The organism is Ezakiella massiliensis (assembly GCF_059862345.1).
Window position 1 is genome coordinate 1 of record NZ_JCBCEO010000006.1, and the last position, 57671, is coordinate 57671.

Below are 57671 nucleotides of genomic sequence, written 5' to 3' on the forward strand. Positions count from 1 at the left end.
AGTCTTTGTCAAGGGTTTTTTACAATTTATTTTATTTTATTTTTATTCCCCGAATCTCCCTTGTTTCCTTGCCTCCAGCGTTTTTGTCTTCGTCTTTTGAAAAATTATTTTAAAAAATGTTTTAAAAAGCTTTTGTTGGGTAGGGAAAACATTTTTTTGCCATCGATTTGCGTAAGCAGGCTATGTGGATTGTGCGTTGCCAGTCGGTCAATTTTTGGCAATCATTTTTCTTGAGATTGTTGTATTCTTTCAGAAAAAAATCGGTCCACATTCTCCTCAGACTATTTCATTCAATCAAACATCGCCTTTGGCTCGTTTTCTTGAGAAATAGGTTGCGTGAGTCAACGCTTGCCAATCATCTTCACGCTTTCGCGTTCGATTCTTGGGCGTGGCTGCAAGTGGACCCTGCACAAATTTTGTTTTTTATTGCATTTAATATTCTTCCTATTATATTATATAAGACACAGTTGTAATTTTGTTTTGCTAAGGACTTTTAATTTTCGTCTATATGGTGTATAATATATCTTAATAGGAGGGCTTATGGACATAAGACAATTAGAGACTTTTATTTATCTATGCGATTATAAGTCTTTTTCAAAGGCTGGTGAGAAGCTTTTTATTACTCAGCCAACCGTTACTAATCATATTAAAAATTTAGAAAATGAACTCGGTGTTAGCCTGGTCAATCGCTTGGGCAATTCAATTTCTATTACAGATGCAGGTTCAATTTTATATAAGTACGCCAAGGATGTTCTCGATTCGATCAACATTGCCAAGCACAGTATCGTCATGTATGAGGGGACTATCGAGGGCAATTTAAATATTGAGACTTCTTCAATTCCCCTGCGTTTTTATTTGCCGGAGAGGATTTCTGGCTTTATGAAGCTCCACGACAATGTGACTTTTAATATTTCCTCGTCGGATTCTTTGTCCGTTATCTCCCATGTTAAAAACGGGCGTTCGGACTTTGGTATTGTCGGCTTTAAATCGGACGATACTTCTGTTGAATTTACCAAGATTTTTTCCGATGAAATATTCTTTGTAGTTTCCAAGGACAAGCTACCTGACTACAGAGCTTTCGATTATATTAGCACAGATGATATCAAGCACATCCCGCTTATTCTTCGCGACTCCAGGTCTGGAACCTTGCGGACTGTGGTTAATTCCATTACCAAGGTCGATCAAAATTTCTTTAAACGGGAGACTTCCGTCTGCGATGATAACGACTCTATTTTAAGAATCGTTAGGTCAGGCTACGGCGGTAGCTTTGTTTCTGGTCTTCTTATAAATGATGCCAGCGACCTGCTCCTCCTCCGCATCAAGGATGTGGATTTGACCAGAGATTTCTACTTAATATACAACAAATTAAAAAATCTATCGCCCCTGGCCTCGGCCTTTGAAGCGTATTTATTAGAAAAAAAGAACTGATATGAGAAAAACTCATATCAGTTTTTTATATGCTTTGATTTAAATATTCTATAACGGCCTGATAAAATGTCTTGGGCGCTATGGATTTGTTGATTAGACTTACTTGATTCCTGATCGTTTTTTCAGATATGTCCAGGGCCTCCGCTATTTCTTTAGTGGTCATGCCTTGGGCTGTCAGCGCACATATCTCGTATTGGCGCCGTGTCAGCTTATCTAAAAAGTCGTCTCTCTTGTAATTTTCTAGGCTCTTCGAAATATATTGCTGCCCTTGGTTAAGCTTGTAGATGGCTTCGTGGAGCTCACTGATGTCATCGTCATAAGCTATGCAAGCATCTATGCTTAATTTTTTTAAGTCCAACCTTCTGAAGTCTTTTTTGTTTTTCAAAATGACTATCATAGGTGCAGGTATTATTTCCGAATGGTTTTGCCTGCATACATAGAGAAAAAATCCATCCATTTTGTCCAAGACGTAGACGATCAGCCTGGCCCTCAGGTCGGTGTCTCCGTCTTTTTTCAGGTTCTCGGCCCTGTAATTATTCATCTCCAGGGCTTTTTCTATGCCAAAAAATTCTATATAAGAATCCGTTACAACTATTGCCCTGCGCTTTTTTTGCTTTAGCACTTATAGACTACTTTACCTTTCTTGATAACTTGGTCTGTGTGGTTGATACCAAAGTGGTAAACCAAGTAATCTAGGTTTGGTGCATTGAAGATTGCAATATCTGCTAGCTTGCCTTCTTCTAGGCTGCCAATTGTATCTTGGCGGTTGATGGCGCAAGCTGCATTCATGGTGACGCCAACCAAAACTTCTTCTGGTGTCATCTTCATATTTAAGCAGGCCAGGTACATGCAAAGTTGAATATTTTCAGTTGGGCATGAGCCTGGATTGTAGTCTGTGGATATTGCAACAGCAACTTCGTTTTCTATCATTTCTCTGGCAGGGGCAAAGATGCCGTCACCCATATTAAAGGATGTGCCTGGCAGTAGATTTGCAATTACGTCTCCGCGCTTGAGTTCGCTGACCCCGTGTGATGAGCACTTGATCAAGTGTTCAGCGGAAATCGCTCCCACGTCAGCAGCTACGGTTGTGCCGCCCAGTTCCACGATTTCATCTGCGTGAATCTTTGGAATGAGCCCGTATTCTTTGGCTGCCATAAGAAGTCTTCTGGATTGGTCTGCGTTAAAGACCCCCTCTTCACAGAAGACATCGCAAAATTCTGCTCTGCCATCTTCTTTAATCTTTGGTAGATAATCATTGATGACTATGTCTATAAATTCATCTGGATTATCCTTGTATTTTTTGGGAACTGCGTGGGCAGCCATAAAGGTGTGGACAATGTCGACCGGATGATTTTTGTCGATCCTATCTGCAACATTTAACTGTTTCATTTCAGTTGCAAAATCGTCAATGCCGTAACCTGTCTTGGCTTCAACAGTTGTAACCCCGTATGATAAAAGTTGATCAACAGATTTAACAGCTTGGTCGTAGAGCTCGTCTTCGGTCCGGTTTTTGGTTTGAGTCAGAGTGTACATAATACCGCCGCCTTGGGCTAGGATGTCTAGGTAAGGTACACCGTGGAGCTTTTGGTTTAGTTCATTTTCGCGGCTACCGCCATGAACCAAATGTGTGTGCGAATCAATAAGCCCGGGTGTAACCGTCTTGCCTGTGGCGTCGATAACCACTGCATCAGCTGTCAACTCGTAGGCCGGAGCCTTGTCGGCTGGGCCGGCGTAGGCGATCTTGTCACCTACTACCAGTACCAAACCGTTTTTAATTCTGTCAATTTCTCCCTGAGCCTTGCCGCGTCTCTTGCCATTTTCGCCAGAGACGGTAATGAGCTCCGAGATATTTTCAATCTTTAGACTTGGATTAATCATGAAGTTGTGTTTCCAAAACTTGGCTTGTTTCGAAATCATCTACTTGCAAGTACCAAGTAGCTACGTCGACCATGCATTGTAGTGGAACTAGGCCGATAACTTCTGAGTTAACAATTGTTACCCCGTATCTCATAGCTTCGCGTTTGATAGCTTCAAATACACGGAAAACTGGAGTCTTGGTGTAGTCAACAAGGTTCATGGAAACTTGAGCTAGGTTCTTGTCTTCTAGGAGAAGGCCGATAGCTTTGCAGTATGTGAATCCGCCGCCTTTTGCTCTCATGCTCTTGGCAATTTTCTTTGCGATTTCAACATCTGATGTGTTTAGGTTTACGTTAAATGCAACTAATGCTGGTCTAGCACCGATAGCAGATACGCCTGATTTTTTGTTGAGTTCTGTTGGTCCAAAGTCAGGTGCCCAACCTTCTTGTTTTAGCTTTTCTTCCATAGCTTCGTATTGGCCACGTCTAACATCTGCTAGGTTTTCTCTAGTAGGTGCACTTGCTGATCTTTCATATAGGTATACGGAGATTCCAAGTTCCTTGCCAACTCTTTCAGCTAATTTCTTTGAAAGTTCAACAGCTTCATCCATTGTGATTTCGCTAATTGGAATTAGAGGACAAACGTCCATAGCGCCCATTCTTGGGTGTTCGCCGTGGTGAGTTGTCATATCGATAACTTCTGATGCAACCTTGCAAGCGTTGAAAGCTGCTTCGATAACTGCTTCTGGTTCACCAACAAATGTAACAACACTTCTGTTGTGGGTTGGGTCGCTTGAGTAGTCTAGAAGTTTAACGCCTTCAACTTTTCTGATTTCATCAACGATTTTTTCTACCTTTTCCTTGTCACGTCCTTCACTAAAGTTTGGTACGCATTGTAAAATTCTTGCCATAATTTCCTCCTTTTGATTCATCCGCCCCAAGGGGGCAATTAATTTCTTACTTATTATACGTATACCCTTTATGGGTTACCGTTAATAATTATTTTTTAACTTTTTAATTAACTTTTAAAAAGTTTTTAGCAACCGCAGTTTTCATCCTTGTCGACAATACTGTCAATCAAATCATCGCTTGCGATGTAAGGAATTGTGATGTGGTTGGTGTCTGCAAATTGCTTGTTGTATTCGATAGTGGTTTCGATTGAGTGCTCGTTTCTTGCCCAGTTTCTTCTGGAAACGCCGACCATTGTATCCCATGGCATAGCTGATTTTAGAATTTCATCAACCCTGTCGCTGCCATCCAGAACCATACCAAATCCACCGTTGATTGACTTACCAATACCTACGCCGCCGCCGTTGTGGAGAGCGATTAAGCTCATGCCCCTTGCAGCATTACCTGCGAAGCAGTGGGTAGCCATATCTGCCATGATGTTGGATCCGTCTTTGATGTTGGATGTTTCTCTAAATGGTGAGTCTGTGCCGCCTGTGTCGTGGTGGTCACGGCCAAGCATAACTGGTCCGATTTCTCCATTTCTAACCATGTCGTTAAATTTAAGAGCAATCTTTAATCTGCCAAGAGCGTCTTGGTAAAGAATTCTAGCTTGTGATCCAACAACTAATTGGTTTTCTTCAGCGTCTCTAATCCAAATGTAGTTGTCACGGTCTTGGCCGCGTCTGTTTGGATCGATGCATTCCATAGCTGCGTGGTCGGTCTTGATCAGGTCTTCGTGCTTGCCTGATAGGCAGACCCATCTGAATGGTCCGTAGCCGTAGTCAAAGAGCATTGGTCCCATGATGTCTTCTACATATGATGGGAAGATAAATCCTTCGCTTTCATCTACGCCGTTTTTAGCAATGTCCTTTGCGCCTGCGTCGTAAACGGCCTTCATAAAGGAGTTGCCGTAGTCGAAGAAGTAGGTTCCCTTGGCTACCAAAGCTTTAATTAATTCATAGTGGTGGCGGAGGGACTTGTCAACTTCTCTCTTGAAGCCTTCGTGGTCTGTTGCAAGCATCTTGGTTCTTTCTTCAAAGGTCATGCCTTGTGGGCAGTAGCCTCCGTCGTATGGAACGTGGCAGGATGTTTGGTCTGATAGAAGTTCTATGTGAATGTCATTATCTACAGCGTATTCAAGTAGGTCTACAACGTTTCCGTAGTAAGCGATTGAACGAGGTTGTTTAGCATCCATTGCCTTCTTTGCCATTTCGAAAACGGTTTTTGCGTCGTCTGAGTATTCGTCGATCCAACCTTGTTCAAGTCTGGTTTCGATTCTTGATAGGTCAACTTCTGCAATAAGTCCAACAGCCTTTGCAATCTTTGCAGCCTTACCTTGAGCACCGCTCATGCCGCCAAGTCCTGATGATACAAACATGTGGCCAGCCAAATCTCCATCAGCAGGAACGCCAAGTTTCAAACGACCAGCGTTTAAAATTGTGTTGAAAGTTCCGTGAACGATTCCTTGAGGTCCAATGTACATCCAGCCGCCAGCTGTCATTTGTCCGTAGTTGGCAACGCCCATTGCGATTGCCTTGGCCCAGTGTTCTTGGTCGTCAAACATACCTACCATAAGAGCATTTGTAATGATAACTCTTGGAGCACGCTTGTTGGATTTGAAAAGACCAACTGGGTGACCTGAAGCCATAACAAGGGTTTGTTCGTCTGTCATAACTTGCAAATATTTTTTGGTTAGTTGATATTGCATCCAGTTTTGTACGACTTGGCCAGTTTCACCGTAGGTTACAAGTTCGTATGGATAAAGGGCAACGTCAAAGTCCAAGTTGTTGTCGATCATTAATTGGAAAGCCTTGCCTTCTAAGGTCTTGCCTTCGTATTCGTCGATTGGCTTAGCCTTGATATTTCCGTGTGGACGATATCTGTAGCCGTAAATTCTGCCGTAGGTCATTAGCTCATTGTAAAATTCTGGAGCCAATGTTTCGTGCAAGGATTCAGGGATATATCTCAAAGCGTTTTTAAGTGCTAGCTTAATTTCGTGCTTGGATAATTTGAGTTCCCTAACTGGTGCCCTTCTGATACCTTGTTGAAATTCTGGTTCTGGTGGCAACACATCGCTTAACTTAATGGTCATAGCGTCGCCGATTTGTGTGTTTGTAATCATAAAACCCTCCTATACTCTTAAATTTCCTATTGCTTCTTCAACTGCCTTGACGATTGAACCGTCTTCAAGCAGGTCGTCTACTTTTTCTATTTCTAAATTCATAACCCTGTCTAAGTCAATGTAGTCAGAGTGTTTTCTAATGATGTCATAGCAAGCTCTGGTGCCTTCGGATAATTTATCTTTTGATTCGTGAATGTCAATTGCTTGAGCTGCTGCAAGAAGTTCCATAGCCAAAACTTTTCTAGCGTTTTCATAAATTTCTCTAGCTTGTCTAGCTGCGATTGTTCCCATAGAAACGTGGTCTTCTTGGTTGGCTGATGATGGGATTGAGTCAACGCTTGCTGGGTGAGCCAAAACCTTGTTTTCACTTACTAAGGCTGCTGCTGCGTATTGAACGATCATAAAGCCGCTGTTTACGCCGCCGTGGGTTGTCAAGAATGCTGGTAGACCGTGGTTCAAAGCAGGGTTTACCATTTTTTCTAGCCTGCGTTCTGAAATATTTGCAAGTTCTGCCAAACCAATCTTCATAAAGTCAAATGGTAGGGCCATTGGTTGACCGTGGAAGTTACCTGCGCTGATTGAAGCTTCGTCATCAGGGAAGATAATTGGGTTGTCTGTAACGGCGTTCATTTCGATATCAACCTTAGTCTTAACATAGTTGAAGCAGTCCTTTGAAGCTGAGTGAACTTGTGGAACACATCTTAGGGTGTAAGCATCTTGAACACGAACATCCCCTTGGCGGGTAACATTCTTTGAATTTTCAAGGAGCTTGCCTACGTTTTCGCTAGTTCTAAACATGCCTTCGTGTGGTCTAACCTTGGCAACTCTTAGGTCGTAAGCGTCGATAATTCCACCAAGAGCTTCCATAGTCATAGCGTCTGCAATGTCTGCAATCTTTGCAAGCTGAATTGCATCGTAAAGGGTAAGTGCGCCAACAGCTGTCATAATTTGTGTGCCGTTAATAAGAGCCAAGCCTTCCTTACTTGTAAGTTCGATTGTAGGAATGCCTGCATCCTTCATAGCCTTTTCACTGGCAACAACTTCGCCCTTGTAATAGCAATCGCCAATACCCAGCATAGGTTGAACCATGTGTGAAAGTGGAGCCAAGTCGCCGCTTGCACCAAGTGAACCCTTTTCAGGAATAATTGGAGTAACTTCAGCGTTTAACATCTTGATCAAAGTTTCAACTGTTTCTAATTTTGCTCCAGAAAAACCCTTGGCCAAAGCGTTTGCCCTTAGCACTTGGGCTGCCCTTGCAGTTTCGATAGGAAGTGGATTGCCAACTCCGCATGAGTGAGAAATAATTAAATTTCTTTGTAGGGTCTTGGTTTCATCTTCCTTGATGTGAACTTCTGAGAACTTACCAAAACCTGTTGTAATACCGTAAACAACTCTTTCTTCTTCTACAAACTTATCAACCAATTTGCGTGAAGCGATGATTTGTGCCTTAGCATCTTCTGATAATGCTACCTCTGCCTTGTCCCTAGCGACAGCTACTAGGTCTTCTAATGTAAGATCGCTGCCATTTAAAATAACTTTTGCCATACTATCCTCCTAATCTTCTTTTAAAAACCTCTCCAATCACTAAACTGTGATAAAGCGAACAAAAAACCGCAACTTAGATGTTGCGGTTCAAAATCTTAAATTGAATTGTGAAATTTCTTCTCATAGGAAATCCCCCTTCAATAATTTGATTATAACACTTAAAAAAAATTAATGCAAGCAAATCGTGACTGAAATCACGAAAAATTTGTAAATATTTTGTAAAAATCTTTGAGAGAAATTTTTTAAAGGATTTTTTGTGAAATTTTAAAAGCTTCCTATAAGAAATACTCAAAAATAATATAATTATCCTCAGCCGGGTCATAAAAAATAATCATCAAATCGTAGCCGTCCTTAGAAAGGGTCCCCACATAAGCCATGTCATCAAAGGGAAAGTTTTTCTTGAAAAATCTTTTATAAATATCATTGGCCATGATTTTATCCTCAGATGGAATGGGATTTCTAGACCGCCTACCAAAGATCGAGGCCTCCGCCTCTTCCCTTTTGAATTTTAAAACCGTGTACTTGACCCCATCGCCCGTAAAACCCGTGTCGGATTCGTGGGCCACGACCTTGGCGCTCTTGGGGAGAGGCAGACTCCAGTTGAGGCTGATGGCAGATAAAGTCATCTCATCATGGTCTATGCGAAAAAACCTATATAGACCAAAGGCGATTAAAAATATTATTATTGTAACAATCAAAAACTTTTTTAACTTCATAAATCCTCCAGATAAATTATAACAGATATACCCAGTCATTTCCATCTTGACAGATTCCCAAATCCCTGCTATACTTAGGTTAGTCATAGATACGGATGATGTTTTTCCAGCGAGAAAGACGCTGGCGGCTTATCCCCGTTAAGAGATTTACTAGAGATGGATTCCCATGAAGATTGGTGGTACCGTGTTTGACGACGCCCAATTGTTCATTGGGTTTTTTTATTTTAGGAGGGAAATATGAAATTAGTTGAAGAATTAAGAGCCAGGGGACTAATTGATCAGATGACTTACCCCGAAGAACTCGAAGAAAAATTGAACAATGACAAAGTCACTTTTTATGTAGGTTTTGACTGCACAGCGGACTCACTCACAGCCGGCCACTATCTGGTAATTACCCTGATGAAGCGGATGCAAATGGCAGGCCATAAGCCAATCGCCATGATTGGTGGAGGCACAACTTTAATCGGTGACCCAAGTGGTCGTAACGATATGAGGGCTTTGATGTCCTTGGATTTTATAAATCACAACGCCGAATGCTTCAAAAAGCAACTGTCCATATTTTTAAATATGGACGGCGACCATGGCCTCTTTATGAACAACGGCGACTGGCTAAGAGATTTAAACTTCTTGGAATTTGTTCGCGAAATCGGCACAGAATTTACAGTTAATAGAATGCTTACATTCGACTGTTACAAAAATCGTCTCCAAGACGGGCTGACATTTTTTGAATTCTCATACATGCTCATGCAGTCCTACGACTTCTTGAAACTCTACAGAGAACAAGATTGTATTTTGCAAGTTGGCGGATCAGACCAATGGTCCAACATGCTAGGCGGATACGAACTCGTTCGCAGGAAGGAAGACGCCAAGGTCTACTCTATGACCATTCCACTACTGGTCAATGCTGACGGAGTCAAGATGGGCAAGTCCATGGGTAACGCTGTTTGGCTGGACGAAAACAAAACTTCTCCATTTGATCTATACCAATACTTTAGAAATGTTGACGACAGGGACGTAAAGAAATTTATGCTCCAACTCACATTCTTATCACTTGATGAAATCGACAGAATCACTTCCGAAGAAGATATCAACAGGCAAAAGGAAATCCTGGCCTACGAAATCACCAAGGACGTTCACGGCAAAGAAGCAGCTGACCAAGCAATTGAAACTGCTCGCAAGCTCTTCTCAGGCAAGATGGATTTGGAAAATATGCCAGCCTTTGAAATCGAAAAAGCAAAAATCGCTGACGGCATTGGCATTTTATCCCTAATGGTTGAAGCAGGACTTGCCAAATCAAATGGCGAAGCCAGAAAACTCATCCAAGGCGGCGGTGTTTCAATCGACGATGAAAAAATCACCGACCCACAATTAAATCTTCCAGCCGATAAGTTCGACCAAGAATTCGTGATCAAAAAAGGCAAAAAAACCTTCCTCAAGATCACAGCAAAATAAATATTAAAAACAAAGAGCACACCTGTATTTAAAGCAGATGTGCTCTTTTTGTGTGTAAATATAAAGTTTTTAAATTAAAAGCTTCTTTCAGCTAGTATATTTCAAAATCTCATGGACGGCATCTACTAAGGCGTAGTACTTTATAGAATCTCTAAATCTAGCCCCAGGGTGGCAGTGATCAATAATAATTTTATTTGCCAACCTAATGTAAGGGATACCTCTTCTGGTCATTTGCCAGTTTTTATAAGCTGGGTCTATACAGTTGTTAACATAATCTACAGCTGTTCCACAGCAAATAATTATATCTGGATCATACAAATCAATTTGCTCTTTTATTATCTGCTTGTTTTCACAAGCTGCTGCCGAAATTTCATTGGGGATTGATTCGTAGGTCCCTGATAGTTTTTTTAAATTGACTGCTCCTATTTTCTTAAGATATTTCATTCTCCTAGCTTCATTATCTTCTTTAAGGTAGTCCCAGGGATAGTCCTTGTCTAAATTTAAAATTCCCTCAGTCCATCTGGCTATATTATCCCAAGTTTGGCTGCGGCCACCATCTTTAATAAAATCTCTGAGGTCCCAGCCTTTGCCGCCATTTACCTCTTTCATAATATAAATAATTTTATACTCAGCAGATAAGTACTGACTTTCATCTGCAAGTCCATCTTTAATTATATCCGGATTTTTTAGCTTGTCAAATATTAAATCCTCTTTTTCTCTTATAGTCATAGCTACCTCTTTTTGAAATCATAACTTTTTATTTCAATTTCACCGATTATTTAATATCGTGCTCTTCTCTTAACTCAGCAAAAACTTCCTCTGCTGGATAGGCTCTGCCTGCTTCTACATCGTCAATGCCTTTTTGAATTTCCCTATCCAAATCTTCCTTGGTCATTTCATCCAAAAACAGGGGTCTGGGCTCTTCCAATTTCAAGTCAAAGGGTATGCCGCGTTTTAAAACGATTTGCCTGTAAAACATATTTATCGCCGTTGAGGCGGAGAGCCCCAAGCTGGATAAAATTTCCTCGGCTTGGTTTTTGAGTTCAGGTTCCATTCTAACATACAAACTTTCGGTCTTGGCCATAAGATCTCCTCCTTTTATAATAATTATAGCACTTTGTATGGACATACGCAATACAAAACGCTTTTTATTTGCAAGAAAAAACTGCCCAAGATTAGGGCAGTTTTAATTCTTATTTTATTTCAATTGTGTCTTCAAATTTAATTTTCGTTTCTTCCATACCCTTATCATTTGTAAGAACTGCCCGGCCTTTATTCTTCATGGCAGCTTCCAATTTATCTGCGAAGGCCTTGAAGGATTCGTTGTCAGTCTTTAGAGCTTGGCCCAGTTCACGGTTGGTGTCGTCCACTGTCTTGTGGCTAAGTAACATGCCAAAGGTTGTCAGTGACTTTTGCCTTGCCGTTAAGAGTGGATCAAACATATTGTAGGCACCGATGATGAGTGAATTTAAATCTTCCTCTTTAAAGTCCCTAGTCCTTAGCCAATCGTAAGCGTTTTCGTAAACTTCAAAGGTCTTGTCCAGATTTGGATCGCGGTAGGAGAACATGTAGACCATATTGGCTGAAACGTTGATACCGTCTCCATAGGCTCCGCCCTTGGCCCTGATGTTGTCGTGCAAGTATGAGTTTGAAAGGGCGCGTGAAACCACATAGTCAGCCCCGTTTTCTAGCTCGTATGGGCAAGCGTCCACGCAGTAGTTGACGTCTGTCATGGCAACAATGGCAGTTGATTTGGCTGTGCCAGATCCTACTGGGATTTCCTTGCGGTCACGACTGTCAGTATAAAGGCCTTGGTCTGTCAAAACTTTTTTAATTTCTTCAAAGTCTTCCTCTTCGCCAGTGATATGGAAGAGGCCATTTGAATTGAAGATGTCCTGATATTTTTTATAGCCATCATTTAAAATGCTTTCGATCTCAGCATCTGATTTTGCCAAGAGCTCTTCAATGGCCTTGATTTCTCTAGTTCCACTCAAGAGGGCCCTGATTTCTGCTGCCCTGCCAAAGCCCTTTAAGGCTTCTACAAGGGTGATGCCCACTCCGCCCATAACTGCTGTCATCTTTTTCTTAGTTGTCTCAGCTGTTAATAGCTCGCGGACCCTGGAAATTTTTGAGAAATCTGTGTTAAAGGTGATTTCCTTTAACAATTCAAAGGCGTCTGCAAAGTCTCCGCGGTTGGCGGAAATTCTTTGGACCAAAGTAAATTCACCACTTTCCTTGTCGTAGTACTTGCTTGCTGCAAAGCTTTGGTCGAAGTCGTAGGCCTTGAGGTTGATTGCTGTATTTAAGTCCTTGTAAGAATAATTTTTAGTGTCGACCTTGCCAATGAGCTTAGAAATTATATTTAAAATTTCTATGTCCCCGTCTGCCATGTCATCGATCGATGTGCTGGCGTCCATATATAAAACTCCGTTTGTAAAGGTGTCCACAAAGGACAAGTTGCCGTCGATTTTAACAGGCACTTCATCAACCTTGGCCTTTAAGTCCTTGACATCCAGGGCAGGAATTGTAGCCTTGGCTTCTTCGCTATCCTCGGATAATTGGAAGGCGAAGAGGTCCTTGGTGTCTGCAATTAATTGTTCAATTTCCTCATTCGATAGAGATTTTTTGTAGGCTGCCATCTTTTCTTTGAGGGCGGCCTCTCTCTTGTTATTTAATTCTGCATCTGGTTTGATGACCAAAACCATCTTGTCGCCATTTAAATATTTTTTGGCGTAGTCCTTGACCAGGCCAGGATTTTTTTCTATTGTCTCGATGGCTTCTTTAAATTTGAGGCCTTGGATTGGGTCATTGCCATAAAGCCATGAATCAGTTGCCCTGATGTAGACCATGATTCCCTTGTGGGGGCTGTCGCCAAAGTTTAGTGTGTCGTATTTTTGTTGGTGGATCAGGGCCTTTAAAACATTTTCTTCAATGCCGTCTTCGGCGAGTTTTTTGAGCTCTTCTTCCACAATTTTTACGATTTTATCCTTGTTGGCGGCGTCAGTCTTCTTGGCGATAACAGAGAAATTTAATTTGTCTCCAATAGAATATATACCAGTAACGTCTTCAGCCAGGCCTTCTTGGATTAGGCGGTCCTTGATATTGGACCCATCTTCGCTGATCATGGCTGACTCAATCAAATCGTGGACCAACTTGTCCACAGGATTTTTTCCGTCCCCGCAAACAAAAGACACGGTCACAAAATCATTCTTGGCCTTTTCTTCCCCATAATAATACAAGACTTTTTCAAAAGATTTTTCCAAAGGCTGAATGTCCTTCATATCGTCGACCAATTCAACCTTTTCAAATTGAGATAAGTACTCATCCAAATGAGCCAATTCCTTCTCGGTATCGCCGTTACCCCAATAAAAAACATAAGAGTTGGTCGGATTGTAATGGCTCTTGTGGTAGGCGCGGAGTTCGTCCAAAGTCAGGTCTGGAATATCCGCAGGGTCCCCACCTGAGTTATAGCAATAAGAAGAATTTGGATAGAGATACTTGCCAATCAATTCATAAACTTGAGAAATATCTGAGGACATGGCCCCCTTCATTTCATTGTAGACAACGCCGTTTATCTTGATGTCGTCGTCTGCATTTTCAATTTCATAGTGCCAGCCTTCTTGCTTGAAAATCTTGTCGTTTTCATGGAGGGCTGGGAAAAATACTGCATCCAAATAAACATCGCAAAGATTAAAAAAGTCCCTTTCGTTCCTGGATGAAATCGGATAAATGGTCTTGTCATTAAAAGTCATTGCATTCAAAAAAGTTTGCAAGGAGTTTTTGATCAGGTCCATAAAAGGCTCCTTGGTCTTGTACTTGCGGCTGCCGCTTAGAACCGAGTGTTCCAGTATGTGGCAAATGCCTGTGCTGTCCTCGCGAACAGTTTTAAAGCCAATTGAAAAAGCCTTGTTGTCGTCATCGTTTTCCATCTTTAAAACGCGGGCACCAGTTTTTTCGTGTTCAAATAATCTGGCCTTGGACTTGTACTCGTCCAGCCATTCTTCCTTAATTAATTTATATCCCTTGTACATATACACCTCTAAATTTCAATCCTGCCCTCGTAACTCCGCCTCAGAGTCAGAGGATCAAAGTATTCTAAGACCCCGCCTACTGGCAAACCAGTTGAAAGCGTAGAAACTTTTTTGCCAGCTTCTTTAGCCAGCATAGATAAAAATTTCGCCGTGTGTTCACTTTCAATATTTGTGGCCAGGGCCAAAATAATTTCCTTAACTTCTTCTGATTTTAATCTTTCGACAAATTCATCGGCGCCAATTTCCTTTGGACCAATCCCCTTAACGGGACTTAGCTCGTCATTTTTCAAAACAAAATAGAGGCCATCGTAGCCCAGCGATTCCTCAAAGGCGTCAATGTCCTTGACCGATGCAACCACCATAAGCTTTGAGTGATCGCGGTTGGGTGAGCTGCAGATGGGACAGATTTCCTCTTGGGAAAAGTTTCCGCACATCTTACACCGCTGGATCTTGTCCTTGGCCAGGACAATGGCATCCACCAATGCATCCACGTCAGCCTCTGGCATATTTAAAATGTGAAAGGCCAAACGCTTGGCAGATTTTCTCCCAATGCCCGGCAGCTTGGACAGCCTGTCCGACAAATTGTCAACGTAATTATCTGCCATTAAAACATTCCTGGCAGGTTGAGTCCTTGGGTGTACTTGCCCATGGATTCATTCATTTTTTCTTCGGCAGTGGTGATGCCTTGGTTAACAGCTGCAATTATTAAATCAGTCAGGGTTTCAATATCGTCTGGATCAACTACATCTGGGTCGATGTCCATGGATAGAACTTCCTTTTTGCCGTTGATAGTGAGCTTTACAACTCCGCCCCCAACTGAAACTTCAAATTCTTCGTTTTCGATAGCCTCTTGGCTTTCTTGCATGTCCTTTTGTAGCTTTTGCATTTCCTTCATCATTTTTTTCATATTGCCGCCACCTGGAAAATTTCTCATAATAACCTCCTAAAATTTATTTTAACTAATAATATTTAATTTGTCTCCAAACAAGGCCTTGGCCCTTTCAATGGCCGGGTCCTCGTTCTCCTTTAAAATACTTACCCGTCTGCCGTAGGAATCAAAAATCACTTCTTCGATTTCCGCCTTAAACATATCCAGACGGTCGTCATTTACAGCTGGGTTTTTGAGCCTAAAGATCAAGTGGTCGCCCTCCATCCTGATAAAAAACACCTCGTTTATGTCTACCAAGAGCGGGAGCTTGTCAACCAGCAGGTCGTAAATTTCATTGCCCGATGGATTGTCCTCGGTAGTATTTTCTGAGATGCCTTGAGCTGGTTCATTTAAATCTGCACTTTCATTTGTAGCTGGAGCTTCATTTTCCTCTTCAGCTTCATTGGTCTCTGTAGGCTCATTTGCTTGTGCGTGTTCATTAGTAACCGTCTGATCACTAACTTGTGCAGGTTCACTAGTAACCGCACCTTCACTAGTCACTGGTCGGTCGTTTTTACTTGCCTGCTCGCTAGTCCGTGGCTTTGTACTTTTAACTTGCGGTTCAAAATCGTAGGCCTCTTCCATATCCACGCCCTCTATAAAATCAAGATTGGCGTAGGGGTCGTCTCCTCCAAAATTTTGGGCCTGGCTTTGGGCCGGCTCTTGCTTTGCCGACGACTTTGAATCTGCATTTGAAATCGCATTTTTATTTTCATTATCGCTGGCCTTTGAATCTGCGTTTGAAATTACGTTTTTATTTTCACTTTCCCTTGAGCCTGAACTTGAATTTAATCTTGCATTTTGTTTTTCACTTTGACTTGTGCTTACACTTGGCTCAGGCATTTTTATTTGGCCGGTCGGATAGGACTGACTCTTTATATAATCGTCCTTGACTATGCCAAGTAGGCCAATTTGAAAGACCATAAAGCGGTCGTAGGCATTGGAAATATCATTTAAAATTAGCCTCAGCCTCTCCAAAATATTTAAAATAGCCGGAACTTCAATTTGATTAATAATTTTAAAATACTCTTCCTTATTTAATACATCAGCCTCTTGGTCGATCTTTAAAACATAAAGGTCTCTAAAAATTTGCATTAGCGAATAAATTAATTTCTCCGGACTCCTGCCCAAGTCTTCCAGCTGGTCAGTTTCATTTAAGACTCCCATGTAGTCAAAATTTATCATGGCTGTAACAAGTGGCATAAGCTCGTAAATTCCCGTGAGTCCCAAGAGTTCCACGGCTTCCTTCTCGCCGATTGGCCTTTGGGGAAGTCCCAAGACTTGGTCAAGGGCTGAGAGCGCATCCCTCATGGACCCCCGAGACTCGTTGGCGATGAGTTTAAAAACAGAATCATCTATGTCTTCATTTAATTTTACCGCCGCATTTTTTAAGGCTTTTTCAATGGCCCGCTTGGAAATCGTGTGGAAGTCAAATCTTTGAACACGTGATTTTACCGTGTCAGGTAATTTGTCTGGATCTGTGGTCGCCAAAATAAAAATTAAATGCTCTGGCGGCTCTTCCAAGATTTTTAAAAGCGCGTTGAAGGCCGAATTTGAAAGCATGTGAGCCTCGTCAATGATATAGACTTTCTTTTTTAGATTGGTCGGCGGATAAACGCCCATGCTCTTGAGTTCGCGAATATTGTCGACCCCGTTATTGGAAGCCGCGTCCAGCTCAAGGACGTCAACCGACCTGTCTTCCAAAATCTCCAGGCAGTTTTTGCACTTGTTGCAGGGCTCACCATCAATTGGATTTAAACAGTTGACAGCCCGCGAAAAAATCTTGGCCACAGAGGTCTTGCCAGTCCCATGAGTCCCGCAAAAGAGATAGCCATGGCTGGTCGCCTGGTTTTTTATTTGATTTTTTAGGACAGATGTAATGATGTCCTTGTCTATAACTTCTGCAAAGGTCCTTGGCCTAAGCACTCTGTAAAGGGCCTTCTTCATTTGGCCCTCTTGATCAGGTCGTTTCTGAGTTCAAAGAGACCTTGGCTGAGGTCCACATAATATGAATGTGGTTCGTCAAGGCGTTTGACTTCTTCCCACAAGCGGTCTTGGTTTTCGCTTGCAAAGGCTTTGATATCGTAGACGTCGGGGCTCTTGTAAACCAGTTTGCCCTTTTCAAAAATCGGTTTTAAAAGTGGCTTGGCCTCATAATTTTTAATAGTTGTCCGCTTCCAAGTATAAAGTGGATGGAAGATTTCAAATTCTTCTCCGCTTGGAGCTTCTTCGTCTCTTAGGGCAACCAGGTCAGCTTGCATGATGCCGGTATCCTTGTCGTAGAACCTGTAAACTTGCTTGAAGCCAGGATTTGTAATCTTGATAACGTCTTCTGAAACTTTAATCTTCGGAACCATTTGCCCGTCTTTTTCCACAGCGACCAATTTGTAAACGCCGCCGAAAACTGGGTCGGACTTGGCTGTGATCAACCTTTCACCAACGCCAAAGGAATCGATTTGGGCCCCTTGGTTTAGAAGATCGCGAATTTTAAATTCGTCCATGGAATTTGACACGACGATTTTCGCATCAGGAAAACCTGCCTCATCCAGCATCTTCCGCGTTTCTTTTGTTAGGTAAGCGATGTCGCCCGAGTCTATACGAATGCCAAGTGGCTCGTGGCCCTTAGCTCTCAATTCTTTAAAAACAGTAATTGCATTTGGAATTCCCTGACGCAATACGTCATAGGTATCGACCAAAAGTAAAGTGTGGTCAGGGTAAACGTCAGCGTAAGCCCTGAAACTTTCCAACTCTGAATCAAAACTTTGCACCCATGAGTGGGCCATTGTTCCTGTGGAAGGAATACCCGCCTGCCTGTCCATGTAGGTGTTGGCAGATGATGCGGCCCCACCAATGTAGGCGGCCCTTGCCCCGTAGTTTGCAGCGTCAGCCCCGTGGGCACGACGAGAACCGAATTCAGAAATCGCCCGGCCCTTTGCCACGCGAACCATGCGTGAAGCCTTGGTTGCGATTAGGGATTGGTGGTTTAAAATTAAGAGAAGCATGGTCTCTATAATTTGCGCCTGGTAAATTGGGCCGCGGACCGTCAAAATCGGCTCGCCGGGGTAAATAATTTGCCCTTCTTCCATGGCCCAAATATCGCATTTAAATTCAAAGTCCTTTAGCATTTGCAAAAATTTCTCGCCAAAAATCCCTTTGGACTTAAAAAATTCTATATCTTCATCATCAAATTTGAGGTCCTCAATGTATTCGATAAGGGTGCTCAAACCTGCAAAAATTCCATAGCCCCCGTCGTCGGGAATGGACCTAAAAAAATAATCATAGTAGGCAATCCGATCGCCCACCCCTGATTCTAAATAACCGTTTGACATTGTAAACTCGTACAAGTCAGCAAGCATTGATAAATTTCTACTCATTGTGCCCTCCTTGACATAATTATAACACAAAATATAGGCGATATCTAGTTTAGAAATCAGTCGCCTTTTATGTTTTTTAATAAACTTGCAGATCATTTTTATATGTAAAACACTTATTTAATTTTTAAACCTGTAGCCTCTTACTTTGTTAATATAAATGATAATTTTTTCTCCAAACTCGTGACCTCTTCCTTTGTTAATGTCATTCTAAAATTTCTTCAAAAATACAGTCGAGCAATTTGTAGATGCAATTGATAAAATCTTTTAATGACTGTTGATCTTTACTTATAAAACACAAACGCTAAATTATTTTAAAACTTCAGACCTATATTTATCTTGCAAAAATTACTTGTTTGGAAAAATCACTGATATTTATGAATCCACCCTAATCTATGTTGTTAAAACAACATAGATGTTAGTTGTAAAGAAGACATAATTTTATCATGTAATTTGTAGAGGCAAGTGTTAAAGTTTTTCAAAACTCATAGTTGTGCAATTTATAAAAGCAATCGATATTTTTTTCAATATTTGTTGGTCTTTAATTACAAAAAGTAAATGTAAGAAACTTTCAAAACTCACAGCCTCTTACTTTCTAAAAACAAACGTTAAATTAATTTCAGAACTCGCAGCCTTTTAATTTGTTAATGTCAATTCTAAAATTTCTTCAAAAATACAGTCGAGCAATTTATAAACAGCAATTGATAATTTTTTTCAATGATTCTTGGCCCTTACTTATACAATTAAAATATTGAAATAATTTCGAAACTTTCAGGCCTTTATCAATCTTACAATAATATTTGTATGGAAAAACAATAGATATTTATAAATTAATGCTGATCTATGTTGTTTTAACAACATAGATATCATCTTGCAAAATGTAAATGCTAAAGATAAAGCTTTTTAGTGCTTATTTGTCTTTAATTACAAAAAGCAAATGTAAAAAACTTTCAAAACTTGTGCCCTTTCACTTGCAAAATAAAAGCGAAAAAATATTTTCAAAACTCTTCAACCAATAAAAAAGCCAATCCCCACGGATTGGCTAGGTTATTAATTTAAATAGACTTTAAAGCCACGTCTCAGGCCACTTTCGACATAGTCGATTGTGATGTCCTTTGGTATGCTGGCATAAAGTCCTTCTTCGATAACGAACATGTGGCCTTCAACAAAGACATACTCATCGTTATCCCTCTTCTCATCCGGGGCCACGCCCAGGACAACTCCACTTCAGCAAGCGGACTTAATATATAAACGCACAGCCTTGTGATTAAGCTGGTTGAATTTTTCCCTTGACCCTTGAGTTAATTTTATTTCCATAGAATTAACCTCCTCTCTATTTCTTCTTCTTCAATATTCTACCCACTCAGACAAGTAATTAACCAGGGCAAACTTATTTTTATTTTTATTTAAGAAAAAATCTAAGTCGCCTTTCAGTCGAGATTTGTTAAGTGTGTTTTTCTTTTTATAATCTTTTGATAATAACTATTCTATACTATATTAACAACTAATATCCATGTTGTTTTTACAACATAGTTATTGATTTGAATTCATATTAATCTGTTATTTTTTAGATATTTATTTTGCAAGATAAATAAATATGATAGGCTGTCTCAACAACTATTACCCATGTTGTTTTAACAACATGGATATTATTTAGTCACACCAATCTGTGATTTTGTCTCAACAAGTTTTTTTACAAGATTAATAAATGTCTGCGGTATTTTTTCAACAAGTGTTAGTCAAGCAACTATTGCTTTAAGGCTACACAAAGTTTGTGAGTATTTTACAATAAAAATTTTTACAAGTTAAATAAATATAGTGTGCTGTTTTAACAGCTACTATCCATGTTGTTTTAACAACATGGATATTGGTATGAATTCATATTAATCCGTGGTCTTTTTTCAACAAGTTTTTGCAACATAAATAAATATCTGCAGTCTTTTTTCAACAAGTGTTAGTCAAGCAACTATTGCTTTGAGGCTATACAAAGTTTGTAAGTCTTTTACAATAAAAATTTTTACAAGTTAAAATCTTTACAAAATAAATAAATACGCTCTACTGCCTCAACAGCTAATATCCATGTTGTTTTAACAACATGGGTATTGGTATGAATTCATATTAATCCGTGGTCTTTTTTCAACAAGTGTTTGCAAGGTAAATAAAAAGGCTCTATGTCAAATGTTGGGGAGTAAAACCAGCAAATATTATACAGCTAATAAAAAAGTTGTGGTCCCCCACAACTTAAACTTTAATTCCCAAATTAATAACCGTATTTGTCGAAACATTTTTTAAGTAAAGCGCACATTTCCTCCCGACTAATTGGGTCCAGGGGCCTCAAATTATTTTCTCCATCCCCCTTGATGATCCCGTCGTGGATGAGGGCGGCTATGCCAGCTTGGTTGTGCACAACCACTGCGTCCTTAAAATGGTATTCGGTTTTTTCATCGGAAGTCCGCTTGTAAATGCCAGCCAAAATCCTAAAGGCCTCTGCCCTGATGATTTTTTCATTTGGCTCAAAGACCCCAGAATTTTCAATGAGGCCTGCACCGACAAGTTTTTTCAAGGCCGATCCGTACCAGGCATCGACCGGCACGTCTGTAAAATTTAATTGGGCTTCCACTTCTTCATCCATGAGCCTGCCCATTACAGCCACAAATTCTGCATTTGTAATATGGCCCTCAGGTCTAAAGGTCCCGTCCTTGTAGCCAGTAAAAAGTCCGCGGTCGCTGGCCCAATCTATATATGGCTTAGCCCAGTCGTCTTTGACATCTGAATAAGCCAAGACGCTTGTGGCTAGCATGCTCATTATTAATAATGTAATCAATATTTTTTTCTTCAATTTTTTTCCTCCACATCTATAATTAAAAATTCTTTTGGATTGTAAAACCTGGGCACAAATCCATAAATTTTATCAGTAGATCCCACATTTACATAGATTTTTTGTTTTTCATTTAATTCATACAAGCCTTTTTGATAAACTTTTTTGCCCAGCCAGATTTCTCCACCCGGTCCAACAAGACCGCCGATAAATGGCAGGCGAAAGTGGCCGCCGTGATTGTGGCCAGACAAGATCAAGTCAAAGCCCTGATAATAATCTGCGTACTCAGGCCGGTGGGCCAGGAGAATATTGTATGAATTCTCGTCCAAATTTTTATGATAGGCCTCCAGCTTTTCAAAAAAATTGTCTTTGTTCTTGTCTATATCGTCGACCCCGTATATTGCAAATGAATCGATCACTTGCGGCGAATTATCGTCCAGCAAAATTACATTATAAGAAGGCAGAGCCTCCATTATTTCTTTGCAATCGGCCCGCCTGTGCTCGTGGTTACCGGTCACATAATATTTTTTAACGGACCTTGTCCGTTCTAAAAATTCCCAGGCGGTTTTATTGTCGCCCTTGTCGTCAAAGATATCGCCAGTTAAAAATATGGCGTCCACATCTGCGACTTTTTCTATTAGTTTGTCCAAATTTTTCCGACCTAGCTTTCCGTGCAAGTCAGAGACCTGGGCAAATTTGTAAGGCCTAGAATTTTTGCCTGCTGTAATTTGTAAGTGATTTTCCTTGAGTCTCAAAGAATAAATTATTCCTAAGCTTACAAAGGCCACCACCAGGTAAATTAAAATCATCTATTGAAATTAAAGCCAACTGCATCGGTTACCGGCATGGTAAAGATTACGCCCTTGGAAGTTTTTTCCAAATCAAAGGCAGTGTTTATGGCGTCGACTATGCCGTCTTTTTTCTCTGGTCTGGTGACCAAAACTATAATATCTTTTTCAGGTTCGATGACCATATCAAAGATAGCCACTCTTTTTTCTATACCGCTACCCCTGCCGTGGAGGACTGTAGCTCCACTGCCTCCTGTCTTTGCAGCTACTTCTATAACATCATCTGCAAGTCCCCTATCGACTATTACATAAATTGCTGTTGCTTCCATCTTGTCCCCCCTTTGAAATTTACTATCGGTTGCAAAACAAACTCCCAGGCCGCCGTTTTCGAAATGAAATTTTTCTCTGGCCAGGTTTTTTATTGTTTCCGTCTCGTCGCGGTTGCCAAAAACCCATATCATCTCCATGGTTTTTTCTTCCAGGCCCAGGCTCTTTAAGATCTCGCTATTGGCCGTTCCGCTAGCCCGTACAACTGAATAATGTTTTATGCCAGCCAATCTCATTTTTCTAACAAATTTTCTCGACTGGTCTTCTCTAATTATAATTTGATTTAAAAACATACTTACCTCTTTTTAGCATATATTAATCCAAGTAGCATCAAGCTTACCACAGGTGCCATCGCAACAGATGCGATTACACCAAAACCATCTACCAGCGGATCTGCATTGGGCGCAACAGTTGCTGCCCCCTGCATCATTGATAGGGCAAAGGCCGTTGTCATTGGCCCAGACGCAACCCCTCCCGCATCAAAACTTATACCTACAAAAAGGTCGTCAACCTTTCTAAAGAGCATTATGGCTATTAAAAATCCCGGAGCCAAATACATCCACAATTGAAAGCCTCCAAAGTGGATCCGCATGGCCGAGAGCATAACGGCTGAGCCAACTCCGATTGACAGAGCTGTTAATACATATTTCCCGTTTACAGAACCACCTGTTACATCTATGATTTGCCCAACCAAGGATTGGACTGCAGGTTCCGCCAGGACTATCATAAGTCCTGTCAAAAGTGAAAAGATTATAAAAAGTGCCGGGCTCTTTACATATAATGCTGTTCCGAGGAAAAAGGCCATGTCCGAAAAGCCCATGTTTACGCCTATTAAAAATAAAATCAGGCCGATGTAAGCATAGAGCAAGCCCTTCATAATCCTAGAAAACTCGTTTTTGTTTACCTTCATCTTCCAGGCATTAAAAATTAAAAATATTATGGTAATGGGCAGGGTCGCCAGAGTCGCCTCTTTTAAAGCGGCCATAAAAACTCCACCGCCAGTAAGGGCCTCAGCTGCTGCCTCTGTCCCTTGGCCAACCGGCAGGATTAATCCCAAGATCAAAACTGCTGCGATCGGTCCGGTCGAGGCCATGCCTACCAGGCCGAAGCTGTATTTTTCTCCCTTATCTGTACCCTTTAATCTGGAGAGTCCATATGCCAGCGAGAGGAAAAAGGGAGTGGTTAGTGCCCCCGTGCTGGCCCCACTTGAGTCGAATGACAAGTTTCTCATGGTTTCGTTTTGCGTAAAGAAAAATATAAACATGACCAGGTAAACGCAGGCCAAGATTTTTTTGATGGATAGGCCCTTCAAAATTCTGATAAAGCCAAAGCCAATCATAAGGCCAACGCCAACGGAAATTAAAATCAAAAGCAAATAGGCATTAAAACCCACGATTGATTCGACATTTTGCGAAAAGACCATGAGATTTGGTTCTGCAATTGTAACTACAAAGCCCAGCAAAAATCCAAACAAAAATGTTAAAGTTGCTTTTGTTATATACTCGGCCATGCTTCCAAGGTGAACGGCAATCCTCTCTACGCCCAGGCTAACGCCCGTCAAAAATAAAGTAAGCCCGGCTATCAAAACCATGGAGGCCAAGACAAAGCTCCTGATCATTTGAGCCTGGGTGTCCACTATAAAAAGTGCAGCAATAAGTACCATTATCACAATTGGAACCACGGCCCTTATTACTTCTTTGAAATTTTTTCTAAATATATTCATATTTCACCCCTTTGCTTACAATATATCCATCAAAATTCCAGCCACAAAGCCTGTTAAAATAATAAAGGCCGGATGGATTTTGGGCAATTTTTCTCTGATAAAAAAAACTAAAATAAAAATCCCCACAAGTAAGTAATTACTAATAGCCTGGTTTTTGAAAAGTCCGATTAAAATCGGAGCCACAGCCGCCAGTATAAAACCCAAACTCATGGGCTTTAGATAAGTCATAATGGATTCAACATAAATGGAATCACGATATTTATTTATAACCCTTGCTATTAAAATAATAATTATAAGCGATGGAGCAACCAAGGATAAAGTCGCGACCACTCCTCCCCAAAAGCCCTCGACTTTGATGCCCACATAGGTGGCCATGTTAATGCCAATAGCTCCTGGCGTCGATTCGCTCACGCCTATCATGGTTAAAAGTTCTTGGTAGGTAAAAAATCCGTATTTGTTTCCAATTTCCACTAAAAATGGAATGGTGGCCAGGCCTCCGCCAACCGCAAAGAGTCCTGCCTTAAAAAATTCTATTATTAAAATTAAAAAATTATCCAAAGAACTTCACCTCGAGTGCAGCGATTATAGCAGCCCCAATTACAATTAGGGGCAGGCTGACTCCGGCCAGGGCCAGTCCCATTGAAACCGCCATTAAAATCACGGCCTTGATGGAAGACAATTGCTTTTTGGCCATGCCGTAGATGGTCTGCAAAATTAAACCAACGGCAACCGTCTGCACCATGAGGCCGGCGTAATGAAATTTCTCTCCTATTAGTTCTATAAAATTAAAAATACAAAAAATTATAATAAGGCTTGGGGCTACAAAACCCAAAGTGGCTATGATGGCCCCCAAGACTCCACCGACCTTGTAGCCCACAAAGGTCGTGGTGTTAATGGCGATAATGCCAGGAGTTGCCTGGCCAATGGCATAGTATTCCAAGAGTTCATCTTCACTTGCCCACTTTTTATTTTCGGCAACCTCTCGGGTAAGGACGGGAATCATGGCGTAGCCGCCGCCAAAGGTCGAGATCCCAATTTTAAAAAAACTTACAAATAATTCAATAAACTTCATCAATAACCGCCCTTACCAGGGAATCCATGGCGTCAATTATCCGCGGGTCATCAAATTTAATCAGGCTAAGCTCAGTGCAGGCCAACAAAATCTTGGCACCTGCATTTAATTTTTCTTGGATCATAGCCTTAAAGTCAGGAAAGTTTTCTAGTCTAGCCTCTTCCCCCGCCTTTATCCTGTAAATTGTCTCCATAGACAAATCTTTTTCCGCTTCCGTGAGCTCGATTAAATTTTTCTCTGCTTCTGCAATGGCTTTCCTATAAATCCCAGTCTTGTAGGTCCCCCGTGTTGCAAGCACGCAAATATTATCGCCTGCATCGTGGACCGCCAAGTCGACCATATTTAATATTTTTTTGTCGGTCATCTTTTTAAAGTCATCCATAAAATAATGGCTGGTATTGCATGGAATTGCAAAAACATCTGCTCCCCAGGCTTCCCCCAGTTCAAAGTGACTTTTAAATCTGGCCAAGAGGTCCTTGTCATCACCAGTTAAAATTGCCTGGGTCCTATCCGGCATGAGATTATCGGAAATCAAAAGCGTTTCAATATGGTCCTGGTCAGTCTTGGCTGGCGAGGACAAGATTATCCGCCTGTTGAATTCGCATGATGCCAGGGGTCCCATGCCGCCGATTATGCAAAGCTTCTTCATCTTTCAATCTCCTTTGATGTACGCAGAGACACCCACTTACCATCGTGCAAAACCTTTCGAACAGAGCCCACAAAGTCAAAGCGGGTCATAAAGAGTTCCCGCTGACAATTGGTGCACCTGAGTTTTATATCCACACCGGTCTTTAGGATTTCCCATTCGTTTTTGCCGCAGGCGTGGGGTTTTTTCATGGTAACTAAATCGCCCACATAATATTTTAACATTACTTCTCAATCCTTATATCTAAATTATTGTGAACAACGCCAATTCCCGCCTGGGTCAGGGCATCGTAACCAGTCAGACGCATAAGGCGTTCGATCCTCCACTGGTCGCCGGGAATTGTCTTGCAAAGAGCAGTTATAATCACGCCCTCTGGTAAAATATCCGTCGCTTCTAAAATCGCCACAGGTTCAATAACTGCATGGTCAGAGTCGACAGCCTTTGGCAGGACGTCTTTTAAAATTTCTATGGCCTGGTCCACACTGGAATCATAGGCAATAGGAAATTTTACCAAGGCCCTTTGAATATTGCGATTGCGGTTTGTAACCACGCGGATCTCTCCGTTTGGAATCACGTGGAGCTCACCGTTAAAATCGCGAATAGTCGTCGTCCTTAAAGCAATATCCGTAACTTCCCCGTCCTTGCCAGCCACAGTAACATAGTCGCCTATGGCCAAAGAATCTTCAAATATCAAAAACACACCACTAATAACATCTTCAACCAAGCTTCTGGCACCAAAGCTGATTGCAAGTCCACCGATACCGGCGGTAGTAATAATGGCAGATGTGTTAATACCGAACATCTTCAAAGTTGACAGGAGCCAGGTCAAGAGGATAACAATCTTAAAAACGCTCCTGATCAAAGAGGCCAAAGACTTGACCCTCTTGGCATCCTTGCCGTGAAGCCTGTCCGTAGATTTTTTTCCTATCTTATTTGCAATAAAGCCGGCAAGCTTTACAAGTATCTCGGCTAAGATAAAGGTTACAAGCGCAACCACTATCTTACCCCAGACATTCAAGCCGCCAGCCTCATGCATAAAAATAGATTTTATTTTATCTATCATATTCTAATTAGGTGTCCTGCCTGTGCCATTTTTTCGTATATATCGTACATATTTGTAATGCCGCCTACTTGAACATCTTCTTTTAGGTGGAAGAAGTCAAGACATAGGCCGCAAGCGTTAATATTTACGCCTTCTTCAGCTAATTTCTTGAGGTCGGCCAAAACTTCTGAGTTTGAAGTTACAAGCTTAACTGCTGAGTTAAAGAGCAAAATTTCCTTTGGCTTGTGGACTGCTTCAGTCAGTGTGTAGATGAAGGACTTGATTAAAATGTGGCCTAGCTCTTCATTATCGCCCATGTGGTCTTGGGAAAAAGCAATTACCAAATCTTCGTTCTTGGCTGCTACAAATCCAGCTCCTTTTTTGATCTTTACAGAAAAATAATCTTCTATGGTTTCAACTTCTGCACTTGCTCCCAAGCTTTCAGCTAGTTTTTTGAGGTTGTTAACTGCAACTTCGTTGTCTACTAGTGTTTCAATTTCCTCTACTTCTGCCTTGTCCAATTCTTTTTTTGTTAAAATTACTGGTTGTGGACATAAGAGTCCTCTTGCATCAATCATCCTTTACCTCCTAATAAATTAAAAATCCATTTCTAAATTCGACAACAATCCTGCCGTCGTAATGAATTCTTTCTATATCCCGCTCCGTTTCAACAGAGCTGATTAGACCATCGTCGCCCACCACTTTAAACTCGCGGCCACCGTAGATCACAAGCTCCTTGTCGAGCTTGTAAATGTGGTCCAAGCCAGATGATGGGACCTTTTTAATGGCGTTTAGACTATCATCCATAATAATAGTCTCCCCATCTGCGATTAAAATATAATTTTTATTTATCTTTTCCATGCCATAGAAGTCTTCGTAAGTCCGCCTAGCGTCAACCTCGCCATTTTTGATAAGGATAACCTCCTTGTCAGTGACCAAGATGTCGCCGCCCGAGGATTCAAAAAGCCTGAGGGGCACGTAGCCAGACAGTTCAAAAAGACTAGTGATTTCTTTTTTTGTATTGACCTTGGAAAAAAGTGAGCTCAAACCGTTTTCAGTCCGCCTTAAACTCAAAACCTTGAAGCCGTCCTTGGTCGGGACCAAATCAATGGACGCGTCCTTGGACAAAAAGCTCAAATAAGGATCCAAATTGTCATCAAATACCCTGGTTTCAAAATTGAGCCCATCATCTGAATACAAAACTATTTTGTCGCCAATTTCTCTTAGGCCATTGATATTATTTATGGGTTCAGATTCCATAATCAAATGATTTTCGCTATCGATAATATCCATAGTCTTGGACTCGTCGTCTACAAAAAATATATAGCCGCCTGCCCCCATCATCTTAGCATCATCAGCGGTTAAAACCCGTTCATACAAAATATTGCCGTCAAAATCCATGGCTGACATGTGGTTGCCGTCCAAGATAAAAATCTTCCCATCCACCACATAGCAGTAATCCTTGCGGGGAGATTCGATGTACTTGGCCCGACTTTCCTCGGCCTCGCGATTTTTCCTCATCTCGTACATGGATACAACATAATCGCTGTTGATATACAAGAAGACGCAAGTTATCAAAATAAACATGGCCAGGGCAAAAAATATCAGCCTACCTAACTTCATAAGGCCACCTTACCAAAAATAATGGCGCTCTCTGGTCTTGTCTCATCTTCGTCGTCATCGTCAGAAGCACTTGCCAGCCTTGGGCTAATTTCAAAGTCATACTTGCCATCTGGAATCATAATAAGAAGATCATCCTTTTTAAGGCCCACTTCCTTACCCTGACATTTTAATTGTAAATCATCAGCCAAGGAGTAAACAAACAAAATCTTGTTTCCTACAAAGTCATCCTCCACAATAAGCTTATCAAAAAATTTCAAAACCTCCATCTTGGCCTGGAAATCTTCGGATGCTAGCATAGAAAAAACCCTGCCAGCGTCCATTGCCACGATGTCTTCATCAGCCATAAACCTAAAAGTCGTCTTGGCCTTGATAAGCATCTTTGACCCCTTATAATTAATGGGTAGATTCTTGTCAATAGGCACCAAAAAACTCTTCATACCAGGAAACTTTTCAAAAGCCTGACCCTCTTCCCTAATGTCAAAGCGGACAAGCCTAATCTTAAAATCCTCTTTCTCCGAGGACCCGCCAACAGGGTAGACAAAAAAATCATCTGCCACCCCCCAGTCATGCCTAGTCGTATTAAAATTATCTATCTTAAAAAGATTCATATCTCTTCTAATCCTCCACATTTATTTTATCACAAGCGCCCCCAATATTCAATAAAAAAGCCCCGGCCAGGCCAATAAAAAAGAAAATATAAAAAGAAGAAAAAATAGTAGCAAACAACTTGCAATTTATAGGGAGCTATTGTAAAATACAAGAAAGGTGGTGAGAAAATGGAATTGTTAAAAGAAAAAATATTAAAAGAAGGCATAGTAGAAGACGGAAACATCTTGCGTGTCGATAATTTTTTAAACCACAGGCTGGACATAGAATTTATAAATGAAATCGGCCTGGAACTAAATCACATGTTTAAAAACAAGGGCATCAATAAAATCCTAACCATTGAATCATCAGGAATCGCAATTGCGACAATTGCAGCCCAATACCTGCACGTGCCCGTAATCTTTGCCAAGAAAAACACCCATGTAAACCTACCAGAAGAGGTCTACATTGAAAAAGTAAATTCCTACACAGAAAAACAAGATAAAAATATAGTCGTGGCCAAGAAAATGCTCACGCCCGACGATAAAATCTTAATCATAGACGACTTTTTGGCCAAGGGTAACGCCCTCAAGGCCCTCATTAACATGGTAAATAAAGCCGGCGGCGAAATCAAAGGCATAGCAATAGTAATCGAAAAAGCCTTCCAAGGAGGCGGAGATGAAATCCGCAAGATGGGCTATGAGGTGACGAGTTTGGCAAAGATTGCCTCTATGAAGGACGGACACGTCGAATTCCTCGACTAAAATTTGTGGTTAAAACGGCGATATTCTCGCGAAAAAATATACGACGAATGCTCATGCCCACAAGGGGCAATCCCATTCGCCGAATGTCCACAATAAAGTGGACGCTACATGGCTACAAATATATCCGTTCACTAAAAAGTATCATTCGCAAAAATTCTGTGACTCACGTTTTTTTCATCTAATTATCCTCCTGAATTCATGTATAATGGTAAATATTAACCTAACAAATTATGTAAAATGTAAATAGAATTTAAAACTAAAAAAAATAACGCGTAGCGTTGTAGAGGCCGTGGTTAATCCCGGCCATATTTTTTTAGTATCATTTGTAAAAAATTATGTAAAAGGATGGAGATGTTAATATGGAAAAAACCAAAAAAATGCTGGCCTATTGGCTTATAATAATTTTTGCATTTTATATCCTGCCACTCCTTATTAAAGATACCGCAAGCGGCATGTTGATTTTGTTAATTGGAATTCCAATAATTTCTTTCCTCGTTTCATATGTTTATGGAAGAAAAAATTCCTTTAATTGGCTATTTTCAATCTTTATTATGCTGGCATTTATCCCAAGCATATTTATCTTTTACAACGAAAGCGTAGCCATTTATACATTAGTATACGGCATTCTTTCAATAATTGGTCAATTTATAGGCAATTTAAGAAATGAAAATTAAAGCTCGTATAGATTTATTTAAATATATAAAGGTCCTAGTTATTTACTAGGGTCTTTTTTTCTACAAATTTAAGGCACTATGAAGATTTTTTTAATTTTATTTATATAAAAACCCCTTGCTTACTTATCAGTATTTAAAGGGGTAATGCTCATCTGTATTTAAAATATTAATAATTAATTTTTTGCCTTCCTATATCCAGCATTAATCGCTTCTTCTTCTGTATTGAAAAATACTGCATTTCTTAAAGAAACCTTGTTATAAGAAACGCCGCCCGGCACATGGTAGATCATAGAATTCCTATTGCCGATTATCCTACCATCCGCCTTTAGATAAGCTAACAAGTCACCATTGTCTGGGTTATACATGGCTGGATCTGTCTTGGCAGTGTCGGAAGTTAAATTATAAGTAGGATTTGTATTCTCATAATCTCCATCCATAATTAAAACAGTTTTTGTAGCTTGGTCCCAATCAACTTTTTTATTCAAACATTCACCAATAACCCTGATTGGCAAATAAGTTCTTTCCATATAAACCACAGGAGCTATGTCCATAGGAACTTCTAATCCGTTTTTATTGTAAGTATTGCTGCCAATAATAAACTTAATAACAGTGGCTTCATTGCTTAAAGTAATCTGTTGAAGGTCTTGATTCCAATCAACTACAAGACCCAAATTTTCAGAAACCAACCTCACAGGCACAAGCGTCCTCTCGTTTACAACAATTGGACTGGCATCCCCATAAACATTTTGCCCATTGATGTTGATATTAATATCACTTTCTGCACGTAAGTTAAATCGCAAGACAAGTGCAAATAACATCATTAAATAAATAGAAAACCTCTTCTTCATAATCCGCCTCCAATCTTTATACTACCATTTTATTACAAAGAAGTCCATTTGTAAAGATAGAAAACTATATTTAATATTTTTTGCAAACAAAAAGCCCGCCTTTAAAAACGCGAGCTGATCTATTAATCCAATTTTCTAAGTCCCTCATAGAGTTCATTAAAGGATTTTATCTTTTCCATTCTGCCAAAGGAAAACTCTTTATTTTCGCCAAACTCCAACAAGAAGCATTTTGCAAGCTCTTCAACTGTGACTTCCAGGGTCTCATAAAAAGTTTGGTAGGCGAAGTTTTGTTCTTTGGAGCCCTCTTCAAACATATTGATTATCATGGACTCGCAGACCTGGTCCAGTGGATAGAGCTTTATGTGCATGAGCTCGTGAACGATCGTCTCCTCGATGTTTTCGTCCTTAGGACTAGCCGCATTTAACATTAAAATTGCCTTTTTATCAGTTGGATCAATTTTAAAATCCCCCGTCTTCTTCCAGTCCTCATCCTCCACAAATTCCAATCTAATATCCCACTCAGGAACTATCCTGAGCTTTTTTGTATACTTATCAAAAATTTCCCTTGCCTTCAACCTATCCATATTGCCTCCCATTATAAAAACACTCTATCTATCAATTCCAAAAATCCTGCATTGCTAGTGGATATTTCATATTCATACTAGCATCCCAAAGGCAAAAGGTCAATATATTTTTCTACATAATTTGCGAGGAAATCTCGTTTTAAAATCATCTTTGTCTTTCTACATAATTTGCGAGGAAAATTTGATGAGATTTTGAGTGGACGAATTTTTTGCCGACGCAGGTGTGCTTGGTGCACATCGAGGAGGCAAATAAATTGGGGCCGCTTCAAAGGTCGCAAATTTAACGCGAAATTTTAATAGTCGGAGGTTATGTCTATAGATAGTTTTCTAAACAGTTCATAGTCGATCGTAGGCAATATCCCCGTCGAATGCCCTTTGAGGCCAGAGAGGCTCTTTAAGTTTCCAATACTTACCTTAGCGGAGGGGTTATACATTTGGCTGGTGGCCAAGGAAATTAAAACCTCTTCCAGATTGAGCTGGGTATTGGAATTTTTTTCTATATCTCTTTTCATATCAAGGATTGGATTTAAAATGGCTGGATCAATCATGTGGAGTTCGTCGGGCAGGCCTGAAATGAATTTCAGGGCATTTAAAAGTGCGGCTGCAGCTGAGTCCATGAGTTCGGATTCCTTGCCTGTGATGACTCTGCCGTCTTCGAGTTCAAGGGCGGTTATGTTTTTTACAATGCCATCTTCATTGAAGATCTTCTCCTTGCGTTCGCGAGCGGCCTTGGTGGAGACCCTTTCTTCTGCTTTGAGGTTAAGCTCGTCCATTAGCCGTCTGATATTGGCCAGCTCATCTCCATTTAACATATATTTTTTGTATTCAAATTGGGCATTCAAATACCGCCTTATGATTTCTTGCTTGGCTGCCTGCCTGCAAACTTCGTCGTCGATAATGCCGTCTTTGATGCAATTAACTCCCATATCCGTTGGCGACTTGTAAGCGTCCGCCCCCATAATCCTATCGAGCATGCGTTTTAAAATAGGGAAATTTTCTATGTCGCGATTGTAATTAATAGCGATTTCCCCATAGGCTTCCAAGTGGTATGGATCGATTTGAATAACGTCTTTTAAATCTGCGGTCGCAGCTTCATAGGCCATGTTGACCTCGTGCTTGAGCGGCAAATTCCAAACGGGAAAGGTTTCAAATTTGGCATAGCCTGCCCTGACCCCGCGGATATTTTCCAAATAGAGTTGGGAAAGACAAGTTGACATCTTTCCCGAGCCCGGTCCAGGCGCAGTTACAACTACGATTGGCCTGGTCGTTTCTATATAAGAGTGCTTGCCAAAGCCCTCGTCAGACAAAATCGTGTCAATGTCGTTGGGAAAGCCAGCTGTGTCTTCGTGCTCGTAAGTCTTGATGCCACTCGCATTTAATTTTCTGATAAAGCCGTCCACATTTTCGTGCTTGTAATAACGATTAATGACCACAGAGTTGACCATGATATGCTTTTCATTTAGAGTGTCGATCAGTTTCATGCACTCGGCCTCGTAGGTCATGCCTGTGTTGTTGTTCATCTTGTTGGTCTCGATATCGTAAGCGCGGATGGCAATTACTACCTCCAGCTTATCGCGGAGCTCTTCAAAAAGGGCAAATTTAATATCAGGATCGTAGCCAGGCAAAACGCGTGAGGCGTGCATGTCGCCCAAAAGCTTTCCGCCAAATTCAAGATAAAGCTTCTCAAACTTGCCGACCCTGTTCAAAATCTTTTTAGTCTGTTCTTTTAAATATATTTCATTAGAAAAACCAATTTTCATATTATCACCTGGGATAATTTTATCAAATTAAAGGATTTATTGCAATAAAAAATGGAGTATGTCATCTCCATTTTATGTATTAAAAGTCGATTTTGTCGTGCTAAATCCACTTCAAAATTTTTTATTTTTCTACAAGGCCTTGCTTATTTTTGTTTAAAACTAGGCCTGTAAATAAAAATATCATAAACAATCCTAGTGACAAAAATAAGTGAATAGTAGAATATTTTTTTATAATTACCGGTATTAAAATAGCTCCTATGCCTACAAATGAAGCCACAGAATTTATAAATATAGACCTTTCTAATCGACCTCTAACCAATGTCTTATCCTCCCTGCCAGATACTCCCGTAAAAATTCTATAGTCATTTCTTTTTATAGATGCTCTGAGGGATAATCTACAGATGAATTCATCTAAGATGAATGTAGCCATCACTAAAATTGGTTCTATCGACTCCCTGCCTAATTCCCCATAAACATAATATCCGCCTGCCAGCAATAGAAATACATTTACAAAAAATATATATCTCCCTATTTTTCTAATCCTGTCTAAAGTCATAAAATCCTCCTTTCAAAATAATTTATTAGGTCTTGTGCCGTAAAATTTTTACATATATAATTCTTAAAGTCTCCCAGCAAAATCAATAAAAGTATTTGAATTCCACTTATTTCTCTTTCCTTATAATGCATATACCCTTTTTTCTAGTCATATACTTGACTAATATCCAAATAAATCCTAGTTATCGTCATTTCTAATCTAGCTTTCATTACAAAAGAAATTCTCATATTTTCATCTGCAAAAAATTTTCCAATAAAAAACCTGCGTCACCAAACGCAGGATAATTTTATATTCTTAAATTGACTTCCTCTCCCCTCATTCCTGGCAGGAGGATTTTCTTTCGCCCGTACATATAATTTATAAAGAGGGCAATCGATGCAAGTGTCCAGGTAACCGGATAGGAAATATAGAGGATAAGCCTTGTGTGATACATTTGAAAGACCGTCATTAGCCATACGATTCTGAGGCCGCAAACTGCAACCAGTGTAATAATCATCGGCGTAATGGAATAGCCCATTCCACGAAGGACACCAACTTGCACGTCCATAATACCACAAAGAGCATAATAAACAGCCACAATTGACAAACGCTCTAGCCCATAAACCACAACGTTTGGATCGTTGGTGTATAGATTTAAAAGTGGAGTTCCCGCCGCATAAGCGCCAATACCCATAGCCAGACCAATAACTGTAACTACAGCAAGACAGGTCTTATAAATTTTGGAAACGCGTTCAAAATTTCTGGCTCCCATATTTTGACTGGTAAAACTCAGAGCCGTTTGATAAATCGCATTCATGCCCATGTAGACAAAACCCTCAACAGAACCAGCAGCAGTATTGCCCGCCATAACCACTGGTCCAAAAGAGTTGATGGCCCTTTGGATCATGATATTTGAAATACTAAACATGGCCCCTTGCAAACCTGCAGGCAAACCAATCTTTAACATGGCCCCAACCTTGTGCCAATTTAAATTTAATTTCTTGACATCCAGCCTCATGAGGTCGTCGCCCTTCATCAGGCTCATGATAATTAAAACCGCAGACAAGTATTGGCTGATAACAGTTGCCCAGGCAACTCCAGCCACGCTCATCTTAAAAGCGATAACAAAAATCAAATTAAAAATAACATTGACCACACCTGACAAGGTCAAAAAGTACATAGGCCTCTTGGTGTCTCCTGCCGCCCTCAAAAGCGACGCACCAAAGTTAAAGACCATAAAACCCGGCATGCCAAGGAAAAATATCCGCAAATACTCGGTCGCCAAGTCCAAAACTTCAGGCGGAGTGTCCATCCACTCCAGCAAAATCCTTGACGTAAAAACGCCAAAGACCAAAACCAAAATCCCAGAAATCAGCGACAAGCTAATGGACGTGTGCAAGGTATCCTGTGAGTTCTCATAATCTCTAGCCCCCAAATACCTGCCCATAACAACCGATGCCCCAATGGAAATACCAATAAAAATATTAAGCATCAAATTTATAATAGCCCCCGTCGAACCAACCGCCGCCAGGGCGTGGTCAGAGGCAAACTTGCCAACTACAATAATGTCCGCCGCATTAAACATCAATTGCAAAATCGACGTCAGCATAAGCGGCAGAGCAAATAATATAACAGGACCCAACAAAGGCCCCTCTAACATCTCAACTCTCTTGTTAAACATTGCATGTCCCCTCCAATATATTCCGTAATTATACCACAATTTTTTTACATATTCAATCAATTTCGTAAGTCGTAATAATTTTTTAACAAATTAAAAAGTCGAGAGTTAATTAAACCCTCGACTTAGTATATAATTATATTTTGATATTTCTATAGAAATCTTTTATTTTCTAGTAGCACCAATAATATATCTATTGTAACCATTAGAATCGACAGTATTTAATATATCCATCAATGTATCAAATGAAATAAATTGATATCCATAATATTTCCCATCCTGTTCACCATTATTATCCATAATCTTTATTCCCAAGCTTGATGTGGGAACTTGGTCATTATAATATATGATTGTAATATAATGGCCACCAGATTTTTCATAATTATAATAAGGAAGTTTTTCCATAAGAGCATGGACTACAGGAGCATGACCTCTTGATAAGCTTTCTAATATAAAATTGTGCAAGTCTTTATATGTTGGTTTTGTCATATATGTCCATTTGCTGTCAGTGTACTTATTAAAAGTATCTCTCATTCTGTAAACCATTGTACCCGAAATTTTACTAGTTTCCATCTCTTCACCTAATGTTTCTTGTTTACTAGAAGGATTGTCTCCGGCGACTTTGCCTTGATCATTTGAATAATAAAGCGATGTTAATAAACTTGCAGGACCACAATAATAGTCATTAATTTGCTTAAACATTTTAACTCTATTCTTGCCTGCTTTTAATTCTTTTGAATATTTAGAACCCGAAACCACATAATCATAATAATTATACCTATTCCTGGCAATAATTTCTATCATTTCCATTGCAGATTCTGGATTTAATTCTAAATCTTCTCTAAACTCTTTTAATTCCATATATTCATCAAGCACTTGTTTTTTAACTTTGTTAAATCCTTCTTCTGATTTAATCGCAAGAATAGGACTTGCAAAAAGTATCAGTGCAACTAGTAATGCAATTACTCTTTTCATAATATCCTCCTAACTATTTATATAAACAATTCCCTTGTATACAATTTCAAGCAAATCCACATTAGTCCTTGGATCTGGAATTTTATTTACAGTATAAATTGGTATATAGCCACTATAATATCCATCATTATAATAATACCTATTTTCATAAGTATCTGTTGCCGATCTATACACTGTAACTCTTACCTCTTTATAATTTCCTCCCGTTCCTGGCCCCACTCCTAAAAACTCTACGCCTATTTTCTCTTCATATATGAAACCATTAACATTATTTGCCATTATATTTTGTGTTAAAAATATAATGCACAAAATGCACGATATGAAGAAAGTAGTTTTTTTCATATTATCCTCCTCTTTGTTGATTCGATTTTAATTTTCTAGCGAAATAGTACGAACGCAAAATCTATTTCACATTCCTTGCGTCAAATTGCATTTTTTAATCTAAATGTAAACATGACATCTCCTTCTATAATTAGTATATCATAAAACAGATTATGCGTCAAGCCATTAAAGCGTTTCTTGAATATTTAGTTACGATTTAAATCTTAATTTCTCATAAATTTTTCCCCAATAAAAAACCAGCGAAATAATTTCGCCGGTGTGAAATGCTTAATGCATAATTAGAGATTGTAAAATAATTGTAGGGTGTCTTATTTATTATCATCCTTCCAATCCTCTTACAATAAAAAAGAAGTAGATTTTTTCTCTACTTCTCCTTATAATTTATATTTTATTTTTCCTTATATTTTTTAATAACCTTGATCTTCTATTTTCCATTCCCCATCTTTGTCTTTTCGAACTAAGGTCCAGCTGTAATTCTTGTATTCTCCCTTACTTAATACAGGATTTTTACCAGTCACATCAAATTCTGAAAATAGAACGATAATATTATTTGGATCTATATCAGTGCCCTTGCCTGCTCCATATTTCATAAAATCTTTTATTGCATCTTCAGATTTTGCTTCATCGTAGGAAACTGCTTTTAATTCTGAGCCTGGGAATGAAAAATTATCCTTTACTACTTTAATTGCAGAATCTATTTCTTCTTGGCTAAATTTACTTGAATCACCTTTGTAAATTGTAATATCTCCATCTGCTTTTCCTTTACATCCTGTTAATGAAAATAAAATCAATAAAGCAAAAAGAATTCTAAAACCAGGTTTCATAATATTTCCTCCTTTGATTATATATACCATGTCCACACAATAATTTGTCTTGCCGAGGCTTACCCTCTATTCATTGTCTACATACATAAAACCCTTACCAAGTTCAAGCAAGAATTTTTCAATACGGTCTATTAGTGCTTTTTCTAAATCACTTTCCATCATTGGCTTTTCTTCTGGTAAGCCCAAAAATTCAAATACATAAGGGTCTTTTACAAGGTCGACTGCCTTATTTATTTCATTGCCCTTTAAGGCTAGGTCTAGAACTTTTTCTTTGTTTTCTTCTCCAGATGATAAGAGCATTCTTTCAAAAAGTGAGGTTTTAATTTGCCTTTTAAGTTCTCTTACTGACCAATTTGCATTTATACTTTCTTTTTTATAGAAGCTTGGCTTTTTCCCATTGCTAATGGATAAGAGTACGCAATAATAAGACCTTAGTCAATTTTTCAGACAGTGTCTGGCAAATTTGATATGATAAAGATTGTAAATCCCCTTAATTATTAAACGCCATCAAAATACTCTTCAGTATATAAGACTTCAACTTCTCCGGACCAATTAAGAATTGAACCAATAAAGTCATTGATATCTATGCCGGGCATTTCATAAATTTCTTCATCTCCAAATGTTCCCGAAGCATCTTCAATAAAAACGGTTTCATAGCCTCTGTCAGAACATAAAATGCTGGAAAATAAACAACAATATTCCGTATTAAAGCCGCATATATATACTTTAGACACCTTATTGTCTTTTAAGACTTGGGCAAGACTGGTTTTATAAAAGGGATTACAAGACGTTTTTTCAATCACATAATCTCCCATTTCTTGAATCTCTGCCCACACTTCTGCATCTCTAGCCCCTTTAAAATAAGGGCTATCTTCATCATCCGAAAGATGCTTGGTCAAGATTACAAGGTCCTTGTTCTTTTTAAAATCCTCAATTAGACTTTTAATATTATTTAAAGTCTCTGAAAAATCCTTTTTCTTCAATATTCCCTTTTGTACATCCAATACAATTAATGCATTCATGATTGTCTCCTTGGTTTTTAAAATTAATAATAATTTGTGAGGGTCGTAAGATTCACCAAGAGGTCAATTTCTTGGCGACCATTTGCGTACGAGGCGGAAGTTGTAGAGGTTACCTTTATGGTAACCACCGCCTCGTGTGCAAGGATCGCCGCTACTGGAAATTGACCTCTTAGCGTGCACATAGCAAAACGAAAGCACGATTTGTGAGGATAAAAGCAGTATCCCAAATTTCGCCGTGAATTTGCAGTCGTTAAAACGAAGACTAGATTTGTGAGGAAATTTCGATGAGATTCGAAGTGAAAGAAATTTTTTAGGACGCAGGTGTACTCAAGTGTACATCGAGGACTAAAAAATTTTTTCACGAGAATATCGCGAAATTAACCACAAATCACCCCCGCGAAATTTATCGGCTGCCGCCTCCAGATCCTCCCCCACTAAATCCTCCCCCACCACCGAAGGATGCGCCTCCGCCAAAGCCTGAGGATGATCTTGCGCTGGAAGATCCTGAGCTAAAGCCTCTGTGGGCTGACTGTCCCATGGATTGTGAGAGATAATACATTTGATATGGGTGGATATAGAATCCATTATTATTATTTTCTTGGGCGAAAGTATAATCTGGGATGAGTTTTTCAAAGGCCTTGGAAACTTCTTCTCCCATGCCATAAATGGTGGCGATTATTAAATAATAATCCCAGAGTTCAACTTCCCTGACCCCGCGTTCGTTAATGAGGGTGAAGTCTTTGAAAAATCTTCTCATGGCGTAGGCGTTTGCACATTCCCTCTTGCCTTTTTCGGTAAAGAGGAGTTTTTTGTCTGCCTCCAAATAATCATTTGCCTTCAGATATTCAATGCCTCTATCGTATAATTTTTTTAACAATTCCGCGTAAGACGAATAGTGCTTCTTAAAATATTTTTGCAGCTCTTTGCCTTCCAAAATTGCATTTTCGCCTGCAGCTTCAACGACCGCCCTCCAGAGGGACCCTTCTTGGGGGTCCAAAATATCCGGCTCTTTTAAAATAATCAAGGATTGTTTCTTTTTATTTTCTACATCTTCATCAGGTCTCAGGGCCCCTTCCTTAATCCACTTTAAGAAGTAAGCCGAAAAAACATTTTCCTCCAGCTTTTTGGGTGGATTTTTTTGCTGGGCCATGAAAAATATGGCTGGAATATAATTATTCAAGAGTGTATCCCTGTAATAAGGCGGATTTTCAAAGTCGACTTCCTTGAGGTTTTTGACTTTTTTCCTTGAGCTGGCCTTAAAGATTCCCCGGCCAATCAAGATTAAAAATAAAACCCAAAAGCCACTAAAGGCATTTCCAATAAAACGGAAAAAGCTCGAGAGCCTGGAAGGGCTTTTATAATATCCACCATTATATTCTGGATATTCATCGCCGCCATGGTAATTAGACGAATTGTTTTCATTATCAAATGAAGAACCCACAAAGGCCCTGTCCTTTAAATCTTCAAAAGTCCCTTGTCCCTGATAAGAGGGATGAATGAGGCCTTTATCAAAAGCCATCATCAGGGTCATGGATGATCCACTGTCGTAACTTTCGTCAAGGGCGACAACTTTTCCCCCATCAAAATTAATGGTTCCCCTGTTGCCAAAGGACCATATACGGGCGTTTTCTTCAGATAATTCGACCCCGTCCACACTTAGAGTAACACTGACCTTGTCAGGTGCTGGATTCATCTGGTCGTTTACAAAACGAATTAAAAATCCATCGTAATCTTCAAAGGCTTGGACTGCATTTATATAATCAAAGCTGACTATATAAGTATAGTCGCCCATCTGGGTCTTGCCCCAGCAGAGCTCCAGGCCATCACCAGTATAATTTATCCCGTAGCGAAGGCTCTTGGAATCAAAACTTCCGTCTACATTCCAGTTGTCGTCCTCTGTCCACTCCAAGCCATCGGCACCTTGGACGCGAAAATTTGAAATGGACATGTGGTTTAGATTTTGCATTGGGATATACCACTCAGTTCCGTCGGTATTATAAACCTTCCACTCCTGTGTTACCTGAGCCGTCCCATCATCTGTAATATTAACTTTTACATTGATCTCTTCTATGGAGTTTGCCCCGATATTTATAGCAAAAAGGCAAATAAATATTGCCAGCAAACTCATCTTTAATATTTTTTTCATCTTAGATATCTAGATTTGGCATCTCCGTTTTTTCATCAGGAGTTTGGATGTAGTCTTCTGCCTTATAGCCAAGCATTCCTGCAAACAAAGATGCTGGGAAGACTTTTACAGCTTGGTTTAGCTTGGTGGTTGTGTCGTTAAAGACCATCCTTGCCATGCGAACGTTGTTTTCGTAGCCGTTGATATCGTTCATGAGATTTGAATAAAGGCTGTCGGCCTTTAGGTTTGGATATTGTTCCACAACCAGGCTAACCTGTCTCATGGCGCTTGCAAAAGCATTGTCGTTTGCTTCAACATCGGCTGCAGTCTTTGGCATAGAGCCAGACCTTTGGCCAATAACATTCATCAGTGTATCCGCTTCGTGGCCTGCATAAGATTTAACGGTCTTAGCAAGTTGAGTCAGGGCATCCCACCTGGATTGTTGTTGGACGCCAATGCTTGATAAGGCGTTTTCTCTTCTTTCTCCTAAGCCTACCAATTTTCTTTGCAGAGAAATTACATATAAAATAATTAAAACTGCAATACCTAAAATAATATATAATGCTATCATAATATACCTCCTTATTTTTCTTATACCCAATCAAAAGTTTTTTCTAAATTTTATAAGCGTAAAATAAATTTGACATTTGTCCTCTTCCTATTATAAAATTAAGGTGTATAATGTATACTGGAAATGAGGAGATTAGATGAAAGAAAGACGAGCCATATTTTTTGATATAGACGGAACCCTGGTGCCCTTTGGCGACGAACGCTGGACTGACCAAACGGTCGGCGTTTTAAAAGAGCTTATTAATCGCGGCTATGATTTATTTATTGCAACTGGCCGCCACCATTTAAACACGCCCAAGTACATCAAGGAAAGCGGTCTTTTTACTGGCTTTGTTTGCTTAAACGGGCAGATGATTTTCGTAGATGACAAGTGCGTTCACCAGGCTGCAATTTCTGACTCCGCTATCCAAGGGCTTAAGGACTTTTGCAATGCCCGTGACCTGACGGTCATGTTTGCAAGCGCTTCTTATTTTCATTTGTCAAAGCCCGACAAGGACTTCGAAGCCTATGTCGAGCAACTGACCACTTATAAATACGATCCAAATCCCGACGCACCAATCTTGCAGGCGACCATGTACATCCATCCGGATTTGGACAAGGACCTGCAAGCTGTAATTCCCGACTGCGTGATTACCCGCTGGAACGACAGGTACATCGACATAAATGCCAAGTCGTCCTCCAAGGCCGAGGGGATAAAATATTTTATGAAACACTTTAACATTGACCACAAAAACACAATCGCAGTTGGCGACGCAGGTAACGACCGGTCCATGCTAAAATTTGCAGGCACAGGAATCGCCATGGGCAACGCCGACTTTGAAACCCAAGCCTGCGCAGATATAGTTATAGGCGCCGATGTTGACGGCGGAATAAAAGATTTATTAGAAATTTTAAAATAGAAAGGAGAAAGATGGCAAGGAACAACGAACGCGCTACAATCGTTAGAGTAGTCGCCTTTATAATTTTAATATATTATGTATACGTGCTTTTAAAGACCTCGATCTTTACAAGGCTTTTTTCAAAAAATTTAATGAGGGGCTTGGAGCTCACACCCTTTAAGTCATTGGCTTTTACGGCGGATGCCTTCAAGGACCCAGCTGGAATTTTTCGGTCGACTGGTTTTAAGACCCTGTCCGGCCCTGTCTTTATGTTTTTGCCCCTGGGCTTTCTCTTGCCCTTTGTAAATCCCCAGCTCAAAAGATATATTAATATACTTGGGATTACAGCGGCTCTATCATTATCCATTGAAATCCTCCAGTATATTACAAAAACTGGGATCAGCTCAATCGACGACTTACTCTTAAATATAATCGGCGCATCCCTTGGATTTTTAATTTACAAAATCCTCCGCTTTGCCTTTGTGAACTCATAATGAAAAATATTAAAAGATATTTGGCGGCCGTCCTCGCTCTTCTTATCTTCCTCAGCCCAATTTCCTTGGCCAAGGAAATCGAAACGGACGCGGCCTACGCCATCTACGATTATTCAACCAATAAAATATTATACGGACAAAAAATCGACGAGGAAATTGCAATCGCATCTGTCACAAAACTCATGACAGCCCTCATGGTCTTCGAGAAAATCGAGGCCGGCGACCTAGCACTCACCGACACCTACACTTACAGTCAAGAGGAATTAAATCTTTATATGTACGGGTCAGACGTTGGCATTCAATTGGGACAAAAAGTGACTGTGGACGAACTCTTGCAACTACTTATGATTCGCTCTTCCAATTCGTCGGCCCAAGCCCTGGCAAAACTTGTTTCAGGATCTGAAGCAGAATTTGTTAAACTCATGAATGCAAAGGCCCAATCACTTGGCATGACCCACACGCGTTTTATAAACAGCCACGGCCTACCCATAATTGCGACTGACGATCAAAACACATCGACCATCAAGGACCTGACAATTATGGTCAAAGAACTTTACTCCAAGTATCCGCAAATCATCGACTACTCGAAAAATGCGGAGGCAAATCTAAACCGGATCGGCATCCATATTAAATCGACCAATCCCCTCCTCGGCTACAAGACCGTGGACGGATTGAAAACTGGGACCACAAGCCGGGCTGGCAAGTGCCTGATTGCAAGTGCGACTGAACCTGCAGAAGGGATCGACCTAACCAGGCGAGTCTTTACCTTTTTGTTTGGTGCAAAAACTGACAAGGAAAGAATGAACGTGTCCAGAGATTTGATTGACTTGGCCTTGGACGATTATGTTTACAAAAGGGTTATCGGAACTAATATGACCTTTACCCAAGACCTGGATCCCATTAACTTTGACCAGGAGTCCGTAGAAATAATTCCAGCCCACACGCTGGATAGACTTTTGGACAAGAAAAACCTCTACAAGCTGGAAGTCATACACAGTGACCCAGTCGAAGACGACATAAAAGCCGGCCAACTAATGGGCCAGCTGGTCCTCACAGAAAACGGGACAGAAATTGACAGGGTTGACTTGATTGCAAAAACCTCTGTCAAACGGAGCCCACTGATCAGACGCTGGTGGAAGAAAATTAAATCATGGTTTTAAAAAAATATCCCGACGGGTAAATCCGCCGGGAATTTTTGTGATTTCATTTTCAAAGCCAAAGGACCTAAGTTTCGGAATTGTTTTGTTGTACATTTTTCATGAAGAGAACGATTTTCTACATTAATTCCATAATAATTCCAACTCACCTGTTGCTTTTTCAAATTTTAAAAACAAATAGTATCGACATTTTTTATCGACATTTATACTAGAATTTGGCATATCAGAATCCAGATGTAACAATACTTTTTTGTTACTGTCCCATATTTCTGCAAAAACAAGCCCATTTTCAACTTTGCTCTTTAAGCAAAAATCATAAGTGCGATTTTCCTTAAATTTAATTATTTTTTTAATATAGCCATTGCAGGATACAAATTTTATCCTGCATCTGTCCTTATTTCTAAAGGATTCAATAAACAATTTAGCTGTTGTCCTACTCATTATTAAATAACCCTTAATCCACAAAATATAAAATAATATGCTTAAAAAAGTCATAAATAATATCCATATAAATAAGTTTTTCATCTTCTTGTCTCCCTCTTTTTTAAATTATTTTTTATAACAAGTGAAAATATTCTAATTCTTTTCAGATACTTGTACAATCTCTTTACACCGAATATTATTTCTTAAAGGCCAATATCTTGCCTCTTTTGATATACCTTTCCATATTTTCGTGGCCCCACTTGTTTAGATATTCTTCTGTCAAGTCCTCTTCAATTACCGCATAGGGATCAAAGCCGCATTCCTTTAAAATATTTTCTAACGAATCCTTCGTTATAGATCCGCCAACTCAGGTGGCGTGCATATGGGGATCGTCAAGTATCTCCTGGGGCAGAGGATTTATTTGAACTATATCAGAAATCGATAGCCTTCCGCCTGGTTTTAAAATCCTATAAATCTCTTGGTAGACCTTCTTTTTGTCTGGCAGCAAATTTATTACGCAATTCGATATTACGCAGTCGCAAAAATTATCAGGCAGATTTATATCGTCAACTTCGGACACAATAAAGTCCGTATTATCAAAGCCGCGTTTTTCTTTAATATAATTCGCCTTTTCAACCATCTCTGGCAATTTGTCAATGCCGATAGCCTTGCCCTTGGTCACAATCTTGGACGCCTTAAAAACATCCATGCCCTTGCCCGAGCCCAGGTCAACCAAAATATCCGTCTCTTTTAAATTTGCATTCTCAATAGGATTGCCGCAACCAAGCCCTAGGTTGGCCCCCAGCTCTAAATCTTCTTCTGTGTAACCCAGGGACAGGGCCAGCCTCCGCTCCATCTCGCCGTCCTTGCTAATCCCATCCTGCTCGGCAATATTCCTATAAAAATCAGCAGTAGTCTTTTTAAAATCTTTCATTATAAATCTCTCCTAAATACATATAATTTATCATTTGAATTTTCTTTATCATATACAAAACCGTCTTCATTAAAATCTTTTAAATCATCAAGACTTGTAATTTTATTTTTCACAATAAAATTCGCCATCTTGCCCCTAAGTTTTTTAGAAATAGTCGAATGACGTTTTATCTTTCCATCCCTAAGCTCATAAAAATCAAAGTCTATAAAGTCAAAATTATCTCTCTTAAGCAAAGATGAAAATTCATCAGAGGCCAAATTTAAAATCCTCTCACCTTTGTCAAAATAATTATTATAATAGTCCACCCAAAGTTTCTTAAGACTCATCCCCTTGACCTTGATCCCGGTATTAAAGTCCAAGCGATAGGGTTTGATCAAGTCATCGGTCCTAAGTGGCCCATAAAAAGCGGAGAGTATAATTACATGGTCTCTTGCAAAATTATCAGTCGCCCCAAAGTCCATCTCCCTAAAGGCCATGCCCTTGTACATATCTATGGCATAATAGGAATCACTATTGTCAAAGTCTTGGTAATATCCGTAGACCTCGTCAATAATCTTGTCGGACACCTTAAGCTTTTTTTGCAAGTCCGCCTTGGTCATTTTCTTTATTTCATTTAAAATCTCCTGCAAGATCTCATTTAATTTTATCTTTTTATCTATTTTATTTTCAAAAGCCATCTCCTTTGACGGCGATAAAATAATCTTCATATCCACCTCTATTATCTATATACCACAAAATCCACAAATTAAAAGAGCCGGGAATCAATCCCAGCCCTTTTATCTATTTTCTTAGGAGAAAATAATATGAATTATATTATTTTTCAGCATGCAAATTTTTTGAGTTTCGTCATCGACGAGTTACGTAAATCACCACAATCGTTCAAAATTTTTTGTCCGAAATAAATCGGACGCTACCTAAAATTTTGAACTCTTGTTCGCTACATGCAATTTGCGAGGAAAAATTGATGAATTTTTGTAGCTTGAGACTTTTTGACGAATGAGGCGTACTATAGTGTACGTCGGAATGAGCAAAATTTCGAACACTGCAAAAAGTCGCAATTTTAACCGCAAATTAATTATAGGGGATTTCGATGGTGAATATGGTGCCTTGACCTAAAACACTTTCCAAGGATATCTTCCCGCCCAACTTATCCACTCCATGTTTTACAATCGAGAGGCCTATGCCTGACGAGTCTTTTCTGTGTCTGGATGGGTCGACTGTGTAGAAGCGTTCAAAGATTTTTTCTTGGTCTTTGTCAGATATTCCGATGCCGTTGTCTTCGACTTGGATCATAAAATAAGTCTCGCGGTCGATCAGATTTACCTTGATATAGCCGTATTCTTGGCCGTATTTGTAGGCGTTGTCTACAAGATTGTAGACGATTTCTTCGATAATCTTTTTGTTGCCTAGGTAATTTATCTCATCAAGTTCCTTATCTAGTCTAATATTTTTTTCTTTTGCTTTAAGTTCATACAAGTCCAAAGTGTTTTTAACAATTTCATCTACTCGCAGATGCTCAGTTGGAATTTCTTCCATTTCTTCCAGCTTGGAGAGATTCATCATGGATTCGATGAGTCTTAAGATTCTCTTGCCTTCTTCAAGGATTGTGCCGCCAATTTTTTTGACGTCGCCTTCATTTACCTTACCGATAGATAATAACTCTGCATAACCGTTGATGGATGTGAGCGGAGTCCTGAGTTCGTGGGCAACATTTGAAGTAAATTCCTTGCGTTCGCGTTCCAAAACTGCAGCTTCTGTCACGTCTCTTAGGACTATAATCTTGCCTGTAAGTTCACTGCGGCCACCCACTGGTGTAATAATGGCCCTGATTTGCAAATCATCGATTTCCATGTCCACAGTCGAGGCCTTGTCTTCGGATAAGCCCGCTATAAACTTTTCGTCGCGTGTCAGATAAAAGACTGAGCGATTGGTATAGTCCACATGAACGTCGCGGCCCAGGAGTATGAGGGCTCTTTTATTTACGAGTTCAATCCTGTTTACATCGTTAACAAAAACCAAGCCTTCTCTCATGTTGGCCAACATAACCTCCATGGTGTGCCTGTAATCTTCCAGCTCTCCCATCTTTTGGTTTAGGCTTTCTCCTTGGTCCTCGATAACTCTCTTGACCGGATAGAGCTCCTTGTACATGAGACTGCCACCGGTTGTCAGATTTTGAACTTGGTCTTTCAAATCGTTTACAATTGAATTTGAAATGGTGTTTCCAATTATAAAGGTGATTATCATTGCCAAAATTATAGTAAAGATTACTGGCAAGAGGGCCTTTTGAAAGGACCTGTGTATATTTTGTTGGGGTTCGGAAATCCTCAAAATCGATCCTGTGTCCAACCTAACTGCGTAGTAATAATAATTTTCGTGCATGGTATCCGAATAGCGGACGGCGTTGCCGTGGCCCATTTGTCTGGCCGCAATAACCTCCTCACGCTCGTCGTGGTTTTCCATGTCTTCAAACCATTTGTCGGAATCGTATAAAACACTTCCGTCTGGATCAATTAAGGTTATCCGCATGTCTTTGAAAGCATTTTTAGCTTTTTTATAATATTCTACATCTTCAGGCATGGATCCCATCAGGTCGACTAGGTTTTGCAAGCGCTTTTCATGGGCGTCCTTGCTATTGTTATAAAGTACGACCGATGTCAGGGCAGCGGTTATAAGAATTGCAAGCACAACTAAAATTGAGAAGCTGTTATATATTTTTCTTTTCATCTGTCCTCCATTTTGTATCCAACATTTCTAATGGTCTTTATATACTGACCTTTTTTGCCCAGCTTTTGCCTTAAAAATGCAATATGGACGTCGACCGTTCTGGACTCACCTTCGAAATCAAAGCCCCAAATCTCAGACATAATCTTGTCTCTGCTTAAAACTATGCCCTTGTTTTGAACCAGGTAGGCCAGGAGTTCGAATTCCTTGTAAGTGAGTTCGATTTCCCTATCGTCTACATAAACCCGTCTGGAAATTTTATCTATACGAATGCCCTTTGCTTCGATAATGGTCGAGTCATCTTGGGAAACCCGCCTTAAAATCGCCCGCACTCTGGCGCAGAGCTCCAAAATCGAAAATGGCTTGGTGATATAATCATCTGCGCCCAAGTCCAAACCCTTGACTTTGTCGATCTCGTGGTCCTTGGCAGTGAGCATGATAGCAGGTGTATCCTTGTAGGAATTGTGCCTGAGCCAGTCTAGGATAAATAAACCGTCTTCGCCTGGCAGCATTATGTCAAGCAAAAATAAGTCTGGCGTCTCAATTTCCAAACCCTTTCTCATGGACTTGAAATCTTCAAAACCATTGACTTCGAAACCTTCATTTGAAAGTGCATATATAATTAAATCTCTAATGCTCTTGTCGTCCTCAACGCAAAATATCTTGGTCATCATTGTACTCCTTTAACGATGGATGAGTACCCGTCTCTGCATACACCACCCATTCGGCAATGTTTTCAGCATGGTCGCCAATTCTTTCGACATACTTGGCTATTTGCAAAAAATCTAGGGCAAGCTCTGGATCGTATTTACCTTCTTTTATAATATTAATAATATTTGCCCTGACCTTGAGGAAGTCTTCATCGACTATGTCGTCCTTGGCGTCTTGGTCTTCGGCCAGTCGCACGTCTTCAGCTACAAAGGCATCCATACTTATCCTAAGCATATCTTGGACTGTCAGATACATATTTTCTAAAATCGGGTAGTCAAATGGAATCTTTTGGTCAGGCATGAGCTTTTGAATTTCTGCAATGTCTTCTGTGTGGTCACCGATTCTTTCCAGGTCGGTAATGATTTTTAAAACAGAGGCAATAGTTCTGAAATCCTTGGCCCGTGGACTATGAGTTACCAATAACCTTAAGCACTTGGACTCGATTTCCTTTTCCATGGCGTCCGTCCGTCTGTCCTTTGCTATAATTTCATCCAACATTTTTTTATTATTTTGGTCAAGGGCCACAAAAGTATCACGCACATTTGCTTCTACAAAGGCGCCCATATTTATCAAATCTTGTTTTAACCCGCCAATTTCTTTTGCTAAATTTGCCATCTTTAACCAAACCTCCCAGTAATATAATCTTCTGTCCTCTTGTCTCTAGGATTTTCAAACATTTCTTGAGTAGGACTTACTTCGATCAAGTCGCCGTTTAAGAAAAAGGCTGTCCTATCTGTAATCCTACTTGCTTGGGCTATGTTGTGGGTTACTATAACTATAGTATAGCTCTCTTTTAATTCCAGTGCAAGGTCTTCAATCTTGCCCGTTGAAATTGGGTCGAGGGCAGAAGTTGGTTCGTCCATGAGAATAACCTCTGGCTGGACCGCCAAGGCCCGAGCAATGCAAAGCCTTTGCTGTTGACCGCCCGAAAGTTCTCTGGCGTTTTTGTAGAGCTTGTCTTTGACTTCGTCCCAAATAGCAGCTTGCTTTAGAGAATGCTCTACAATTTCTTCCAAGTCTCTTTTATTTTTTACGCCGTGGGTCCTTGGCCCGTAGGCGATGTTATCAAAAATACTAATAGGAAAAGGGTTTGGCGCTTGAAAAACCATGCCCACTCTTTTTCTTAAATAGTTTACATTATATTTGGGGTCATAGATGTCTTCGCCATCAAGCAAAATTTTCCCCTCTACCCTTGACCCGATAACCAGGTCATTCATCCTATTTAAACATTTTAATGTGGAGCTCTTGCCGCAACCGGATGGGCCTATAAAGGCGAGGATTTCGTTTTCCTCAACTTCCAAGCTCAAGTCGTGGACTGCGTGAAAGTCTCCGTAATATAAATTTAAATTTGAAACACTTATCTTAGTCAAACTAATCTCCTCCTAATTTCTTGGCAAGTTTGCCCGATACAAAGTTTAGTAAAAATACAATTACCAATAATATAAAGCCCGTTGCAAAGGCCTCACCTGTGTGTCTAACTTCGCTGGAAAGCTTGTACATGTGAAGGGCCAGGGTTGACCCACTTTCCAATGGAGTTTTTGGAATATTTGTGCTGGACCCCAAAGTGTAGAGGAGGGCCGCAGTTTCTCCAACCACCCTGCCAATAGCCAAGATGACACCGGATAAAATTCCCGGCATGGCCGTTGGTAAAACTATTTTAAAAATTGTCCTGATGTGGCCAGCGCCCAGGGCAAAAGATCCTTCCCTGTAGGACTTGTCGACACTTAGCAGAGCTTCTTCGGTCGACCTTACAATGGGTGGCAAAATCATAATGCAAATTGTTAATAGGCCCGATAAAAAACTGTAGCCAAATTGTAGGGCTATACCAAAAAACAAATATCCGAAGAGGCCGTAGACAATTGATGGAATACCTGCCAAAGTTTCCGTTACGATCCTGATCACTTGAACAAATTTTGAACCTGGCTTGGAGTATTCTACCAAATAAATTGCAGTCGAAATTCCAATTATAGATGAAATTATTATTGAAGATACAACCATAAAAATTGTCGTGACCAGGGCCGGCATCATGGAAACGTTTTCACTGTTGTATTCAAAAGAAAATAGGGATGGTTTGAGGTAAGGAATCCCCTTTATGCTAACATATCCTATTATAAATAAGAGTATACCCACTGCAAATATTATTGAAAAGGAGGTCATAATAGTATAGCCCATAGATTTTCTTTTGCCTGTGACCTTGTTTTCCTCCATGATCTTTGAAGCCCGAATGGTGGGGGCGGATAGATTTTTATCTTTGTAAATATTATTTTCCATTTGCAGCCCCCTTGTTTTTTAAGATTAAAAATGATCCATTTATCAAAAGTATAAAGATAAACAAAACTGTAGCTGTAGCAATCAAGGCCAGCTGGTGGTCGCCTGATGAGTAGGCCATTTCCAAAACTACGTTGGTAGTCATGGTCCTAATGCCCTTGGTAATGTCATAGGTAATCCGTGCTTGGTTGCCCGCTACCATGGCAACTGCCATAGTTTCTCCTATGGCCCGGCCAATGCCTAAAATTATTGCGGCAAAAAGTCCGCTTCTAGCTGCAGGGACCATTATCTTCATAATGGTACGCGAGTGGCTGGCGCCAAGAGCAACGCTTGCCTCGTAATAACTTTTTGGCAGAGCCCGAAGAGATGCCTCTGCGATTGAAATAATGGTTGGCAAAATCATAATGGCAAGGAGGATGCCCGCTGCCAAAATGCTGGTGCCCTTTGAATCTGGAAATATAATTCTAATCAGGGGTACGATTATTTGCAGGGCAAAAAAACCGTATACAATTGAAGGCACCCCTGCCATCAAGTCTACCATTGGCTTTAAGAACCTGTGGAGCCTGCCGTTTGCTTCCCAGGTTAAAAAAATTGCTGAAAAAATTGCAATTGGAACTCCAATCAAGGCTGCCAAAATTGTAATATAAAATGATCCGAAGATCATTGGTAAAATTCCATATGATGGTGGGTTTAAACCGGGATTCCAGTTTGTTCCAAAGAGAAATTCTTTGACACCCACCTTTCCAATAAATGGAACCCCGTTTTTAAAGATGAAATAACAAATGAAGAGGAAAGCTACAACAGAAATTGCTGAAGCCATCATAAATATGCCCTTCATTATGTTTTCTTTATAGTCTTTCCTCTTCATAGCCTTACTTTACTTCTTCCCAATTAGCTGTTTCGCCAGTGTATATAGATCTGATTTGATCAACAGTGAGTTCGTCAATTGGGTTTTCATTGTTGACGATAACAGCGATACCGTCTCTAGCAAGTACTAGGTCGTCTAGGTTAGCTTCTTCTTCCTCTTTTAGAGCACGTGAGCTCATGCCGATGTCACAAATGCCTTCTGTAGCTGATTTAATACCTGCGCCTGAGCCTGTTGCTTGGATGTCAGCTTTGAAATCTGGGTTTAGAGCTTTGTAAGCGTCTACAAGTTTTTCCATAAGTGGAGTAACTGATGTTGAACCAGCGATTGTAAGTGTACCTGACATTTTAGCTGGTGTGTAAGATTCACTTGTTTCAACTGGGATACAGCCATCTTCTTCAACAATTTTTTGTCCTTCAACGCTCATGCAGAATTTCAAAAAGTCTTTTGCTAGGTCTGAAAGTTCAGCTTCCTTATAAGCAAGCATGAATGGACGAGCGATTGGGTATTTGCCAGCAACAATTTCTTCTGGTGTAGCCATAGCGCCGTCAACCTTAAGAGCCTTTACTGAATCGTTTAGAGATGCTAGTGAGATGTAACCGATAGCTGCTTTGTCGCCTGAAACTGTAGTTACAACAGCGTCTGTTGCGTTAGCGATTGTAGCTTCGATTGTTGTTTGGTCAACTTCTTCACCCTTGTCGTTTTTTGTAATGATTTTGGTGATTTCTGTGAAGGCACCGCGTGTACCTGAACCAACTTCTCTACTTACTACATTGATAGCGCCCTTAAATTCTGCTGGGGCTTCTTCTTTCTTTTCTTCTTTTTCTTCTGTTTTTGTTTCTGTTTTTTCTTCTGTCTTCGTTTCTGTCTTGGTATCTGTTTTTGCTGTGTCATCTTTTTTGCCACATCCTACAAATACAAGTGCAAGGGCAAGTGCGATTGCAATAATTGTTAATTTTAAATTCTTCATTTTTTCCTCCTAAAATATTTAAAATCATTTGCATCTCCTGATGCACCTATATATTACCGCCCATTTGTTAAATACCTATTTCCCATTTGTAAAATCTATGTAAAATATGTAAAATTGGTAAAGTTTTTTAATTTTACAAATCTCTCTTATCTTCTATATAATATCCTGCTTTATAAATTGACCAAAGGGGTATAAGTCATCATAGGAGGTTTTTTATGAAGATTTATATTAAAGACACTGAAGATTTAAAAGTTAGATTTATCGCATCAGACAAAGAAGACATATGCTGCGATAAGGTCAAAAATTTGTTTGACAAGAAATTTTTCACAGGCGACCTAGGTGAAGTTTTCTTGGATTTAGACGAAGGCAAACCATCACTTTTCGTTGGCCTAGGAAAGATGGCCGACTACAGCCTCGACAATATGAAGATTGCAGGCCTCAAAGCTGGACAAAAGCTAGCCAAAATCGGTGCAGAAAAAGTTATGTTAAAATTCTGCTCCAAGGCAGAAGACAAAAACGAACAAGTCCTAGCAGTTCTGGAAGGGATTTTAAACTCAACCTATTCTTTCGACAACTACAAGTCAAAGAAACCTGACCCATCCAAGCTAGAAGAAATTAATATCTGTCCAAAATGCGCAGAAAATTTGAAGGATGCAGACATCAATGAGCTCCTAGACAAGTGGGCAGGCATCGTCTTTGCAAGAGATTTGGTAAACACTCCTGCAAATGACATGACCCCATCAATCTTGGCAGAAAACGCCCAAAGCTTAAAAGAACTTGGCGTGGATGTAAAAGTTTACGGACAAAAAGAAATCGAAGGCTTTGACATGAAGGCCTATCTATCAGTGGCCAGAGGATCAAATGAAGAGCCAAAACTAATCGTTATGGAATATATGAAGGGCGAAGGCGCTCCAATCGTTTTAGTCGGCAAGGGTTTAACTTACGACTCAGGTGGATACAGCTTGAAGCCATCAGACGGTATGAAGACAATGAAATCAGACATGGGCGGATCAGCTGCAGTAATCGGTGCTATGAAGGCCATTGCAAAGTCAGGTCTAAAGAAAAACGTGGTTGCCATTGTAGCAGCTTGCGAAAATATGCTTGACGGTGGAGCCTACAAACCTGGCGACATTATCGGATCAATGAAGGGTCTTACCATCGAAGTTGACAACACAGACGCAGAAGGCCGCTTGACCTTGGCAGATGCTGTTCACTACGGAGAAAAAAATTACAAGCCAAAGATGATAATCGACCTGGCAACACTTACAGGCGCTTGCCTAGTTGCAGTGGGTCAGCATTACTCAGGAGTTATCGGCAGATGTGACAAGTGCATTAACACTGTTCTTGACGCAGCCAAGGCCGAAGGCGAAAAAGCTTGGGGCCTTCCATACGGCAAGGACTTCCAAGAACTAAATAAATCTGAAATCGCTGACATCAAAAACACAGGCGGCAGGTTTGGTGGATCATCATCAGCCGGCGAATTCGTTGGTGCCTTCCTAGAGCCAAGTACTCCATGGGCCCACGTAGACATCGCAGGACCAGCCTTTAATTCAGCTCCATACAGATATGAACCAGCAGGCGCCACAGGCCACATGGTAAAAACATTATATAGAATTGTAAAGGAGTCATAATGGACTTAAAATTATATTACAAACCCGAATGCCCATTTTGCAAAAAAGTTTTAAGCTTTATGGAAAAGAACGATATCGAACTCGAACTAAAAAATATTCACGATGAAGAAAATAAAAAATTCCTCGTTGAAAAAGGCGGCATGAACCAAGTGCCCTGCCTCTTTATCGATGGCAAGGCCATGTACGAATCAGACGATATCATTGAGTTTTTAAAGGAAAAATTCAACAAATAGGAGATAAAATGGATATAAAAACATTTTTTGACAAGTCAAAACTAAATTTCGAAGCCATGGACAATTTATCAGCCATGCTTGATGAAGCCGGCTTTAAAAGATTAAACGAAGAAGACAAGTGGGATTTAAAAACTGGTGGCAAATACTATGTAATAAAGAATGAAACTTCTCTCTTTGCCTTTAGAATGGGCAAGGACAGTAAAAATGGTTTCACAATCGTAGGCAGCCACTCGGATTCCCCAGGCTTTAGGATTAAACCCAATCCAGAAATGGTCAAAGAAGAAGTCGTCGTCTTAAACACAGAAGTTTACGGCGGACCCCTTCTATACACCTGGTTTGACAGACCACTTTCAATTGGCGGTAAGGTCACAGTAGATTCTGGCGACCCTTTGAAGCCAAGGGTCATCAAGTACAGGTCCAAGGAAAATTTAATGGTCATCCCATCAGTTGCAATTCACATGAATCGCGAAGCCAACAAGGGCTGGGAAATAAATCCCCAAGAGCACACCCTTCCAGTTGTTGGATTAGACAAGGACTTTAAGTTAATCCCATATATTGAAAAGGAAATCGGCGAAAAAATAATCTCCCACGAACTCTATTTAATTAACGACAACGATTTTGAATACGTAGGAGTAAACGACGACTTCTTTATGACAGGCAGGATCGACAATCTAGGCATGGCCTTTGCAAGTGTAAACGCCATCATAAATGCCAAGGGCGGAGACAAAACCGCAGTCGCCTATGTATCGGACAACGAAGAAATCGGATCAATGACAGCCCAAGGTGCCTTTGCCCCATTCTTTAGAGACACACTTGAAAGAATAATCGTGGCCACAGGCGGAAATTTTGAAGACTTTAGAATAGCCCTCAAAAATTCCTTTATGATTTCAGCCGACCAAGCCCACGCTGCCCATCCAAACTTTGGAAAAGTTGCCGACCCAACCAACCGCCCACGCATGAACGAAGGGCCCGTTATCAAGGTCGCAGCAAACGGAGCTTACACATCGGATGCAAATTCCATTGCAGTCTTTAGAAACCTGGCAAAAATTGCCGGCGTCAAGACTCAAACCTTTGTAAACCGCTCAGACAAACGCGGCGGATCAACCATCGCCTCCATCACCACATCCAAAATCGACATACCAATAGTCGACGTAGGAAACCCAGTCTGGGGCATGCACTCCGCAGTCGAAACCAGCGGCGTCAAAGACCAAGAAGCCATGGAAAAAATCATGACAACCTTGTTTGAACAATAAAAAATATATGTAAACAAAAAGGAGGTGAACAATCACCTCCCTTTTTTGATAAGAAAAATGCACCCACTCGGGTGCATTTAAAATGATTTTATATGATATAGACCATAGCAAAGTGTTGCATTTCATCGCTTAGATAAACCATAACATGGCAGCTAGTTAGTTTTGCGCCATCCTTTACAAGTGGAAGTTCAGAAATATCTTGTCCGTCTTTGCTTTCGATTTTAGAACCGTCACTATAATTTGCAACTACAATTACAGTACCTAATAGTCCACTGGTCCCATTGGTGAGTGGTGCGACCAAGTGGCCATTTTTAATATCTATGCCAAATTTATTTTCCTGGTCCATTTTATAAGCAAAATCATTAATTAAGCTCAATATGTCAATGGAATTTTGTCCGAGCCTATCCGCTTTTATGAAATAGGTATTAAAAAACTTTTCCCAAGAAAGTTCAAATGCTTTGCCTTCCCCTAGGATGGCACTTTGTGCTTCAATTCTCTTTTGGTTTAGGTCTTTGTCCATTAATTGATATTTAATAATAGGTAGCTTGCCTTCACCCTTGTCAGTTTTTTTACTTATATAGTAAACATCGCCATCTTTTTTTAGATTATAGCCGTTAATTGAAAGATTTTTCACTTTTTCACCATCTGCCAAGAAGGCTTGAATTTCTTCTGGTGTTGCGTTTGGATCTGCGTTTTTAACTTCTTCTTTCTTTTCTTCAGTTTTTTCTTCTGTCTTTTCTTCAGCCTTTTCTTCGACCTTAACTTCTGACTTGGTGTCGACAATTATTGCCTTGGTTTCTCTGTTGTAGTCTACTATAAATCCTACAACTGGGCCTAGGTCACGAAGTTTTACATAGTTATTTCTGTCGATTAAAGCTGCCTTTAATTCAACTTCTTTGCCATCAACCAAAATTGTGTTTGTAACCATCTTAGCCTTGGTCTTGTCGTGCTTCATTTCTTGTAGGTCAGTGTCAAGCTTTTCGTATGGCTTTCCAAGTTCCAAAGCGATTTGCTTTTTGACATCATCAAATACAATGTTAAATTGTTTGTCTGTGCCGTTGAGTAGAGCTGCCAAGTCTCTTAGCTTGTAGTAGTTGTTGGCATTGATTAAATATCCGCCAATCTTTGCCTCTTCTCCATCGAGTTCGAATGGTTGGAAACTCTTTTGAGCTTCAGCCATTGGAGCTTCTTGTCCTTCAGCCCTTGCAATAGGTGCAAGTACAATAAGAATTGCAAGTGCAATTAGTAATACTTTTTTCATAAGTACCTCCTAAAAATATTATTACTTTAATCATAGCAAATAACGAATAAAAGTCAAGTTATTTGTTGTATTGACGGCAAAAAATATGGCCACCAAATTTGTGGCCAACTTAGATGTATCCATAGGAGAAAAAGTTTGTCTCACCCACGT

58 protein-coding genes and 1 pseudogene are annotated in these 57671 nt (G+C 40.1%); 10 read left to right on the top strand and 49 right to left on the bottom strand.

The genetic code is table 11. The features are described 5' to 3' along the window. Positions 1-540 precede the first annotated feature (540 nt). Positions 541-1428 (top strand): LysR substrate-binding domain-containing protein, encoded by an 888-nt coding sequence (locus tag AC6FXG_RS07590; RefSeq protein ID WP_500572210.1) that lies wholly within the window; start codon positions 541-543, stop codon positions 1426-1428. 25 nt (positions 1429-1453) lie between these two features. Here AC6FXG_RS07590 and AC6FXG_RS07595 read toward each other — a convergent pair whose 3' ends face one another. The 6 genes from AC6FXG_RS07595 to AC6FXG_RS07620 all read right to left on the bottom strand — a co-directional run bounded on the left by AC6FXG_RS07595 (position 1454) and on the right by AC6FXG_RS07620 (position 8615). Next, positions 1454-2050 carry a LuxR C-terminal-related transcriptional regulator gene (locus AC6FXG_RS07595; protein WP_500572211.1) on the bottom strand — a complete coding sequence of 199 codons (597 nt, stop codon included), beginning with the start codon at positions 2048-2050 and terminating at the stop codon, positions 1454-1456. Beyond that, the gene (hutI, locus tag AC6FXG_RS07600; RefSeq protein WP_500572212.1) at positions 2044-3306 is read right to left on the bottom strand and encodes an imidazolonepropionase; all 1263 of its coding nucleotides are present in this window, start codon (positions 3304-3306) and stop codon (positions 2044-2046) included. The genes AC6FXG_RS07595 and hutI overlap by 7 nt, the downstream gene beginning before the upstream one ends. Beyond that, positions 3299-4195: a glutamate formimidoyltransferase gene (ftcD, locus tag AC6FXG_RS07605; protein WP_500572213.1), complete on the bottom strand. Its 897-nt coding sequence runs from the start codon at positions 4193-4195 to the stop codon at positions 3299-3301. Before ftcD ends, hutI begins: the two co-directional genes overlap by 8 nt. Positions 4196-4320: 125 nt before the next feature. Further along, complete coding sequence (gene hutU, locus AC6FXG_RS07610) at positions 4321-6354, bottom strand: urocanate hydratase (RefSeq protein ID WP_500572214.1); 2034 nt, start codon at positions 6352-6354, stop codon at positions 4321-4323. Between the two features lie 9 nt (positions 6355-6363). Further along, a complete protein-coding gene (gene hutH, locus AC6FXG_RS07615) occupies positions 6364-7899 on the bottom strand; it encodes a histidine ammonia-lyase (protein WP_500572215.1) in 1536 nt (511 codons plus the stop codon). Positions 7900-8174: 275 nt separating this feature from the next. Then, positions 8175-8615 carry a hypothetical protein gene (locus tag AC6FXG_RS07620; protein WP_500572216.1) on the bottom strand — a complete coding sequence of 147 codons (441 nt, stop codon included), beginning with the start codon at positions 8613-8615 and terminating at the stop codon, positions 8175-8177. Between the two features lie 237 nt (positions 8616-8852). Here AC6FXG_RS07620 and tyrS point away from each other — a divergent pair, with 237 nt between their 5' ends. Then, entirely contained in the window at positions 8853-10067 is a 1215-nt protein-coding gene (tyrS, locus tag AC6FXG_RS07625) for a tyrosine--tRNA ligase (protein ID WP_500572217.1), read from the top strand. A gap of 87 nt (positions 10068-10154) precedes the next feature. Here the strand turns inward: tyrS and AC6FXG_RS07630 are convergent, their stop codons facing one another. The 20 genes from AC6FXG_RS07630 to AC6FXG_RS07725 form a co-directional block, all read right to left on the bottom strand. Further along, a complete protein-coding gene (locus AC6FXG_RS07630; RefSeq protein WP_500572218.1) occupies positions 10155-10796 on the bottom strand; it encodes a hypothetical protein in 642 nt (213 codons plus the stop codon). A gap of 46 nt (positions 10797-10842) precedes the next feature. Further along, on the bottom strand, positions 10843-11151 hold the full coding sequence (locus AC6FXG_RS07635) for a type II toxin-antitoxin system RelB/DinJ family antitoxin (RefSeq protein WP_500572219.1): 309 nt from the start codon (positions 11149-11151) through the stop codon (positions 10843-10845). 109 nt (positions 11152-11260) lie between these two features. Further along, on the bottom strand, positions 11261-14098 hold the full coding sequence (locus AC6FXG_RS07640) for an insulinase family protein (RefSeq protein ID WP_500572220.1): 2838 nt from the start codon (positions 14096-14098) through the stop codon (positions 11261-11263). Between the two features lie 8 nt (positions 14099-14106). Next, the gene (gene recR, locus AC6FXG_RS07645; protein ID WP_099951232.1) at positions 14107-14703 is read right to left on the bottom strand and encodes a recombination mediator RecR; all 597 of its coding nucleotides are present in this window, start codon (positions 14701-14703) and stop codon (positions 14107-14109) included. Continuing rightward, a complete protein-coding gene (locus AC6FXG_RS07650) occupies positions 14703-15032 on the bottom strand; it encodes a YbaB/EbfC family nucleoid-associated protein (protein WP_075574524.1) in 330 nt (109 codons plus the stop codon). The genes recR and AC6FXG_RS07650 overlap by 1 nt, the downstream gene beginning before the upstream one ends. A 21-nt stretch (positions 15033-15053) precedes the next feature. Continuing rightward, a complete protein-coding gene (gene dnaX / locus AC6FXG_RS07655) occupies positions 15054-16973 on the bottom strand; it encodes a DNA polymerase III subunit gamma/tau (protein WP_500572221.1) in 1920 nt (639 codons plus the stop codon). Then, the gene (locus AC6FXG_RS07660; protein WP_500572222.1) at positions 16970-18400 is read right to left on the bottom strand and encodes a nicotinate phosphoribosyltransferase; all 1431 of its coding nucleotides are present in this window, start codon (positions 18398-18400) and stop codon (positions 16970-16972) included. Before AC6FXG_RS07660 ends, dnaX begins: the two co-directional genes overlap by 4 nt. A 1047-nt stretch (positions 18401-19447) precedes the next feature. After that, positions 19448-19606: a hypothetical protein gene (locus tag AC6FXG_RS07665; protein ID WP_157884914.1), complete on the bottom strand. Its 159-nt coding sequence runs from the start codon at positions 19604-19606 to the stop codon at positions 19448-19450. A gap of 1051 nt (positions 19607-20657) precedes the next feature. Beyond that, entirely contained in the window at positions 20658-21236 is a 579-nt protein-coding gene (locus AC6FXG_RS07670; RefSeq protein WP_500572223.1) for an S-layer homology domain-containing protein, read from the bottom strand. Beyond that, complete coding sequence (locus AC6FXG_RS07675; RefSeq protein WP_500572224.1) at positions 21233-22024, bottom strand: metallophosphoesterase; 792 nt, start codon at positions 22022-22024, stop codon at positions 21233-21235. Before AC6FXG_RS07675 ends, AC6FXG_RS07670 begins: the two co-directional genes overlap by 4 nt. Next, positions 22021-22623, bottom strand: a complete 603-nt coding sequence (locus tag AC6FXG_RS07680) for a P-II family nitrogen regulator (RefSeq protein WP_500572225.1) — start codon at positions 22621-22623, stop codon at positions 22021-22023. Before AC6FXG_RS07680 ends, AC6FXG_RS07675 begins: the two co-directional genes overlap by 4 nt. A 2-nt stretch (positions 22624-22625) precedes the next feature. Further along, entirely contained in the window at positions 22626-24053 is a 1428-nt protein-coding gene (locus AC6FXG_RS07685) for a DUF1538 domain-containing protein (protein WP_500572226.1), read from the bottom strand. A gap of 15 nt (positions 24054-24068) precedes the next feature. After that, positions 24069-24611 (bottom strand): chromate transporter, encoded by a 543-nt coding sequence (locus tag AC6FXG_RS07690; protein ID WP_099951239.1) that lies wholly within the window; start codon positions 24609-24611, stop codon positions 24069-24071. Beyond that, a complete protein-coding gene (locus tag AC6FXG_RS07695; protein ID WP_500572227.1) occupies positions 24604-25125 on the bottom strand; it encodes a chromate transporter in 522 nt (173 codons plus the stop codon). The genes AC6FXG_RS07690 and AC6FXG_RS07695 overlap by 8 nt, the downstream gene beginning before the upstream one ends. Then, positions 25112-25774, bottom strand: a complete 663-nt coding sequence (locus AC6FXG_RS07700) for an aspartate/glutamate racemase family protein (RefSeq protein WP_500572228.1) — start codon at positions 25772-25774, stop codon at positions 25112-25114. Before AC6FXG_RS07700 ends, AC6FXG_RS07695 begins: the two co-directional genes overlap by 14 nt. Next, positions 25771-25995 (bottom strand): DUF951 domain-containing protein, encoded by a 225-nt coding sequence (locus AC6FXG_RS07705; protein WP_075574514.1) that lies wholly within the window; start codon positions 25993-25995, stop codon positions 25771-25773. Before AC6FXG_RS07705 ends, AC6FXG_RS07700 begins: the two co-directional genes overlap by 4 nt. Further along, entirely contained in the window at positions 25995-26834 is an 840-nt protein-coding gene (locus AC6FXG_RS07710; protein ID WP_500572229.1) for a mechanosensitive ion channel family protein, read from the bottom strand. The genes AC6FXG_RS07705 and AC6FXG_RS07710 overlap by 1 nt, the downstream gene beginning before the upstream one ends. Continuing rightward, positions 26831-27391: a sulfurtransferase-like selenium metabolism protein YedF gene (yedF, locus tag AC6FXG_RS07715; protein ID WP_500572230.1), complete on the bottom strand. Its 561-nt coding sequence runs from the start codon at positions 27389-27391 to the stop codon at positions 26831-26833. The genes AC6FXG_RS07710 and yedF overlap by 4 nt, the downstream gene beginning before the upstream one ends. 10 nt (positions 27392-27401) lie before the next feature. Continuing rightward, a complete protein-coding gene (locus AC6FXG_RS07720; protein ID WP_500572231.1) occupies positions 27402-28436 on the bottom strand; it encodes a hypothetical protein in 1035 nt (344 codons plus the stop codon). Beyond that, a complete protein-coding gene (locus tag AC6FXG_RS07725) occupies positions 28433-29044 on the bottom strand; it encodes a HutD family protein (protein ID WP_500572232.1) in 612 nt (203 codons plus the stop codon). The genes AC6FXG_RS07720 and AC6FXG_RS07725 overlap by 4 nt, the downstream gene beginning before the upstream one ends. A gap of 168 nt (positions 29045-29212) precedes the next feature. On the opposite strand from AC6FXG_RS07725, the gene AC6FXG_RS07730 reads away from it, so the two are divergent. Further along, entirely contained in the window at positions 29213-29785 is a 573-nt protein-coding gene (locus tag AC6FXG_RS07730) for a xanthine phosphoribosyltransferase (protein WP_500572233.1), read from the top strand. A 359-nt stretch (positions 29786-30144) separates the two neighbouring features. Further along, entirely contained in the window at positions 30145-30459 is a 315-nt protein-coding gene (locus AC6FXG_RS07735; protein ID WP_500572234.1) for a hypothetical protein, read from the top strand. Between the two features lie 173 nt (positions 30460-30632). Here AC6FXG_RS07735 and AC6FXG_RS07740 read toward each other — a convergent pair whose 3' ends face one another. The 12 genes and pseudogenes from AC6FXG_RS07740 to AC6FXG_RS07795 all read right to left on the bottom strand — a co-directional run bounded on the left by AC6FXG_RS07740 (position 30633) and on the right by AC6FXG_RS07795 (position 41723). Beyond that, positions 30633-31307 (bottom strand): copper amine oxidase N-terminal domain-containing protein, encoded by a 675-nt coding sequence (locus AC6FXG_RS07740; RefSeq protein WP_500572235.1) that lies wholly within the window; start codon positions 31305-31307, stop codon positions 30633-30635. A 122-nt stretch (positions 31308-31429) separates the two neighbouring features. Continuing rightward, positions 31430-31891: a hypothetical protein gene (locus AC6FXG_RS07745; RefSeq protein WP_500572236.1), complete on the bottom strand. Its 462-nt coding sequence runs from the start codon at positions 31889-31891 to the stop codon at positions 31430-31432. Between the two features lie 293 nt (positions 31892-32184). Then, the gene (locus AC6FXG_RS07750; protein ID WP_500572237.1) at positions 32185-33651 is read right to left on the bottom strand and encodes a DUF1846 domain-containing protein; all 1467 of its coding nucleotides are present in this window, start codon (positions 33649-33651) and stop codon (positions 32185-32187) included. Between the two features lie 121 nt (positions 33652-33772). Continuing rightward, positions 33773-34207: a hypothetical protein gene (locus tag AC6FXG_RS07755; RefSeq protein WP_500572238.1), complete on the bottom strand. Its 435-nt coding sequence runs from the start codon at positions 34205-34207 to the stop codon at positions 33773-33775. 286 nt (positions 34208-34493) lie between these two features. Continuing rightward, the gene (locus tag AC6FXG_RS07760; RefSeq protein ID WP_500572239.1) at positions 34494-35867 is read right to left on the bottom strand and encodes an MATE family efflux transporter; all 1374 of its coding nucleotides are present in this window, start codon (positions 35865-35867) and stop codon (positions 34494-34496) included. Between the two features lie 162 nt (positions 35868-36029). Beyond that, positions 36030-36839, bottom strand: a complete 810-nt coding sequence (locus tag AC6FXG_RS07765; protein WP_500572240.1) for a C39 family peptidase — start codon at positions 36837-36839, stop codon at positions 36030-36032. 9 nt (positions 36840-36848) lie between these two features. Next, positions 36849-37181 (bottom strand): hypothetical protein, encoded by a 333-nt coding sequence (locus AC6FXG_RS07770; protein ID WP_500572241.1) that lies wholly within the window; start codon positions 37179-37181, stop codon positions 36849-36851. A gap of 407 nt (positions 37182-37588) precedes the next feature. Next, positions 37589-38005, bottom strand: a complete 417-nt coding sequence (locus AC6FXG_RS07775) for a DUF4829 domain-containing protein (RefSeq protein WP_500572242.1) — start codon at positions 38003-38005, stop codon at positions 37589-37591. A gap of 69 nt (positions 38006-38074) precedes the next feature. Then, positions 38075-38480: pseudogene (locus tag AC6FXG_RS07780) on the bottom strand (PDDEXK nuclease domain-containing protein); the annotation flags it as partial. A 22-nt stretch (positions 38481-38502) separates the two neighbouring features. Next, a complete protein-coding gene (locus AC6FXG_RS07785; protein WP_500572243.1) occupies positions 38503-39027 on the bottom strand; it encodes a cysteine hydrolase family protein in 525 nt (174 codons plus the stop codon). Positions 39028-39430: 403 nt separating this feature from the next. Continuing rightward, positions 39431-41173 carry a DUF2207 domain-containing protein gene (locus tag AC6FXG_RS07790; RefSeq protein ID WP_500572244.1) on the bottom strand — a complete coding sequence of 581 codons (1743 nt, stop codon included), beginning with the start codon at positions 41171-41173 and terminating at the stop codon, positions 39431-39433. A 1-nt stretch (position 41174) separates the two neighbouring features. Continuing rightward, entirely contained in the window at positions 41175-41723 is a 549-nt protein-coding gene (locus tag AC6FXG_RS07795; RefSeq protein WP_500572245.1) for a LemA family protein, read from the bottom strand. A gap of 136 nt (positions 41724-41859) precedes the next feature. Between AC6FXG_RS07795 and AC6FXG_RS07800 the strand changes: the two genes are divergently transcribed. Genes AC6FXG_RS07800 through AC6FXG_RS07810 form a run of 3 tightly spaced genes read left to right on the top strand, consistent with a single transcriptional unit; the run spans position 41860 to position 44254 of the window. Continuing rightward, positions 41860-42621, top strand: a complete 762-nt coding sequence (locus tag AC6FXG_RS07800; protein WP_500572246.1) for an HAD family hydrolase — start codon at positions 41860-41862, stop codon at positions 42619-42621. Between the two features lie 11 nt (positions 42622-42632). Next, positions 42633-43094, top strand: coding sequence for a VanZ family protein (locus AC6FXG_RS07805; RefSeq protein ID WP_500572247.1), 462 nt, complete (start codon positions 42633-42635; stop codon positions 43092-43094). Then, positions 43094-44254: a D-alanyl-D-alanine carboxypeptidase family protein gene (locus AC6FXG_RS07810; protein WP_500572248.1), complete on the top strand. Its 1161-nt coding sequence runs from the start codon at positions 43094-43096 to the stop codon at positions 44252-44254. The genes AC6FXG_RS07805 and AC6FXG_RS07810 overlap by 1 nt, the downstream gene beginning before the upstream one ends. Positions 44255-44374: 120 nt before the next feature. Here the strand turns inward: AC6FXG_RS07810 and AC6FXG_RS07815 are convergent, their stop codons facing one another. The 10 genes from AC6FXG_RS07815 to AC6FXG_RS07860 all read right to left on the bottom strand — a co-directional run bounded on the left by AC6FXG_RS07815 (position 44375) and on the right by AC6FXG_RS07860 (position 53143). Further along, positions 44375-44776 carry a hypothetical protein gene (locus AC6FXG_RS07815; RefSeq protein WP_500572249.1) on the bottom strand — a complete coding sequence of 134 codons (402 nt, stop codon included), beginning with the start codon at positions 44774-44776 and terminating at the stop codon, positions 44375-44377. A 265-nt stretch (positions 44777-45041) separates the two neighbouring features. Then, positions 45042-45608: a methyltransferase domain-containing protein gene (locus tag AC6FXG_RS07820; protein ID WP_500572250.1), complete on the bottom strand. Its 567-nt coding sequence runs from the start codon at positions 45606-45608 to the stop codon at positions 45042-45044. Further along, positions 45608-46315: a YaaA family protein gene (locus AC6FXG_RS07825; RefSeq protein ID WP_500572251.1), complete on the bottom strand. Its 708-nt coding sequence runs from the start codon at positions 46313-46315 to the stop codon at positions 45608-45610. Before AC6FXG_RS07825 ends, AC6FXG_RS07820 begins: the two co-directional genes overlap by 1 nt. Before the next feature lie 364 nt (positions 46316-46679). Next, the gene (locus AC6FXG_RS07830) at positions 46680-48332 is read right to left on the bottom strand and encodes a sensor histidine kinase (RefSeq protein WP_500572252.1); all 1653 of its coding nucleotides are present in this window, start codon (positions 48330-48332) and stop codon (positions 46680-46682) included. After that, on the bottom strand, positions 48329-49000 hold the full coding sequence (locus AC6FXG_RS07835; RefSeq protein WP_500572253.1) for a response regulator transcription factor: 672 nt from the start codon (positions 48998-49000) through the stop codon (positions 48329-48331). The genes AC6FXG_RS07830 and AC6FXG_RS07835 overlap by 4 nt, the downstream gene beginning before the upstream one ends. Next, positions 48978-49655 carry a phosphate signaling complex protein PhoU gene (gene phoU, locus AC6FXG_RS07840; protein ID WP_500572254.1) on the bottom strand — a complete coding sequence of 226 codons (678 nt, stop codon included), beginning with the start codon at positions 49653-49655 and terminating at the stop codon, positions 48978-48980. The genes AC6FXG_RS07835 and phoU overlap by 23 nt, the downstream gene beginning before the upstream one ends. 2 nt (positions 49656-49657) lie before the next feature. Further along, the gene (gene pstB, locus AC6FXG_RS07845; RefSeq protein ID WP_075574468.1) at positions 49658-50410 is read right to left on the bottom strand and encodes a phosphate ABC transporter ATP-binding protein PstB; all 753 of its coding nucleotides are present in this window, start codon (positions 50408-50410) and stop codon (positions 49658-49660) included. Position 50411: 1 nt separating this feature from the next. After that, a complete protein-coding gene (gene pstA, locus AC6FXG_RS07850; RefSeq protein ID WP_500572255.1) occupies positions 50412-51311 on the bottom strand; it encodes a phosphate ABC transporter permease PstA in 900 nt (299 codons plus the stop codon). Continuing rightward, positions 51301-52176, bottom strand: coding sequence for a phosphate ABC transporter permease subunit PstC (gene pstC, locus AC6FXG_RS07855; protein ID WP_500572256.1), 876 nt, complete (start codon positions 52174-52176; stop codon positions 51301-51303). The genes pstA and pstC overlap by 11 nt, the downstream gene beginning before the upstream one ends. A gap of 4 nt (positions 52177-52180) precedes the next feature. After that, the gene (locus tag AC6FXG_RS07860) at positions 52181-53143 is read right to left on the bottom strand and encodes a substrate-binding domain-containing protein (RefSeq protein ID WP_500572257.1); all 963 of its coding nucleotides are present in this window, start codon (positions 53141-53143) and stop codon (positions 52181-52183) included. Between the two features lie 215 nt (positions 53144-53358). Between AC6FXG_RS07860 and AC6FXG_RS07865 the strand changes: the two genes are divergently transcribed. From AC6FXG_RS07865 to AC6FXG_RS07875, 3 genes are read left to right on the top strand one after another with little or no spacing between them, the layout of a single operon-like run. Next, positions 53359-54774 carry a leucyl aminopeptidase gene (locus AC6FXG_RS07865; RefSeq protein ID WP_500572258.1) on the top strand — a complete coding sequence of 472 codons (1416 nt, stop codon included), beginning with the start codon at positions 53359-53361 and terminating at the stop codon, positions 54772-54774. After that, entirely contained in the window at positions 54774-55007 is a 234-nt protein-coding gene (locus tag AC6FXG_RS07870; protein ID WP_099951311.1) for a glutaredoxin family protein, read from the top strand. The genes AC6FXG_RS07865 and AC6FXG_RS07870 overlap by 1 nt, the downstream gene beginning before the upstream one ends. 8 nt (positions 55008-55015) lie before the next feature. After that, positions 55016-56260, top strand: a complete 1245-nt coding sequence (locus AC6FXG_RS07875; RefSeq protein ID WP_500572259.1) for a M18 family aminopeptidase — start codon at positions 55016-55018, stop codon at positions 56258-56260. Positions 56261-56348: 88 nt separating this feature from the next. Here AC6FXG_RS07875 and AC6FXG_RS07880 read toward each other — a convergent pair whose 3' ends face one another. Continuing rightward, the gene (locus AC6FXG_RS07880; protein ID WP_500572260.1) at positions 56349-57521 is read right to left on the bottom strand and encodes a hypothetical protein; all 1173 of its coding nucleotides are present in this window, start codon (positions 57519-57521) and stop codon (positions 56349-56351) included. Positions 57522-57671 lie beyond the last annotated feature (150 nt).

What these genes read in the sequence shown, in the direction of transcription:
- AC6FXG_RS07825 (WP_500572251.1), bottom strand. Translation starts at nt 46,315, where the DNA reads ATGAAGATTATTTTATCGCCGTCAAAGGAGATGGCTTTTGAAAATAAA.
- AC6FXG_RS07700 (WP_500572228.1), bottom strand. Translation starts at nt 25,774, where the DNA reads ATGAAGAAGCTTTGCATAATCGGCGGCATGGGACCCCTGGCATCATGC.
- AC6FXG_RS07695 (WP_500572227.1), bottom strand. Translation starts at nt 25,125, where the DNA reads ATGAAGTTTATTGAATTATTTGTAAGTTTTTTTAAAATTGGGATCTCG.
- AC6FXG_RS07760 (WP_500572239.1), bottom strand. Translation starts at nt 35,867, where the DNA reads ATGTTTAACAAGAGAGTTGAGATGTTAGAGGGGCCTTTGTTGGGTCCT.
- AC6FXG_RS07735 (WP_500572234.1), top strand. Translation starts at nt 30,145, where the DNA reads ATGGAAAAAACCAAAAAAATGCTGGCCTATTGGCTTATAATAATTTTT.
- AC6FXG_RS07830 (WP_500572252.1), bottom strand. Translation starts at nt 48,332, where the DNA reads ATGAAAAGAAAAATATATAACAGCTTCTCAATTTTAGTTGTGCTTGCA.
- AC6FXG_RS07685 (WP_500572226.1), bottom strand. Translation starts at nt 24,053, where the DNA reads ATGAATATATTTAGAAAAAATTTCAAAGAAGTAATAAGGGCCGTGGTT.
- AC6FXG_RS07795 (WP_500572245.1), bottom strand. Translation starts at nt 41,723, where the DNA reads ATGATAGCATTATATATTATTTTAGGTATTGCAGTTTTAATTATTTTA.
- AC6FXG_RS07630 (WP_500572218.1), bottom strand. Translation starts at nt 10,796, where the DNA reads ATGACTATAAGAGAAAAAGAGGATTTAATATTTGACAAGCTAAAAAAT.
- AC6FXG_RS07745 (WP_500572236.1), bottom strand. Translation starts at nt 31,891, where the DNA reads ATGGATAGGTTGAAGGCAAGGGAAATTTTTGATAAGTATACAAAAAAG.
- AC6FXG_RS07865 (WP_500572258.1), top strand. Translation starts at nt 53,359, where the DNA reads ATGAAGATTTATATTAAAGACACTGAAGATTTAAAAGTTAGATTTATC.
- pstA (WP_500572255.1), bottom strand. Translation starts at nt 51,311, where the DNA reads ATGGAAAATAATATTTACAAAGATAAAAATCTATCCGCCCCCACCATT.
- ftcD (WP_500572213.1), bottom strand. Translation starts at nt 4,195, where the DNA reads ATGGCAAGAATTTTACAATGCGTACCAAACTTTAGTGAAGGACGTGAC.
- AC6FXG_RS07705 (WP_075574514.1), bottom strand. Translation starts at nt 25,995, where the DNA reads ATGTTAAAATATTATGTGGGCGATTTAGTTACCATGAAAAAACCCCAC.
- AC6FXG_RS07775 (WP_500572242.1), bottom strand. Translation starts at nt 38,005, where the DNA reads ATGAAACCTGGTTTTAGAATTCTTTTTGCTTTATTGATTTTATTTTCA.
- phoU (WP_500572254.1), bottom strand. Translation starts at nt 49,655, where the DNA reads ATGGCAAATTTAGCAAAAGAAATTGGCGGGTTAAAACAAGATTTGATA.
- AC6FXG_RS07750 (WP_500572237.1), bottom strand. Translation starts at nt 33,651, where the DNA reads ATGAAAATTGGTTTTTCTAATGAAATATATTTAAAAGAACAGACTAAA.
- AC6FXG_RS07880 (WP_500572260.1), bottom strand. Translation starts at nt 57,521, where the DNA reads ATGAAAAAAGTATTACTAATTGCACTTGCAATTCTTATTGTACTTGCA.
- AC6FXG_RS07710 (WP_500572229.1), bottom strand. Translation starts at nt 26,834, where the DNA reads ATGATAGATAAAATAAAATCTATTTTTATGCATGAGGCTGGCGGCTTG.
- AC6FXG_RS07810 (WP_500572248.1), top strand. Translation starts at nt 43,094, where the DNA reads ATGAAAAATATTAAAAGATATTTGGCGGCCGTCCTCGCTCTTCTTATC.
- AC6FXG_RS07820 (WP_500572250.1), bottom strand. Translation starts at nt 45,608, where the DNA reads ATGAAAGATTTTAAAAAGACTACTGCTGATTTTTATAGGAATATTGCC.
- AC6FXG_RS07860 (WP_500572257.1), bottom strand. Translation starts at nt 53,143, where the DNA reads ATGAAGAATTTAAAATTAACAATTATTGCAATCGCACTTGCCCTTGCA.
- AC6FXG_RS07675 (WP_500572224.1), bottom strand. Translation starts at nt 22,024, where the DNA reads ATGATTTTAATTTACCTGGTGGTGGCCTTTGTAAGCTTAGGAATAATT.
- AC6FXG_RS07800 (WP_500572246.1), top strand. Translation starts at nt 41,860, where the DNA reads ATGAAAGAAAGACGAGCCATATTTTTTGATATAGACGGAACCCTGGTG.
- AC6FXG_RS07635 (WP_500572219.1), bottom strand. Translation starts at nt 11,151, where the DNA reads ATGGCCAAGACCGAAAGTTTGTATGTTAGAATGGAACCTGAACTCAAA.
- AC6FXG_RS07740 (WP_500572235.1), bottom strand. Translation starts at nt 31,307, where the DNA reads ATGAAGAAGAGGTTTTCTATTTATTTAATGATGTTATTTGCACTTGTC.
- AC6FXG_RS07730 (WP_500572233.1), top strand. Translation starts at nt 29,213, where the DNA reads ATGGAATTGTTAAAAGAAAAAATATTAAAAGAAGGCATAGTAGAAGAC.
- AC6FXG_RS07875 (WP_500572259.1), top strand. Translation starts at nt 55,016, where the DNA reads ATGGATATAAAAACATTTTTTGACAAGTCAAAACTAAATTTCGAAGCC.
- AC6FXG_RS07590 (WP_500572210.1), top strand. Translation starts at nt 541, where the DNA reads ATGGACATAAGACAATTAGAGACTTTTATTTATCTATGCGATTATAAG.
- AC6FXG_RS07620 (WP_500572216.1), bottom strand. Translation starts at nt 8,615, where the DNA reads ATGAAGTTAAAAAAGTTTTTGATTGTTACAATAATAATATTTTTAATC.
- recR (WP_099951232.1), bottom strand. Translation starts at nt 14,703, where the DNA reads ATGGCAGATAATTACGTTGACAATTTGTCGGACAGGCTGTCCAAGCTG.
- AC6FXG_RS07835 (WP_500572253.1), bottom strand. Translation starts at nt 49,000, where the DNA reads ATGACCAAGATATTTTGCGTTGAGGACGACAAGAGCATTAGAGATTTA.
- AC6FXG_RS07725 (WP_500572232.1), bottom strand. Translation starts at nt 29,044, where the DNA reads ATGAATCTTTTTAAGATAGATAATTTTAATACGACTAGGCATGACTGG.
- hutU (WP_500572214.1), bottom strand. Translation starts at nt 6,354, where the DNA reads ATGATTACAAACACACAAATCGGCGACGCTATGACCATTAAGTTAAGC.
- AC6FXG_RS07785 (WP_500572243.1), bottom strand. Translation starts at nt 39,027, where the DNA reads ATGAATGCATTAATTGTATTGGATGTACAAAAGGGAATATTGAAGAAA.
- AC6FXG_RS07640 (WP_500572220.1), bottom strand. Translation starts at nt 14,098, where the DNA reads ATGTACAAGGGATATAAATTAATTAAGGAAGAATGGCTGGACGAGTAC.
- AC6FXG_RS07790 (WP_500572244.1), bottom strand. Translation starts at nt 41,173, where the DNA reads ATGAAAAAAATATTAAAGATGAGTTTGCTGGCAATATTTATTTGCCTT.
- pstC (WP_500572256.1), bottom strand. Translation starts at nt 52,176, where the DNA reads ATGAAGAGGAAAGACTATAAAGAAAACATAATGAAGGGCATATTTATG.
- AC6FXG_RS07660 (WP_500572222.1), bottom strand. Translation starts at nt 18,400, where the DNA reads ATGAGTAGAAATTTATCAATGCTTGCTGACTTGTACGAGTTTACAATG.
- AC6FXG_RS07650 (WP_075574524.1), bottom strand. Translation starts at nt 15,032, where the DNA reads ATGAGAAATTTTCCAGGTGGCGGCAATATGAAAAAAATGATGAAGGAA.
- AC6FXG_RS07815 (WP_500572249.1), bottom strand. Translation starts at nt 44,776, where the DNA reads ATGAAAAACTTATTTATATGGATATTATTTATGACTTTTTTAAGCATA.
- dnaX (WP_500572221.1), bottom strand. Translation starts at nt 16,973, where the DNA reads ATGAAGAAGGCCCTTTACAGAGTGCTTAGGCCAAGGACCTTTGCAGAA.
- AC6FXG_RS07770 (WP_500572241.1), bottom strand. Translation starts at nt 37,181, where the DNA reads ATGAAAAAAACTACTTTCTTCATATCGTGCATTTTGTGCATTATATTT.
- AC6FXG_RS07680 (WP_500572225.1), bottom strand. Translation starts at nt 22,623, where the DNA reads ATGTTTTTAAATCAAATTATAATTAGAGAAGACCAGTCGAGAAAATTT.
- yedF (WP_500572230.1), bottom strand. Translation starts at nt 27,391, where the DNA reads ATGATTGATGCAAGAGGACTCTTATGTCCACAACCAGTAATTTTAACA.
- hutI (WP_500572212.1), bottom strand. Translation starts at nt 3,306, where the DNA reads ATGATTAATCCAAGTCTAAAGATTGAAAATATCTCGGAGCTCATTACC.
- AC6FXG_RS07870 (WP_099951311.1), top strand. Translation starts at nt 54,774, where the DNA reads ATGGACTTAAAATTATATTACAAACCCGAATGCCCATTTTGCAAAAAA.
- AC6FXG_RS07805 (WP_500572247.1), top strand. Translation starts at nt 42,633, where the DNA reads ATGGCAAGGAACAACGAACGCGCTACAATCGTTAGAGTAGTCGCCTTT.
- AC6FXG_RS07720 (WP_500572231.1), bottom strand. Translation starts at nt 28,436, where the DNA reads ATGAAGTTAGGTAGGCTGATATTTTTTGCCCTGGCCATGTTTATTTTG.
- hutH (WP_500572215.1), bottom strand. Translation starts at nt 7,899, where the DNA reads ATGGCAAAAGTTATTTTAAATGGCAGCGATCTTACATTAGAAGACCTA.
- AC6FXG_RS07755 (WP_500572238.1), bottom strand. Translation starts at nt 34,207, where the DNA reads ATGACTTTAGACAGGATTAGAAAAATAGGGAGATATATATTTTTTGTA.
- tyrS (WP_500572217.1), top strand. Translation starts at nt 8,853, where the DNA reads ATGAAATTAGTTGAAGAATTAAGAGCCAGGGGACTAATTGATCAGATG.
- AC6FXG_RS07765 (WP_500572240.1), bottom strand. Translation starts at nt 36,839, where the DNA reads ATGAAAAGAGTAATTGCATTACTAGTTGCACTGATACTTTTTGCAAGT.